Here is a 42,285-nt window from a genome sequence, read left to right as displayed (position 1 = left end):
GTAAGGGGCATAAAGGCATTGATCGATAAGTTGTTGGAGTTGTCGCCAATGCGCACGTCGTCGAAAGCAAAACCGTCGTAATTGCCAAAAGAGTCCGCTCCAAAAGCTATGCGCAGCATTACCGCCGATTGGCCGGCCAAACCGGTAAGTTTATGTTTCACTTTCACCCAGCCGCTGCCCATGCCGCTCCAGCCAACCGACTGTCCGCCCGGGTTTCCCCAGATGTTGGCGTTGTTGAACCAGTTATTCGGGGCGTTGGCCGTGCCTACGTTTTGCCAGGTGGTGCCGCCGTTTATAGAATATTGCAGCACGGCGCCATCCCAGCCTTGCTCGGAGTTCCACCAGGCTTTCATCTCAAAATCAGGGTCGCCGGTCAGGCCTGAGAAGTTAAAACAAGGGCTCAATACCCAGGAGTTTTCACTCGTATTGTAGGTTCCGGTCAGGCTGGTAACCCAGGCGTTTACGCCGGAAGAGGCGCCGATGATGGTTTGTTTGGCCGGTGTGCCGAAAGCCCAGGAAGAGTTGGTGCCGGCTGCGCGCCAGCCGCCCTGCCCGTTTTCAAAGTTCTGGCTGTAAGGGAAAGTAGAAATAACGGGCACCGAAGTAACCGTTCTGCTAGCGGTATTGTTGCTCGGGTCGCCGTCGCCGGCTAATAAGGTGGTAGCCGTAATGGTATATTGGGCCGGCGTTGCCAGGTTTGCTTTCTGGTTGAAGCAGTACGTGTACGTGCCAAGCGGGGCAATGGTAGCCGTTACGGTTTCGGTAACTACCGGGCCGCTGCCGATCTGGTAGCTTACCGGGAAGTTGGTTTGCGCGGCAATGCCTTTGTTGGTAATGGTCACGCAAACGTTTTCAGTAGCCGTTAAGGCGCAACCTGAATTTGGAGAGGTAAAAGCTGTTAGTTCAAGGTCCAGGGTAGGCGTTTCAATAATAGAAACGTCGTCGAACGCAAAACCGTCGTATTCAATAATCCCATCGGCGGCAAATGCTACCCGCAGGCGTACGTTCGGCTGGCCGCCTAAGCCCACCAGCGCATGTTTTGCCAATACATAACCACCACTGGAAGTAGTTGTGATTCCTGCCCAGCCTTGCTGCTGACCGCCAGGGCCGGGGCTGTTAAAAAATGAGCTCGTATTGTACCAGTTGTTCGGGTCGCCGAAATTGCCTACCCGTTGCCAGGTAGCGCCATTGTCGATAGATGATTGCAGTACAGCGCCATCCCAGCCGCCTTCGCTGCTCCACCAGATCTTGGCCTGAAAAATGGGCTGCACAAGGGTAGAAAAATTAAAACAAGGACTCGTAACTGCAGAAGCTTCGCTGCTGTTGTAAGTGCCGGCCAGGTTGGTTACCCAAGCTTTGGTGCCGGAAGCGGCGCCTATAATTGTAGGTTTGGCAGGGGTACCCCAAGCCCAGGAAGAGTTCGAGCCGCCGCTGGTCCAGCTTCCGTTGCTAGCTTCAAAATTTTCGAAATAAGGAAAAGTGGAAATAGGAGTAGTGCAGGCTTGCCCCCAGGCGTGCCCCGCCAGTATCCACATAAAGAGTGAAAAGGGTATTATTTTTTTCATGTGCAGTAGGTTTAAAGTGGTGTTAGCTGTTTAAATTTATTAAATACATTGAGATTGTCAAATTTAAATAACATGCTATTCTGGTATCTGCGCCCTCCGCCTCTAAACTTTTGCTGCAGAAATGTATTATTGATCCATTGAAAAAGGTAAGCGATTGAAAAGTAATAAAATAGTGCTCTGGTTGGCTGTAAAAGCCTTTGTATCTCCCAGCGCTCAATATTTGTTCCAGCACCGGGATAAATTGCTGTCTGTAATAGTTTTACAACCCTGGAAAAGTGTTGTAATAAACTGAAAAAGTTTGAAAATAACAATAAAGCTGAAAAATAGTTTGCTGCTGCTGCAATCCAAACGTCCCGGAAATTCTTTGGGAAAGAAATCCATGGATTTTAATCAGATACGATGAGTTTTTGGTTTAGTTTTCCTACCGTTTTCCGTGCTTTTCAGACTGGTTTCGCTACCGTCTTATACAGCGTATTTCGGCACAAATATTCCCGGAAAATGGCCTTTGCGTTTAGTATTGCCGGTATAGCGATTCATACTTTTTAAGCTTAAAACCCTACCGTTTTTCACTTGGCTGGAAACAAAAAAAAGCCCCGAAGTATTTTCGGGGCTTTTGAGTTTTGGAAGCTAAAACGATAGCGTTTTTCGCTTTAAGGTTTACTTTATGAATTATTCCACGATCAGCTTGCGGGTAGCTACGTTTCCTTCGGAAGCGATCTTGAGGATGTAGATTCCTTTGGCCGTGCCGTTCAGGTTCAGTTGGGTTGTACCGGCGTTGTTGGTTACGGTTTGCTGTTTTACCAGTTTGCCCGTCAGGTCCATTACTTCTACTGAGTAATTGCGGGTGGTAACAGGTACTTTCAGGTTGAATAAGCCATTAGACGGGTTCGGGAACACTACTACGTTGCTTTGCAGGATGTTCTCTTTTACGCCATTTACCACGGTTACACGCTCAACCAGAATATTGTCAAGCACGTTAGCGGTGCCGTTACCGTTGGCATAGGCTTCTTTTACGCTGCTTTCCAGACCAATCTGAAGGCCACCTTTGTTTTTATATGGCGTAAGGTCTACCACAACTTTTTTCCATGGAGCATCCAGGGTGTCGTAACCAGCGAAAGGTGGATTCAGCGTGTTGTCTTTTACGCCATCTACCAGCACATCTACCTGGCGGCCGTTTACCGTTACACGGAAGTTGGTGTTGTAGGCAGAAGCTTTATAGAATTGTTTCAGATCGAAGGTTAAACGCAGGGAATCGGAACCGATGTTGGTTGGGCCTAAGCAGATATAAACTGCCGAGAAAAAGTCAGGGTTATGATCCCAGGCATTTGTTGTACCAACCGGAACAACCCATTTCGGATTGTCGATACCATCCATGATCAGACCTTTAGAAGCAGTAGCCCCAAAGCCAGTAGCCGCAACTTCAGTAATGGCAGAATTCAGGTTCGTAATTTTGCGGGCAGATGCAAGGCTGGTCTGCGCCGTTTCGAAATCGAGGTTAACCGGGAAGTTGGAGTAAAGAGCGTTGGTAATATTGTAAGTAAGGTTGTTGTTAGCCGGTTCAGGGTCGTTGCCCTGGTTGTTGGTAATTCTTACTTCAATGGAATAAGCGCCGGCGGCGGTAAGGTTGGCCGGCTGGTTCGTAAAGATATAAGGCACCTGAGTATCTGGCTGCAGGGTAGGGCCGGCCGGACCGGTAACCCAGTTTCCTACAACGCCGCTCGGGTTCGTAATGCGGTATTGAACGGTGTAGTTAGAAACAGCAACACCACCCAGGTTCTCGATCATCACTTCTACTTTTTCGCTCGCACCGAAACCACAGATCTGGGTAAGTGGCACAAAAGAATTTACGGACAAGTTGTTCGAGTTATCGCCAATGCGGATGTCATCAAAAGCAAAGCCATCATCCTGGCCACTGCCGTCAGAACTGAAGGCTACGCGCAGCAATACCGAAGATTGCCCGGCCAGGCCGGTAAGTTTATGCTTGGCTTTTACCCAGCCATTGCTGCCGTTGCTTGAGCTGTTTCTTCCGCTCCAGCCTACATACACGCCGCCAACGCCAGGGCCAGATGAGCTGTTATTGTTATACCAGTTATTAGGGTCGCCAAAAGCACCCACGTGTTGCCAGGTTAAACCGCCGTCTATAGAAGATTGCAGGGCAGCCTTGTCGTAGTTGTTTTCCATGTTCCACCAGATCTTCATTTCAAAGTCCGGGTCACCGGTTAAGCTGGAGAAGTTAAAGCAAGGTCCAACTACCCGAGATTGCTCGCTGTTGTTGTAAGTGCCGGAAAGACTGGTTTTCCAGGCCTTTGTTCCTGAAGCGGCAGAATTGATAACTGTGCCGGCCGGGGTGCCATGTGCCCAGGAAGAGCTGGTACCACTGGCTAACCAGCCGCCTGGTCCGTTCTCAAAGTTTTCGCTGTACGGGAAGGTAGAAACAGAAGGTATAGAAGTTATGGTTTTTGTAGCCGTGTTGTTAGAGGCTAATACGTCGCCGGGAAGCGAAATAGTAGCAGAAACAACATAGGTGCCCGGCGTTGCCAGGTTTGCATTGGTAGGGAAGCAGAAAGAAGCAGAGGCTCCGGAAGCTAACGGACCCGGGAATACCGCTGTAACTGGGGTGCCGCCATTTATGGTGTAGCTAACCGGTACATTGCTTTGGGCAGCTGTGCCAAAGTTGTTAATGGTAACGCATACCGGGGTTTGCGCAGTCAGGCCACAACCTGAGTTTAAGTTAATGGCGGAAATACCCATCTCGGTTGGAGCCGTTGGAATAAAGGATAATTGCACATTCGGGCGGTTTGAGTAGGTAGTACCGGTGCCTGTTGGCGGGCTGCTGTCCTGGTTCCAGTTTTGCAAAAGCGTGCCGGTTGTGGTGTTCGTTCTGTATGTGATAGCGGTTGAACCGAATAAGCCGGACCCGCCGCCGTTAGATTCGGCTACGATTTCCAGATTGTTCGCGCCGCCCGTATAAGGGAAAGGCGTGCTTAAAGGTATAGTAAGCCAGGTGCCGACTGCTGCAGCGCCAATGTTCAGGTTTCCGTTGTATACCAGCGTTGCTCCTGTTTCGGCGGCCGCAACTGTAGAGGCGGTAATAGAAGTTGCCGTGCTCTGCTTTATGTAGATCTGAACCGGCAGGGTAGCGCTGGCAGCAAGCGTATTGGCTTGCACATAAAACCCGATTGCATTGATCGTTCCGGAGGTACCGATCTCTGAACCGAGGTAAAGCATATGACTGCGTTCATAACCATAAAAGCTGGCTATTGGCCGGCGTTCGGTAGTGCCAGTTGGGTTTCCGGCAGGAACCACAATTGTTGTTTGTGCCTGGCTGAGAATAGATGTTGCCATCAGCCAGATGACTAGGTAAAGTTTTTTCATAATAAATTTTTGTAAGAGAAGATTACTTGCTTGGTAAAAGTAAAAAAGTAAAGTCTAATTTCCTATTGTTTCACAACAAGATTGCTGTTCGGGTAAAGCGGTGATTTTTATATAGTTATAAAAATAGTGAAAAATGCATATTCAAGCTGAAATTTTGCTTTTGAAATGTAAGTTGAAGGAAATCAGGTGCTTTTATTTTTTTTAATAATAAAAGCTGGTGTTGTATTTTAAGGGAGAATTCTGAAAAGTACTATTAAGTTGCCGGGCGGGGCAGTAAGGCGATTTGCCATATCCGGCAGGTGTCTTTTAGAGGCTGTTGCTGATCTTGCTGTTTAACGGGTGGTTGTGCTCTGAACAATAAATCAAGGTAAAACCCAATGCCGGGGAAATAAGCCTGGCAATTTCTATCTGACCTTTGGTTGCTTCGTGTATAGCCGTTCTGAGGCTAATGCATAATTACAGAATCCTGCTGCTGTTTTGCGGGCGTTACAAAATTGATACTAACCGGTTTCATGAGTTAAACTGTTTTTAATTGAATATGTATTGGTCAGTGATTGGAAAGGTAAATTCCTTTAAACCTGTTACTTGTAGTTTTTTAGCCGGGTTTTCAAGGGAATTCTGGGCTTGAGTGTTTGCCTGCGTTATTTTGAAATTATTTAAAAACGATCTGTTTGAATTTCGGGAAATAAGCATTAGTTTTGCGCCCTGAAAGAATACTGTTCTTACATACTTTATATTTATATAGTAAAACACATGGCAAATATTGGCAGGATTACCCAGGTTATCGGTCCGGTAGTGGACGTTAGCTTCTCTGGTGAATCATCAAAGTTACCAAACATCCTCGATGCGCTTGAGGTAATCAAAGAAAACGGCCAGCGGATCATTCTGGAAGTGCAGCAGCACTTAGGCGAAGACCGCGTACGGACCATTTCCATGGACTCAACTGAAGGTCTGACCCGCGGTACGCAGGTAAACGACCTGGAAGGTCCGATCACGATGCCAACCGGCGATGCTATTAAAGGCCGTCTGTTCAACGTAATTGGTGAGGCCATTGATGGTATTGCGCAGCCGGTTTCTACCAAACGCCTGCCAATTCACCGCAGCGCGCCACGTTTCGAAGACCTGGCTACTTCTTCCGAGATCCTTTACACCGGTATTAAAGTTATCGACTTACTTGCTCCTTATGTAAAAGGTGGTAAAATTGGTCTTTTCGGTGGTGCCGGGGTAGGTAAAACGGTATTGATCATGGAGCTGGTAAACAACATTGCAAAGGCTTATTCCGGTCTTTCGGTGTTTGCCGGTGTAGGTGAACGTACCCGCGAAGGAAACGACTTATTGCGCGAATTCTTAGAATCTGATATTATCCGTTACGGCGAAGAGTTTAAACACTCTATGGAAGCCGGTGGCTGGGATCTGTCTAAAGTAGATCACAACGAACTTGAAAAATCACAGGCTACCTTGGTGTTCGGTCAGATGAACGAGCCTCCTGGGGCGCGTGCTCGGGTAGCTCTTTCTGGTCTTACCATTGCAGAAAACTTCCGCGATGGCGATGGCGAAGGTGCTGGTCGTGATATCCTTTTCTTCATCGACAACATTTTCCGCTTTACGCAGGCAGGTGCTGAGGTATCGGCTCTTTTAGGTCGTATGCCATCGGCGGTAGGTTACCAGCCAACGCTGGCAACTGAAATGGGTGCCATGCAGGAGCGTATTACCTCTACCAAACGAGGTTCCATTACTTCTGTACAGGCCGTTTACGTACCTGCGGATGACTTAACTGACCCGGCTCCGGCTACAACGTTTGCTCACTTAGATGCAACAACTGTACTTTCCCGTAAAATTGCTGAGTTAGGTATCTATCCTGCGGTAGATCCATTGGATTCAACTTCCCGTATTCTTTCTGTAGACGTTCTGGGTGCTGATCATTACAATACAGCCCAGCGCGTAAAAGAAATTCTGCAGCGTTACAAAGAACTTCAGGATATCATCGCCATTCTTGGTATGGACGAACTTTCGGAAGAAGATAAACTGGTTGTATCCCGTGCCCGTCGCGTGCAGCGTTTCCTGTCGCAGCCATTCCACGTGGCCGAGCAGTTCACCGGTCTTGCCGGCGTTCTGGTAGATATCAAAGATACCATCAAAGGCTTTAACGAGATCATGGACGGTAAATACGATCACCTGCCGGAAGTTGCTTTCAACTTAGTAGGTTCTATTGAAGATGCCGTTGCCAAAGGTGAAAGACTGATGGCGGAAGCGAAATAATTATTTAATATGCTAATGTGGTAATGTGCTGATGAAAATTGGCACATTACTTAATTTTTTAATTAGCACATTATCACATTAACTAATTAGCACATTAAAAGCATGCATTTAGAAATAATCACTCCGGATAAAAAGGTTTTCGAAGGTGAAGTGATCGGAGCTAAATTTCCGGGAACCAAAGGCTCGTTCGAAGTTCTGAATAACCACGCCCCGCTTATAAGCACGCTGGCTAATGGTGAACTCCGTATTACGACCACTTCTGGCTACCAGTTCTTCAATGTTGAAGGCGGAGTGGTAGAAGTGCTGAATAACAAGATTGTAGTATTGGCCGAAGCCGTTCTGAGCTAAGCCGAAGATCACTTATTTAAAAAGCCTTTCTCTTAACGGAGGAAGGCTTTTTGTGTTTAAAACGCCAAGGTCTGGGGCTGAAAAAGTGCCTTGTAGTTTAAGGCTGTTACATCGTTTTCAATTGCTTTGTAACCCATTCCAGCGCATCGAATTTATTGTAGAAGAACTTTGTAGAAGCCGAATCAACGTCAGACAACAAAGGAACTTCCATTTCCGGTTTCAGAATATGAACAATATAAAGAACACCGCTCTCCAAAACTTCCTGACTCCACTTCGACCGTATTAAATCGGTAAGAATTTCGGTGGAAGCTGAGAAAAAATCCTGAATATCATTTAGTAGGAATAAACATTCGTGCTTTTTTATAAACTCCAGGCCTTCGTTTCTCACTATCTTCGGGAGCGGTTCCTTTCCAGGTAACCGTTGTCATCTTCAAGTGGGCATGATAGCGGATCGAACAGTAAATTATTCCCAGGCTATTCTCAAAGTGCTTAAAATTAAATTCTTTTGCTTCTTCTTCCATACCGCTGGTTTTCAATTTCAGAAATGATCCATATATAAAAACGATTCTGAGCCGGAAAGTTTAACAGGTTAAATTGCCGGGAAAAATATACGAAGCATTAAAACGCTATGCTTTCATGCGCAAAAACTGTTAACCAGGCACAAGCAAAGAATTAACCGGAGACAGAAATAGGAGTTATGAGATTTCTTTCAGCTGGTTTTGTATCCATTCCACGGCATCGAGCTTGCTGGGGGAAAAGCGGATATATTTGGCAGCTTTAGCTGAAACCGGCGGCACCTCAGTGCCTTCCTTCCATACATGAATCACGTATTGTAAACCTGCCGCATGCACTTCATCGTCCCAGCTTTCTTCTAAGAATTTAGCCAATGCATCGGAAGCATTATAATAAAGATCCTGAAAGTCGTTGATCAGAAAAAGGGCATGCTTCCTTTTGATCATTTTAACTACTTCGTTTTTTACCTTTTCCAGGCCGCCTAGCTGGGCCGTGCCTTTCCAGGTTACGGTAATAGCTTTTAGCTGATCGTGGTACCTGAGGGAACAATAGATCTGCCCCAGGTTATTTTCAAAATGTTTAAAATTAAAATCCATAATTGCAGATTATGAAGTAGGTCTGTTTCGCCAAAAAAGCTAATACATAGAACGTAATTTCCGGTAATCAGGCACTCAAAAACGCTATCCTTTTACCCTGAAAAACTGCTTAACCAAATACTTTTTTTACTTCCTTTACCACCCGCTGTAAGTCTTCTTCCTGTAGATCGCTACCCGAAGGCAAACATAAACCCGACTGGAATAAATGTTCGCTTACCCGTTCGCCGTAGTATGGATAATCTTTAAAAACCGGCTGCAAATGCAGGGGTTTCCAGAGCGGACGGCTTTCTATGTTGCAGGTTTCTAAATGCAACCGGATTTTTTCCGGCGAAACGCTATTGTTCTGAAGCGTAAAAGTGCTGAGCCAGCGGTTGCTGAAATGGCCGGCCGGTTCCTGTAAGAACTGCATTTCCTCCATTCCCTGAAAGGCTTCCTGGTAAAAACTGAAATTCTCGCGGCGCTGTTTAACCCGTTTCTCCAATACCTCTAGTTGCCCGCGGCCTATGCCCGCCGAAATATTGCTGAGCCGGTAATTATACCCGATCTGTGAATGCTCGTAATGCGGCGCCGGATCTTTGGCCTGCATGGCTAAAAAACGCGCTTTTTCTACGAGTTCTTTATTCTCCGAAACCAATGCACCGCCACCCGAAGTAGTAATTATTTTATTGCCGTTGAAAGAAAAAACACCCACCTCGCCGAATTTGCCCGCCCTGCGTTTTTTATAACTCGAACCCAGGGCTTCGGCCGCATCTTCAATAACCGGTATCTCGTAACGGCGGGCAATCTCCAGCAGTTCATCCATTTTAGCCGGCATGCCATACAAATGAACCAGGATCAAAGCTTTCGGTTTTTTGCCTTTTCTGATCCGTTCCTGAATGCCCAACTCCAGAAATTCCGGGCTCATGTTCCAGGTTTCGGACTCCGAATCTATAAAAACGGGCGTAGCTCTTTGGTAAACGATCGGGTTGGCGGAGGCCGAAAAAGTGAACGACGAACACAAAACTTCATCGCCGGGGCCAACATCCAGAAGAATTAAAGCCAGGTGAATGGCCGCCGTGCCGGAAGAAAGCGCTACGGCATGCAGCACGTCCGCTTTTTCGCAGAGCTCGCGTTCAAAGCCTTCGATGTTTGGCCCAACGGGTGCTACAAAATTGTCTTCAAACGCCTTGTGAACGTAATTCAGCTCGTGGCCACCCATATGCGGCGGCGATAAAAAAATGCGGTTAGGCCGGTGTTTCATGCGTTTTTATGATGCGCGCCGGAAGCCCGGCGGCGGTGCAGTTGGCAGGCAGCGAACGGGTAACCACCGCGCCTGCGCCCACAATTGAATTTTCTCCCACTTCGAGTAACTGGATTACCGTAGCATTGGTGCCAATGTAAACTCCCCGGCTCAGTTTAACGTTCCCGGCCAGGTTTATTGCATACATCAGCGAACAAAAATCGCCGATTTCCACGTCGTGGGCCAGCGTGGAAGCCGGGCTCACCTGTACGTGTTTCCCGATCTTTACGTTGGTGGTAATTACTACGTTTTGGGCTATTACGGTGCCTTCACCAATTTCACAGCGCTGGAAAGCGCGCATTTGTACCGAAGGATGAATGAGCGTAGGGAATTTGATATTCGGATTTTCGATCTTTTCAAAGACCTGTTGTTTCCATTTGCAATTGCCAATGCCAATAACCAGGTTTAATTCCGAGCCAACTTCGTTCAGCTCTTTTACCGAACCGAGGTAAGCAAATCCGTCGATATCTTTCGTGAAACGCTGTTCGTCGTAAAAACCGGTAATGTTCCACGTGGGCTGCGCTTCGTTTATCTGCTGAATAAGCAGCGCGATCTCCCTGCCCAAACCGCCGGCGCCAAAAATTGCGATGTCTTTCATAGGCCAATCAGTATGCTTACGAAGTTAAGGCTTTTAATCGGTTTTTGCCGGCTTTCCGCTTCCCCTGAATTTTTCCATGGTAGCATGGCCTTCGGCGCTGGTTTCGTGACTCCGGAAAATCTTCCGCAGCGTTCGAAACAGGATCTTCAGATCGAGCCCAAACGAAATATGGTTTACATAGAAAAGGTCCAGCCGGAAGCGTTCTTCCCAGGTTTGCCGGTTACGCCCGTTCACCTGCGCCCAGCCGGTAATGCCCGGTTTCACGCTATGACGTTTCATTTCTTCCGGGCTGTACAACTCCAGGTATTCCACCAGAAGCGGCCGCGGACCAACCAGACTCAGATCGCCTTTGAGCACGTTAAAAAGCTGAGGCAATTCATCTAAAGACGTTTTCCGGATGAATTTTCCGAGCGGAGTGAGGCGTTCGGCATCCGGCAATAAATTTCCCTGCGCGTCGCGTTTTTCGTTCATGGTCCGGAATTTATAAATGGTGAAAATTTTTCCGTGTAATCCGGGGCGTGGTTGCTTAAAAAATACCTTCCCGTTATTGCCGAAAAACGCTATCAGAATACCCGCCAAAAGTACCGGCCACAGCAAAGCCAACAGCAGCAACGCTACTACAAAGTCAAAAGCCGGTTTCAGGAAATTTAGATACAAACAGACGTGTATTTTTAGTTTTCGAAGTTAACGGAAAACTACCGAAAACGGTAGGGAAATCAACCGGAAAAGTCAAGTAGGGCCGGGCTTGACCTGTCCGCGCATAATTGCGACAAATTATCTGATCATTCTGAGCCTGTCGAAGAAATCGAAGATCCAGCGGAGCTAAATTCCTGGTAAGTTCGGTACGCGTTAGTTCCCTCCCAAGGTCGGGAAGACCCAATAATTCCTTAAGTTGATGGCATTGGGTCTAGGCCTGTTCACAGATTATTGCGGCAAATCTTTCGATTAATTTCAAAAACTGCATTACCGTTTCAAAACTTTACGCTTTGCCGTTCAGGTTAGTCATCGGAATTTCGCAACTTTGCTTTCCAAATTTCTGCCGCATGATCTTATTTCCGAACGCCAAAATAAACATTGGTCTGAACGTAACCGAGCGCCGCCCGGATGGATTTCATAACCTGGAATCGGTTTTTTACCCGGTAAACTGGTGCGACGCCCTGGAAATTCTGCCGGCCGAAGCAATAGAATTTACCTCGTCAGGCATCCAAATTCCCGGCAACCCGGAAAGCAATTTGTGCCTGAAAGCATACCAATTACTGAAAGCCGATTTTGAAATTCCGCCGGTAAAAATGCACCTGCACAAAAACATCCCGATCGGGGCCGGATTAGGCGGTGGCTCTGCCGATGCGGCTTTTGCATTGAAAGGTTTAAACGAACTTTTCGAACTTAACTTAACGCCGGAACAACTCGAAAATTACGCCCGGAAACTCGGTGCCGATTGTGCTTTTTTCATCCGGAATAAACCGGTTTACGCGTATGCCAAAGGCGATGAATTTGAACCGGTAACCATGAATCTGAGCGGCTACAAGGTCATGATTGTTTACCCGGAAATTCACATCACCACCGCCGAAGCCTACGGAAAAATTAAACCCAAACCAGCCAAAATCCCGGTAAAAGAAGCTGTGCAAAACGCTATGGAAACCTGGCCAAAAACTGTGTTCAACGATTTTGAAACGGCGCTTTTTCCCACGTATCCAATTCTTCCGCAACTGAAAAAACAGTTTTTTGAAGCTGGTGCCAGGTACGCTTCTATGACAGGTTCGGGTTCGGCGGTTTTCGGCATTTTTCAAACTGAAATTCCGGCGGAATTAACCTTTCCCGATAATTTCAGAAGCTGGCACGGGCGCCTTTGATTTCAGCCTACGCTCATACCAGGAATCCAGGATCGGGTAAATGAAAACGGCCGCCAGGATGATTAAAGCGCCGTAATAAAAACCCATCGACATTTGCTCGCTTTCCCCGAAAATGACCCAGGCCAGCAGAATGCCGTAAACCGGCTCCAGGTTCACGGTCAGGTTCATGGCAAACGCCGAAATGCGCTGCATGAGCCGCACGCCGCCGGTATACGCATACACCGTGCAAACCAGCGTCAGGATCATGAGCCACACCCAATCCATAGTGCTCAGCGAGAAATCTAAACCTGAGTTCGAGGTAAAATAAGCCAGGTAAAGCGGAAAGAACAATACTGTAGCCAGACAAGCGCCGCCCATTTCGTAGCAGGTGATGGTGGCCGCCGGATATTTTTTGGTAAGCCGGCTGTTGATGATGGTAAAAATAGCTGCCATCAGCGCCGAGCCAACCGCCATTACAATGCCTACCGCATGGTCGAATTCAAACTGAAAGATCACATAAAGCCCGATCATGATCAGAATCGCCAGCAGAATTTCGTGCGGTTTAATTTTCTTTTTCGTGAAGATCGGTTCCAGCAAAGCGGTCCATAAACTGGCCGTAGCCAAACCCGCCAGCGAAATAGAAATGGAAGCCACCCGCGCAGAAGCAAAAAACAGAATCCAGTGCGCAGCAATTAAAAACCCAACGCCCAGCATCTGCAAAAACGGTAGGCTTCCAACCCTGAAAAGTCCGCCCCGGAATTTGATGATCAAAGCCAGCGCCGCGCAGGTGATCAGCGTACGGATAGCCACCAGCTCCACGGCCGGAATAGAAATAAGCTTGCCTAAAATGGCGGTAAATCCCCACAGGAAAATAATGAAATGTAACTCGAGAAAATCTTTTAAGCGGGGCATTGAGTTAAGGTGCTAATTATTTAAGGTGGTGATTGCTTCAGGAAATATTCCTGGCATTTTACTTGCGCCCCGAAAGCTTTCGGGAAGTCTATTAATCCTGGTGCATTTTAAAGCCTTCGAAAAACGAACAATGAATAACGATCCTACCTCGGCACAGTCTTATAAAGTACCGCACCAATCACCGAGAAGATCATAAGCGGGATCCAGGAAGCGAGCATGGGCGGAACATCGCCGACCTGTGCTAAGCTACGGCTCATAATTACGAAAATGATGAATACGAATGCCAGGGCAAAACCCAAAGCAATCTGCAAGCCCACGCCGCCGCGCGATTTCCGGGAACTCAGAATTACCCCGATAATGGTAAGCACGATAATGGCAAAAGGGTAACTGAAACGCTCGTATTTTTCGATCAGGTAAATCTCCGTATCATCGGCGCCGCGGTCTTCTTTTTCGGCAATGTAGCGGTTCAGTTCGGGCAAGGTAAACGTTTCGGAAAGGCGGTACGTGCTGGCAAAATCTTTCGGCAATAGATTCAGCGTTGTGTCTATGGCCTGCCCGTAGCTGATGGTTTCTTTTTCGCCGTTAAACGTACGGAGCGTATAATTATCGATGCGCCATTTCTTCTTTTCCGGGTTCCACGAAATTACTTCCGATGAAAGTTTGCTTTTAAGGTCAGTGCCAACAATATGTTCCAGCGCGAATTTATACCCCACGTTGGCCGTATTGTTGTAGCTTTCCATGTACACGTAACTTTCCGGACCAACCCTGATGTGAATGTTGCGCGCATCGTAGTTGAACGGATTTTTAATGTACTTGATCTCGAAAGCCACCCGCGTTTTATTCGCATTCGGAATAACCCAGCCCAGCAAAACGAATATGATGGCGCCAATAATGGTTGCCCCGATGATATAGGGTACCAGTAAACGCCGGAAACTTACGCCGCTGCTCAGAATCGCAATAATTTCGGTATGCGAAGCCAGTTTGGCCGTAACGAAAACGGTAGCAATAAACACCGTGATCGGGCTGAGCATGTTGGCGTAAAACGGGATCAGGTTGAAATAATAATCGAAGAGAACTGAGCCGATGCCTACCTTATTTTTAATAAAGTCGTCGTTCTTTTCGGTAAAGTCGATCACGCAGATAATGAGCACGCAAAGCAACACCACAAAAAAGAACGTGGTCAGGAATTTCTTCAGAATATATTTATCTAAAAGCTTCACAGTTTTTAATTAGAGATTAGAAATTAAAAATTAGAAATTATTTTCTTCTGAAATTTTTGGTCTGTGAATTCGAAATAAAAACGGTATGCTTTCGGGCTCCAAAACTCTTAACCCCAAAAACCATTTCTAATTTCTAATTCATAATTTCTAATTACAATCGTGTCATCAGTTTTTCTACCATTACGTTTTTCCAGGCGGCAAAGGTGCCGGCCAGAATTTGCTCGCGGGCTTGTTTAACCAGCCAGAGGTAGAACGTTAAATTGTGTACGCTGGCTATCATGCCGCCTAAATATTCCTGGGCGTGCATGAGGTGGCGCAAATATGCTTTGGTATAGAATGTACTGGTATAACCGCCAAGCTCCGCATCTATCGGGCTGAAATCGTCTTTCCAGCGCACATTCCGGATATTAATAATACCTTGCGTGGTGAAAAGCATGCCGTTCCGGGCGTTACGCGTTGGCAGCACGCAGTCGAACATGTCTACGCCGAGCGCAATGTTTTCCAGGATATTGGCCGGCGTGCCTACGCCCATTAAATAGCGCGGCTTGTCTTTGGGCAGAATGCTGCAAACCAGGTCGGTCATTTCGTACATCATTTCTGCCGGTTCGCCTACGCTAAGGCCGCCAATGGCATTTCCTTCACGGTTCATGCCGGCAATAAACTCCGCCGATTGCGTACGAAGATCTCTGAAAGTACTGCCCTGAACGATCGGGAATAAAGTCTGGTCATAGCCGTATTTGCCTTCGGTAGCATCGAATTGGGTGCAGCAGCGTTCGAGCCAGCGGTGCGTGCGGTGCATGGAGTTCTTGGCGTAATCGTATTCGCAAGGGTAGGGTGTGCATTCATCAAAGGCCATGATAATGTCGGCGCCGATGGTGCGTTGTGTGTCCATCACGTTTTCGGGCGTAAACAAATGCGTAGAGCCGTCCAGGTGCGATTTGAATTTTACGCCTTCCTCAATAATTTTCCGGGTGCCCGAAAGCGAGAAAACCTGGTAGCCGCCGCTATCGGTCAGAATTGGTTTATCCCAGCCGTTGAATTTATGCAGACCGCCCGCCGCTTCCAGTACGTTCAGGCCCGGACGCAGGTATAAATGGTATGTATTCCCCAGGATGATCTGCGCCTGAATATCTTCTTTCAGTTCGCGCTGGTGCACGGCTTTAACGCTGCCAGCCGTGCCCACAGGCATAAAGATCGGCGTCTGTATTTCGCCGTGCGCGGTGGTTACTTTCCCGGCGCGGGCGTTGGAACCAGAATCCTGGGCTTGAAGTTCGAATGTCATTACTTTAATTAAGAATTAAGAATTAATAATTAAGAATATCCGGTTGCCGTTCATTCAAAATTACTAATGCTTTTTATAAGCCGGCAAAGATACGAACTATGCCCGGCTTTTAGGAATTAATTGATTTTTAAGGTTGGCGATTGTTGTTTTTAGCGGTAGCTTTGATGCTTGAATTTCCCGCAAAGAATTAGTAATAGGCTGAGGCGTAGCGGTTGAAAAACGGTAGGGTTTTCAACCAAAAAACGCTTAATTATTAATTCTTAATTATTAATTAAACTAAATGTTTCCGCTTCCTTTTTCCTTAGAGAACGTACTGTTTTTGCTGTTGGCGTTTACCGTGCTGGTGCAGTTCTTTTATGCGTTTTACTATTTTCTGAGCCTGGCACTTTTTAAAAAACACCTGCCTTTCGAAACGCCCGGGTTTCCGGTTACCGTAATTGTGTGCGCGCATAACGAGTTCGAAAACCTCTTACAGCTTATTCCTAAACTCCTGAAGCAGAATTACCCCGAGTTTGAACTCATGCTGATCGATGACCGCTCCAAAGACCAGACGGGCGGTTACATGCAGCAGATCACCCAATATTACCCCAACACGCGTTTAATTTCCATTAAAAATACGCCCGCTGGTTTCAACCCGAAAAAATATGCGCTGAGCTTGGGCATAAAATCGGCCAAATACGAACACCTGCTTTTTACCGATGCCGATTGCGTGCCGCTGAGCGAGAACTGGATCTCGGAAATGATGAAAGGCTATACCAACGGCGCCGAAATTGTACTTGGTTACGGAAAATATGAACAATTGCCGGGTTTCCTTGGTTATCTTATTAAATACGAAACCTTACTTTCCGCGATGCAGTATTTGTCGTTTGCCGTAAAAGGGAAACCATACATGGGCGTCGGCCGGAATTTATCTTATACTAAATCGTGTTTTTACCGGAATAAAGGTTTTGCGTCGCACATCCGGGCTACGGGCGGCGACGACGATCTTTTTGTGCGCGATGCCGCCGCCAACAGCAAAGTAAACGTGGTGATCGGCTACGAGGCCCAAACCGAAAGCAAAGCCAAGGCAACCTGGCGCGAATGGTGGCAGCAGAAACGCCGGCACCTGAGCGCAGGCAAAAAGTATAAATTGGCAGACCGCTTCCGGATCGGAATTTTTATTTTGGCAAACATCTTATTTTACGGTCTTTCAGTCGTACTTTTGGTTATGCAGGCCAATTTGGTGTGGTTGGGAGCGATATTTGCAGGGCGCTGCCTGGTAGTTTATTCTATTTATTATCAGGCTGCAGGTAACCTAAAGGAGCGGCTTTCAGTAGTACTCATGCCGATATTAGATGCAATATATTATATCTTATATATAATGTTGTCCGTATCGGTCTTAATGTTCAAAAAAATAGCATGGAAGAAGTAAACAAACAATTTTCGGCAAAGGCCAAGCACGACTTCAAACTGATACAATCGGCGGTAGAGGAAGGCAACGAAAAAGCTTACGCCGAACTGATGCAGATCTATAAAAAGCCGGTGTACCACGTGGTACTGAAAATGGTGCGCAACCCCGACGATGCCGAAGACCTTACCATCGAAGCGTTTGCCAAGGCATTCCGTAACCTCCACAAATTCAACCCCGAATACGCTTTCAGTACCTGGCTTTTCCGCATTGCCACCAATAACTGCATCGACTTCATTCGCAAGAACAAGATCAAAACGATGAGCATCGATTCGGCCATTAAAATTGACAACGGCGACGAGATCACCATCGATTTTAAGGACAACAACCTTACCCCGCAGGAAAGCGCCATCAAAAATCAGAAGATCGAGATCATGCAATCTATCGTGGCCAAGCTTCCGGATAAATATCAGCGTCTGGTAACGCTACGTTATTTCGATGAACTTTCCTACGAAGAAATTGCTACCGAACTCAACGCCCCGCTTGGCACGGTTAAAGCCCAACTGCACCGCGCCCGCGAGTTGCTCTATGACATGGTAAAGAACAAAAAACACCTTATTTAATTAGAAATTAATTGAAGGAACGAAATTGAACCCTGGCTTCGGCCGGGGTTTTTTCGTTTAAATCCATAGCGTTTTACAATGCAGAATTTGTCCTCCTTTGGATGGGGTAGGGGGAGAACCACATTATTCGGTCATCCCGACGACATGAGGGATCTCATCAAGATGGTAGTAGCTTTTATTCTGACTATTCTACCTTCCTCAAGAGATTTCTCATTGCGTTGAAATGACAAAACGTGAAAAACCTCGCTCTACCCCCTCCAAAGGGGGACTTTTACCTGCATTATTCATTAAATTATAGAAACCAAAATTCTAATCTTCAGAATTAATTAGCACATTAGCACATTATTTCATTAGCCATTACCCACCGTGGATATCATCAAAAAATACTTCCCTGAAATAACCGAACAGCAGCAGGAGAAATTCGCCCGCCTGAACGAACTCTATAAAGACTGGAACGCGAAGATCAACGTGGTTTCCCGGAAAGATATCGACGAATTGCCTACGCGCCACATTCTGCATTCACTCGGCATTGCCAAAGTCATTCAGTTTCCGGCCAACACGCACGTGCTCGATGTGGGAACTGGCGGCGGTTTACCGGGTTTGCCTTTAGCCATCATGTTTCCGGAAGTAAAATTTCACCTGGTAGATTCTATCGGTAAAAAAATACACGTAGTGCAAAGCATTGCCGACGAACTGAAACTGCACAACGTAACGGCACAGCAGATCCGTGCTGAACAATTGCCAGACCGCTACGATTACATTGTAAGCCGCGCCGTAGCCCGGTTAGCCGAATTTTACCAGTGGATCCAGTTCAGCTTCAAGAAAACCGATGCACCCAATCACGGCCTTTACTACCTGAAAGGCGGCGACCTGACCGAAGAAATTGCTGAATCGGGTTTAGTTACCGAATTGTTCGATCTGAAAAATTATTTCGAAGAAGATTTTTTCGATACCAAGAAAGTTGTTTTTGTGCCTTCGATAGGGAAAGAACGGTAGGGATTTGACATTAAAAATTCGTAGGGTCCACCTAGTGGGCAATGCGGTCAACTAATGAAAATTTCCTTCAAATTATCTGGTCATCCTGAGCTTATCGAAGGAACTAACGCAGAATTACAAGGGAATTTTGAGCGAAGAGCGATAAATTCCTACCGCTCAAGGATTCAGATTAGCTTTCGTGCGGGTTCGGTACGCGTTAGATCCCTCGACAAGCTCGGGATGACCATATAAATCTCTTAAATGAATGGCATGTGGCAACAACCCCGCATATATGGCACATTCCTGATTTTATTTCAGTATTAAATTACAGACCAAAAACGCTATCATTTCCATCCCAAAAAGTCACTAAAAAAGCCGGAACGATCCATTCCGGCTTTTGCATTTCAAAAAACAGAAGTTTTATTTCTTTCTTTTTCGTTGAATAAACCAAACCACTGCGCCTAATGCTACCAGGGCCAGCACTAATCCTCCAATTTTGCTCCAGTTAAAAGGGTGCGCAATGGTTCCGGTGCGGGTAATATCCGAATCTACGGCGCGCATGGTAATTTTGTCAGTACCTTTAATTTCGACTTTCGCGCTGCCCAAACCATCTGTAAAATCTACCGGAAGCATATGGCCGTTAATCTCGAAAAGCAGTTTGCCTTTAACGTTTGCGTCCTGCTTTTTTTCGGCATCGAGTGCCCGGATGTTGATGATATAAACGTCCGGCTGATCGGTAGTGATGGCGGAAACGAATTCAAAATCCTGAACGGTAATGTAATCGGGCATTTTGAAGGTATATTCGTTGCGGTCTTTTTTCTCTACCGGAATTTCCTGCTGGGCAAAAACGGCAGTGAACGCAAAAAACGGTATCAGAAAGGCAGCAAAAAGTTTTTTCATAATCAGGGGTTGAAGGCTTTAAAAAAGCGGCGAAAGCAAGGCAAATTTACAAATTTATGCCGGAACTTCGGCAGTCAGGAATTGCATGGCGCGTTGCTCGGAATAATAAATGCCTTTAGCAAAATCCAGGGCAAAACCCACGTGGCCGCCGTTTTTCGGCATCTCTAAAAACAAATTCGGGTTTTCTTCTGCTTCTTTTACCGGGAAACATTGTGGTGATAAAAACGGATCGTTCTGCGCATTTACCAGTAAGGTTGGGATCTGAATAGAGGGCAAATAAGCCAGCGAACTGCATTGCGCATAATAATCGTCGGCATTGGCAAAGCCGTGCAGCGGCGCGGTAAACCGGTCATCAAAGGCCTGAAAATCGCGCACCAGGTGGTAATCCGAAAGATCGAGCGTGCCGTTGGCAATGGGAATTTTCTGTTCCAGTTTCAGGCGCAGCGAATTCAGGAAGCGGCGTAAATAAATGCGGTTTTCGGGCCGGGAAATTTGCAGGGCCGAGCTTTTTAAATGACAGGGAACCGAAAAAACGGCGGCTCTTTTCACTTCTGCAGGCACTTTTTCCGGCGCTTCGCCCAAGTATTTTAAGGTAATGTTGCCGCCTGCGCTAAAGCCCGTAAGGTAAACCGTTTCATACTTTTTCTGTTTCAAAGCATAGCGAATTACCAGGTCCAGATCCTGCGTGGCGCCCAAATGGTAGGAACTCAAAAGCTGGTTCGGTTCGCCGCTGCAACTCCGGTAATTCCAGGCCAGTGCATCCATGCCGGCGTTATGGGCCGCTTTCACCATCCCTTTTACGTAAGGCCGGTGCGCATCGCCTTCCAGGCCGTGCGAAACGATGAGCAATTGCTTTGATCCTATTACCAACCAATCCAGGTCCAGGAAATCACGGTCGGGCGTGGAAATTCGTTCGCGGGTGTAGTTTACGCCGCTTACTTTGCGCAGCATGCTGGGCAGAATGGTTTGCAAATGCTTGTTGAACTGGTAAAAAGGCGGCGAAAAAACGGGGGTAGGCAGAACCGGCATAAACTACAAATAAGCCGCAAATTTACGGAAAAACGCTATCAGCGGGCAGGTAAAAAGTCAGGGTTGTTTACGAATTCCGGGTCGGTAAGGGTATTCAGGAAGGCGATCAGTTTCGTTTTTTCGGATTCGGTTAAGGCAATTCCCGGCATGGGGTTTTTCTGCAACTCCGCATCTAAAGTAGCCGATTTTTTTACGCCGGAATTATAATGTTCCAATACTTCGGCCAGGGTTTTAAAGCGGCCATCGTGCATGTAAGGTGCTGTTAAAGCAATGTTGCGCAGGGTAGGGGTTTTGTATTTGCCAATGTCTGCGGGCTTTTCAGAAATACGGCCACGGCCCCAGGCTACGGCTTCAAAATCATCGGGAAAGGTGTTATCCAGGCCGTTATTATGGTAGGCAAAATCGGTGAAAAAGTCGGTGGCGTGGCAACTGCTGCATTTCTGCTGAAATATAGTTAAGCCTTCCAATTCCTGCTCATCGAGTTTTCCGCCTTCCTTCCGCACGTATTTATCGTATCGGGAATTGGCTGAAATCAACGTGCGTTGAAACTGCGCCAGCGCCCGCGTAAGGGTAATGGTAGAAATGGAATCCTGCGGGAAAGCAGCTTTGAAAAGAGGTGCGTATTCAGGGTTGTTTTTGAGTTCGGTTACCAGTTCGTTCAGGTCCTGGCCCATTTCGTCTTCATGTTTCAGGGGCCCGAAATTAAGCGATTCCAGGTCCTTGGCGCCGCCATCCCAGAACCAGCCTTTGTGCCAGGCCAGGTTTTGCAAAGTGGGCGCGTTGCGGTGCAGGGCTTTGCCGGAAACGCCAAGCGTTCCTAAAGCCAGCCCATCGGTAAAGGCTTTTTGCGGCGCGTGGCAGGTAGCGCAGGAAATTTTATTGTTAGCCGAAAGCGTTGGGTCGTAAAATAATTTTCGGCCCAGCAGAATGCCTTCGCGGGTAAACGGATTTCTGTCCGGAAACGGTACCGTTTTCCCCAGGTTTTCCGGAGCCGTAACGGTAAAAGGTTCGGGGGCCGGTTCGGGCAAACGGTTTTCGGGTTTGGTGCAGGCCGAAACCACCACCAAACCCGAAAACCATAATATTTGCCGAAACCGTATCATTTTAATGCAAAAAACTAGTGCCCGTGAATATGGTCGATCCGGAACATGGCAGCATAATTATCTGCTACTTTTAAGCTGCTGGCCGCATGTTGGGGCGTGCCATCTATGCGCGGTTCGGTTTTTACATCCAGAATGTTCGGGCCGCCGAAAATGGTTTTAACGTTGGCGTGAATGTGAATTTTAGGGCTATGCTCCGGGTTAACCAGCATTTTTGGCGTTGAGGCCGGAAAATCCAACTCTATCGTGCGGCTGTTGTAGTCTTTGCCGATTTCATAAAACAAACCTTCGAAAGTTTTGCTGGCCGGGTTGTAATACATGCCGTTTAAATTCAGGAACATATAACCCGTGCTCCATTCCCAGGTCATGTGGTTGCTGATCGTCAGGTCGCCTACGGCATTATTTATGCTTTTATTGCGCAACGAATCTACGCCTACCATAAAACGCAGCCTGGTGTATTCGCCGGCCGGAATGTTTGGTAAAATAACTTTCTCCCGCACTTTCTGATCCGTATTTTCAATTAAATAATAGCTGTCGGGCACTTTGTAAACACTGCCATCGGCTTTTAGTAATTCTACGTTCGAAACAAAATACAGCATGCTCCCTACGGCCACCGAATCGCCGTGCTGATTTACGTAGGCTTTGTTTCTTGTAAAATCTTCCGTGCCAAAACGGCTGTCGAATTCCAGTTCTACGGAGGCGGATTTAGCCGGTTCTTCCGGCACCACTTTCTTGTCATCGTCGTCGTTGTCGCAGGCGCTGAGCAGCAGGCCGGCCGCTAATAGCAGAAAGGAGTATTTTTTCATCGCGTTTATTGGTTTTCAGCGTTTATTGTTGCTTTACTTCGATCAGGCTAAACATGCCATCGCTGTAGTTTTCGGCAACTTTAGCAGCGTTCGGGCCGCCCATTACGTTCGTAATTAAGTTGAAATCAATAACGTTCGGGCTTTCCAGCAGGGCATTGGCATCTACCCGGATGTTGGCATTAAAAGCTTTGTCCGGAGCAAATGTTACGTCGCCGGTTATCGGGAAGGTAACGATTTTATAATTGACGTTGTGGCCCACGTGCAGCACCACGGCCCGGTTATCGGCAGCGTTTGGCTTCATATTATTGCCTTCGAATTTCAGGAAAACGTAACCGGTATTCCAGTTCCAGGCCATATCGTTGTTCGGATTCAGGTCGCCGGGCTGGTCAAGGCTCAGGTTAGCGGCCGAATCAATGCCGATGGCAAAAGAAATACGATCGTATTTTTTAGCCGGCACATTATTCAGCGTAAAGCTGGTCTTGTTTTCAGTGGGATTAATTAAATGGTAACTGTCCTTTTCCTTGAAAACTTCGCCGTTCTCAGAATTGGTTAAGGTTACGTTGCTGATGTAGTATTTCAGGAGCGTAACGTTGTATTTATTGCCGGCTGCATTGGTGTATTCCTTGCTGTTGAATTCCAGCGGCTGGCCATCTACCTCGTGGCTGAAATTTACCACCATGCGAGGATCGTTAACCACTGGCGGAGCAGGCTGCGGTTCCGGATCTTCACCGCAACTCAGCGACATGAACACGAAAGAGAACGGCAAAGCCAAAGCGAGCAAGCGGGAAAAGCGGCGGGGTGTTTTCATGGTAGTAGTTTTATATGAATGAAGATGATTACTTAGATTTTTTCGACGGATCAGCGAAATTTGGGAACGGATCGGAAAATTCCGGATTGGTTACAAACTTTTCGTCGGTAAGCGTTTTGAGGAAAGCGATGATCTGCTGTTTCTCCCGGGCCGTTAAGCCCAGGCCCTTCACCGGGTCGTGGTTGTTGCTGGCCCCGGAAATTTCCGGGTCCAGGTTCGGGCTGTTTCTTACCACGTGTTCGTTGTAATGGTCCAGCACTTCTTCCAGGGTTTTAAAGCGGCCATCGTGCATGTAAGGCGCTGTAAGGGCAATATTGCGCAGCGTGGTAGCCTTAAATTTGCCTTCGTCGAAACGGTTGCCGGTGATGCCGCCTTTGCCCGGATCTTTAAAGGTCAAATCCAGGCCGTTATTGGTAATTACCTGGGTGGTGAAAAGGTCGCCGCCGTGGCAGTGCATGCAGTCGGCGCCGCGCATACTGTTTGGGTCCGGGTGGTTGTTGAAAAGCACAAAACCTTTGTATTCATCGTCCGAGAAAATGGCTTTGGAATTGTCTTTGGTCTTGTCGTACTCTTTCTTGAAGGCATCGTAGCGCGAATCGGCCGAGATCAGGGTTCTTTCGAACTGCGCGAGGGCTTTCAGAATATTTTCTTCGGTAATTTTTTCGTTGCCAAAAGCGCGGCGGAACAAAGGCGGGTAATGCGCAGAATTCTGCAGTTTCCGGGCCGCCTGTTGCATGTTCTGGTGCATTTCTACCTGGCTTTCTATGGGAATGCGGGCCTGCTGCTCCAGGGTTTTGGCGCCGCCATCCCAGGTGTAGCTGGTGCTCCAGGCCATATTTACCAGGCTCATGGAATTTCGGGTGCCCGGTTTGCCGTCTATTCCTAAGCTAACCGCGTTGCTGCCGTCGGTAAAGGCGTGTTTCTGCTGGTGACAGGTACCGCACGACATGGAATTGTCGCCCGATAATTTCTTTTCATAAAACAGCATCCGGCCCAGTTGCACGCCTTCCACGGTAGTCGGGTTATCGGCCGGAATTACCGGTTTGCCGAAACTCTTAGGCGCGTTCAGTTCAAGTGCGGTGGTGCCGGGTATCGTTTCCGCTTCCGGTTTGCAGCCAAAAGCCAGCACTGCCAGGAGCGAAAAGAAAGTTATGCGTTGTTTCATACGAAGTTAACAGCGGGATGACAGTTTTTAAAAGCAACTTAAATTTAAGGCTTTAAGTTTATATTTGCTAGCAATTCGGCTTTAATAAGGAGGTCGTAAAATTTTGTAGAAAGGTTGCTTTGCTATTTAAAAATTAACTTCCTATATTTGCAGACTCATTTGAAAACCGAAATTTAATTTTTGAAAATAAGTAACCATGGCTAATCATAAGTCGGCATTAAAAAGAATCAGAGCAAACGAAAAGAAACGTCTTCTGAACCGTTATCAGGCAAAATCTACCCGTACTGTAGTTAAAAGACTGCGTGCTACGAACGATAAAAATGAAGCAGTTGAGCTTTTCAAAACCGCTTCTTCTATGCTGGACCGTTTGGCTAAGAAAAACATCATTCACAAAAACAAAGCTGGTAACACCAAGTCTAAACTGGCTAAATTTGTGAACAAACTGGCTGCTTAATTTTAAGCTTCCCGTAGTTTTACAAAACGCTATCATTTTACCGGCAAAAGTAAGGCTTCCTGATTAAGGGAAAGAAATTGCCGGATTCCGGAAATGAAAATATAAAGCCTGATCGTGCAAACGGTCAGGCTTCTTTTCGTTTTTAGTTTTTCAGGTTCAGAAGATAGTATTTATGATCGCAGTTGAACCAGATTAAAGGCTTTCGCGGCTTATTTTGAGTTTTGCAGCCGAAAAGCATAGCGTTTTGGTTTAAAATGCAGGTTTTTATTTCCTTTATAGCGTTACAAAATTCTGAAAGTTGAAAAGCGCTACCCAAAACGCATAAAAAAGTCGGGCCAATTGCTTAGCCCGACTTTTTTGCTTTCAAAGTATAGCGTTTTGCTACACAATGCTCAGTTTAATCATGTTGGTTTTCTTGTGTGCGTTGGTTGGCATGCCCGAGGTGCTGATGAAAACGTCGCCGGGTTTTACGTGTTTGGTCGCTACTAAAAGGCGTTTAATATCCACCACGGTTTCGTCGGTAGTAGATACGCTGAATTTATTGTAGTAGAAACCGCGCACGCCCCAGAGTAAATTCAGTACGTTCAGCAGGCGGCGGTTATCGGTAAAAATGAACAGGTTGGCTTTAGGGCGGTGTTTGGCCAGCTGAAAAGCCGTGTAACCCGATTTGGAAAGGCCAACAATGGCAACGGCATCGGTATCGCGGGCCAGGTTTACGGCGTTGGCTACAATGCTGTCGTTATAGAACGTTTCAGATTGCGGGTTGAAAACAAAATTCCGGTGAAAGATATCGGCATGTTTTTCCACGCTCTGAATGGTTTTGTTCATGCTCCGGATGGTTTCTACCGGGTATTGCCCCGAAGCTGTTTCGGCACTCAGCATTAAGGCATCCGCTCCATCCATTACCGCGTTGGCAATGTCGTTGGTTTCGGCGCGGGTAGGGCGGGGGGCTGAGATCATGCTTTCCATCATCTGGGTGGCAATAATTACCGGCCGGCCGGCCGAATTGGCGCGTTCCACCAGGTCTTTCTGGATCATAGGCACTTCTTCCATGCCTACTTCCACGCCCAGGTCGCCGCGTGCCACCATTATGGCATCGCAAACCTGCACAATGCCATCGATGTTTTTAATGGCTTCCGGCTTTTCGATCTTGGCAATAATTTTGGTTTCCTTCCCGCGGGCTTCAATTATCTCTCGCAGGGTTACAATGTCTTCTACCTTGCGCACAAAAGACAGCGCCACCCATTCTACGTCGTGCTCCAAGCCAAATTCCAGGTCCCGCAGGTCTTTTTCGGTAAGCGAAGGCGCGGAAACTTTGCTGTGTGGCAGGTTTATGCCCTTGCGGGGTTTTACGGTGCCGCCATAAATCACATCGGCGGTTACTTCGGTTTCGTGGTCGGTATCTACCACGCGCAGCTCAATTTTGCCATCGTCTATCAGAATGGCATCGCCTACGCGCACATCTTTGGCCATATCTTTATAAATGGTGGAAAGCCGGCCCGGCACGCTGGGTACGTTATCGCACACAATTTTCAGCCGCTGCCCGGGTATAATTTCCAGGCTGCCGCCCTCAATATCGCCTAAACGGATCTTCGGGCCCTGCAGGTCCTGCATCAGGCAGATGTTCATTTTGTGCTCTTTATTGATCTCACGCACGAACCTGATCACCTTCAGGTGGTCTTCGTGGGTGCCGTGCGAAAAATTAAGCCGGAAAACGTCTACACCTTCTTCTATTAAGGCGATCAGCATTTCCTTGGTATTGGTGGACGGGCCAACCGTGGCAATTATTTTGGTTTTATTGAAGTTGATCTGCATTCGGTTAAAAAATGAGGTTGTCTTTAAACTGCAGCGCGTTTGGGTCGAACTGTTTTACGTATTGCACCAGCGGCACCAGGTTAAATTTGCGGATAAGTTCCTGCGAGCAAAATTTATCGTAAGCTCCTGTGATCTGTACTACATAATCGTATTCTTTAATATCCGGCACCAGAAACGGTTTTTTGAGCGTGCTCAGGTCTACGGATTTATTGCGGAAAAGGCGAATGGAATAATGATCGTTGCGGTGCAGGTAGTTGGAAATAACCAGCCGGCCCTTGCTTATAAAGTCGAAGCAAAGGTCTTTTTGTTTGATGAGCCGCAGGTTAAAGCATTGATTAATAGCCCAGGCCAACGTGTATTCCTTGCTCGAAGATACAATGCCATACAGCTCAAAGTCGTATTCGTAATCAAGGTCCAGACGAAGGGTTTTCATAGGCAGATATTAAAATATAAAACGGTATCTTTCGGGGCATTAAAAGTAATAACCTTCCCGGCCATTCGGGAGTAAATGCCCGAAAACATTTATCCACAAACAATATCCACAAACTAATAAAGTAAATTTGTTTGCGAATATTTTATTTAATCCATTTATTTGCATTTAGTTTTAAACCCAATAGTAAGAAAATGTCAGAAATCGCAGAAAAAGTAAAAGCAATTATCATCGATAAGTTAGGTGTTGAGGAGTCTGAAGTTACTCCTGAGGCAAGCTTCACCAACGATCTGGGTGCCGATTCCCTGGATACTGTAGAGCTTATCATGGAATTTGAAAAGGAATTCAACGTTTCTATTCCGGATGATCAGGCTGAGAACATTGGTACTGTTGGTCAGGCGATCAGCTACCTGGAAGAGCACGCCAAGTAGTTCTCTTTTTTTTATTGCAATACTGCTACTAATTCAAATTACCTATTAACCAACCCCTCTAACAAAAGCTTATGGAGCTTAAGAGAGTAGTTGTAACAGGCCTTGGCGCACTTACGCCGCTTGGAAATACCGTTTCGGAATACTGGACCGGTTTAGCCAACGGCGTAAGTGGCGCGGCGCCTATTACCCGTTTTGATGCTTCTAAATTCAAAACCCAGTTTGCCTGCGAAGTAAAAGGTTACGACCCCGGAAATTATTTCGACCGGAAAGAGGCCCGTAAAATGGACCTTTTCTCGCAATTTGCTTTAGTAGTAGCCGATGAGGCCGTAAAAGATGCCCGTCTGGAAGAGATCAGTGAAGCCGAAGCCGACCGCATTGGGGTGATCTGGGGTTCCGGGATCGGGGGCTTGCGTACCTTTCAGGAAGAATGTGTGGCCTTTGCCAACGGCGATGGTACTCCGCGTTTCAATCCTTTCTTTATTCCTAAAATGATCGCCGATATTTCGGCTGGCCATATTTCCATTAAATACGGTTTCCGCGGCCCGAACTTTGTAACGGTTTCGGCCTGTGCCTCGGCAACCAACGCTATCATCGATTCTTTCAACTACATCCGCTTAGGAATGGCCGACGTGATTATGACCGGTGGTTCTGAAGCAGCCGTTACCGAAGCCGGTATTGGGGGTTTTAACGCGCTGAAAGCCCTTTCAGAACGCAACGATTCCCCGGAAACCGCTTCCCGCCCGTTCGATAAAGACCGCGACGGTTTTGTATTGGGCGAAGGTGCAGCCGCGATAGTTTTGGAAGAATACGAACACGCCAAAGCCCGCGGGGCAAAAATATACGCCGAAATTATTGGCGGCGGCATGAGTGCCGATGCGTACCACATTACCGCCCCACACCCGGAAGGTTTAGGCGCATTGAAAGTAATGCAGAACGTGCTTCGTGATGCCAACATCCGTCCGGAAGAAGTAGATTACATTAACGTGCACGGCACTTCCACGCCACTCGGCGATATCAGCGAAGCCAAAGCAATCGAAACCGTTTTCGGCGAGCATGCTTACAGCCTGAACATCAGCTCTACCAAATCTATGACCGGCCACCTGCTGGGCGCTGCCGGTGCCATCGAGGCGGTTGCTTCTATCATGGCTATGCAGCACAATATGATACCGCCAACCATCAACCATTTTACCGACGATGACAGCTTTAACCCGCGTCTGAACTTTACCTTCAATAAGGCGCAAGCCCGGAAGGTAGACGTAGTGATGAGCAATACGTTTGGTTTTGGCGGCCACAATACGTCGGTTATTTTCCGCAGAATTAACGATTAACCTTTGCCATTTAAACCAGTTACCGGTTTTCTAAGCAGGCTTTTCTCGCAGGATAGAGCATTGTCCGCAGCTGTTAAGCAGATAACCGGTCTGGAGCCTCAGAATGTGCGGCTTTACCGTACGGCGCTCACGCATACCTCGGTTTTAAAGCAAACTTCGGCCGGCCGTCATGAAACGAACGAACGGCTGGAGTTTCTGGGCGATGCCATTCTGGGCGCCGTGGTGGCCGAATTCCTCTATAAAAAATTCCCCTACAAACAGGAAGGTTTCCTGACCGAGATCCGTTCGCGCATTGTAAACCGCGAAATGCTGAATTCGGTCGCGATCCGGATCGGGTTGAACACGCTCGTAAAAACCGATCAGGGGGCCAATAATTTCCGCTACAAATCTATAAACGGCAACGCGCTGGAAGCACTGGTGGGGGCTATTTACCTCGATAAAGGCTACAAAACTACCCGCCGTTTCATTCTGGATGTATTGGTGAAACCGCACATAGACGTGCATACGCTAGTAACCACTACGGCCAATTTCAAGAGCAAACTGATCGAGTGGGCCCAAAGCCAGAATAAAGCCATTCGCTTCGAAATTGTGAATGTGAAACCGCAGGGCAACGTTACCGAATTCACTTCCGAAGTTTTTCTGAACGACGAACCGGTTGCGTTAGGCCACGGCCATTCCAAGAAACGCGCCGAACAAGCCGCCGCCGAAAAAGCCCTCCAAAGCCTCGATATTTAGTTTTTCGCTTCAAGAGTATAGCGTTTTCTGAATCGCGGATTTTCCGGATTATTGGAATGCGCGGATTTTTTCTTTTTCCCGACTTTTCTGTTGCATGTGCTCCGCGGATTAATTTAAAAATCTTGTCGAATAAAAATTTTTCCGGTCGTTTATTTTGATGATGTTTTTAAGCTTCGCTTCTTTCCTGTTTAATTTGCCAACTTTTAAATCATTGTCTTTATAAATTTTATCACCTTCAATCCGAAAAGCTTCCATTACTACAAAATTTTCCGGGTGAAAAGGAGGGAAGGTCACAAAACTATTTAAAAATCCTTTTGCTTTATTTTCTTCAATTTCTTCATAATCAAAAGGAAGTAAGAACAATAGCAATTCATCCCCAACTTTTATTTTTGGATCGGCACTTACACTTATATAATTATCGCCAAATTTTCCAGACATCAGATAAATCTTTATTTGTCTGAACGGTTCTCCGCTATATGCTTCTTCTACCTGAACTGTATAAATGGAATGATATTGCGCAATTCTGCTGGTGTCATATTCTAACTTTAAAACTGTTCCTTTTACAACGGTTTCAGCAATTAAAGTATTGCCTTCAACATAATGCTGTTCCGTATTTAAAAAGTCCTTCTTTACATTAACCCCAAGCTTCGCGAGTTCAGATATCTTATTCAGATTAACTTTATATTTATAATAAAAGTCCTCATCATAAGGTAAGCCAAGTCGTTTTACTTTCGCAAGATATTCTTGCTTGTGCGTAGCTTTGTTTATAGAATCGCTTTTAATTTTGCTATCAGCAAAAGAAGAAAATGGAATTAATAAATATATTAAAGCTAAATAAAGCAGTCCGGTTCTTTTTATCATGGTACTTAAAAGCCGAAAATAGATGAATATGATTCAATATAGCTAAGTATTCTGTTTCTGCCGGATCTATCTTAAATCAAAAAATAATACCCATAGTTATTCACCTTGCGTACGCGTATTTTTGAACCGCAAGAAAACCTCAATTGCTTATGCTTTTAGCTGCTGCTGCCCTGAACCAAACCCCGCTCGACTGGGAAAACAACCTCGCCAACATTAAAAACGCTATCGAAAAGGCCCGCAAAAGTAAGGCCGATTTGTTGCTGCTGCCCGAACTTTCCATTACCGGTTACGGCTGCGAAGATCTTTTTCTGACCGAATGGCTGCCGGAAGAAGCGTTTGAAAAACTGCTGGAAATTAAGGACTGGTGCGAAAATATTACCGTAGCCGTTGGCTTGCCGGTCCGCTTCCGCGACCACGTAATTTATAATACCGCCTGCGTCATTCAGAATAAAGAAATTATCGGGTTTACGGCCAAGCAGTTCTTAGCCAACGATGGCGTGCATTACGAACCGCGCTGGTTTACGAGCTGGCCGGCCGGCAAGGAAACGACCTTCGAGAAATTCGGGAAAACTTATAAGATCGGTGATCTGGTTTATGAGCTGAACGGCGTAACGTTTGCGTTCGAGATCTGCGAAGATGCCTGGCGCGGCGACGACCGGCCGGCGGGAAGGCACCAGCAACGCGGCGTGCAGTTAATTCTGAACCCGAGTGCGAGCCACTTTGCCATGAGCAAGACCGATGTGCGATATCATCTGGTAGTAGATGCTTCCAAAAAATATAACTGTGCGTATGTGTACGCCAATTTGCTGGGTAATGAATCGGGCCGCATTGTTTTCGACGGGGAAATTCTGATCGCGCAGAACGGGAATCTGATCATGCGGAACCAACTGCTGAGTTTCAAAAATGTAGACCTGGAATGCGGGGAAGTGAATTTTGAAGATCCGCTGCCGGTAGTGGAGCAAGTTGCGCCTTTGGAACCGGTAGATGAAAACAAGGAATTTGTTTCGGCTATTACCCTGGCACTTTTCGACTATTTAAGGAAAAGCCGGAGCCGGGGTTTTGTGCTTTCGCTCAGCGGCGGCGCCGATTCTTCGGCCTGCGCGGTGGTAATTGCCGAAATGGTAAAACGTGCTTTGAATGAACTTGGCCTCGAGGCATTTGCCCGGAAACTGAACGTATTCTCCGCCGAAGACCTGCAAAAACTGGAGTTCCTGAACGACTTCGAAAAACAACAGTTCCTGACCGGAAAACTACTGACCACTGCTTACCAGGGCACCGTTAATTCTTCTGATGATACGTTTCAGAGTGCCGAAGAACTGGCAAAATCTATCGGCGCCGTTTTCTATAACTGGGGCATCGACGAAGAGGTGAAAGGCTACACTGGTAAAATTGAAAAAGCCATTGGCCGCGAACTGACCTGGCAAACTGACGATGTAACGCTGCAAAACATTCAGGCCCGCGTACGCGCCCCGGCAATCTGGATGCTGGCCAATATTAACAATGCGCTGCTTCTGGCCACTTCTAACCGGAGCGAAGCCGCCGTTGGTTACGCTACCATGGATGGCGATACTTCCGGGAGTATTTCGCCGCTGGCAGGGGTAGATAAAGCATTTCTGCGGCAGTGGCTTGTCTGGGCGCAGCAAAACCTGGGTTACGAAGGGCTGCAATACGTAAATAATCTGCAGCCAAGCGCCGAGCTTCGGCCGGCCGAACAAGCGCAGACCGACGAAAAAGACCTGATGCCGTACCCGATCCTGAACCAGATCGAGCGCCTGGCTTTTTACGAAAGGCTTTCCCCGATGCAGGTTTTTGAACGCCTGAAAACCGAAGTGGAACCGGAAGCGCTGAAAATGTACCTCAAACGATTTTATGCTTTATGGAGCCGCAACCAGTGGAAACGTGAGCGTTACGCCCCGGCTTTCCACCTCGATGATTATAATCTGGACCCCAGAAGCTGGTTGCGTTTCCCGATCCTGAGCGGCGGTTTTCAGGAGGAATTGAAAAAGCTGGGTTGAGTTTTTAAGGTGAAAAGCATAGCGTTTTATCAGATACTGGTTAACTTTTAAGGTTGCTAAAGGCATTCCTGATTCCTGTTTTTATGTACCTGCTGCGAAATACTTCCGTGACAAAAGCTAGAAAATCCTTTAACCCAGCTTCGTTCCTTTTCCTGGTTCTTATTATTTTTTTAGTAAGCTGCGAAAGTAAAAAAGACCCGGTAAAAAAAGAGCCTGTAAAGCAACCTGAGTTGGTTTCAGAAAAAGCGCCTGCGCCCAGGCCTGATTCCCCGGAACTGGATGTCTTGGCCGAATTTCCGCCGGAAATGTATGGCTGTTCCTGTTATTTTGCCCGAAACCAGCAGGAGTTTAAAAAGGAGCAATACATTTACATTAATGATTACGCCGAAACTTCCATTATTTCTGTCAATGGGAAATTAAATAAACTGGTGCTTAAATATCAAAGCGATAGCCTGGCGAAAGAAAAGTTCTACGTGTATGCCAATACGGATTACGAGCTTAAAGTTACCAAGGAAAAAAGCAGGGATGTTGCCGAAGAGGTTTCGAAAATAGAAGGCCAGCTGATCCTGAAAGAAATTAAAACCGGCACAACGAAACGTTATTTTTATACCGGCGAATGTGGTTGTTAAGGGTCTATTCGCTGAATACTTGCGCCAGAAAAAGCCAGGAAATAATTTGAGTAATCCAAAATGTCGTAAAATCCGCGATTCAAAACGCTATGGTTTCCCCCTCAAAAACTCCCTGCGAACCAAAGCAAAATTCTTCAGACTTTCCCTCCCAAATAATTAATTGTAATTTAGCCCCGCATTAAAAATGAACATGGGAATTTTAGCATATATAACCTGGGACGTGAGCCCGGAACTTTTTACACTCGGTCCGCTTACCGTGCGCTGGTACGGTTTACTTTTTGCGCTGGGTTTTGTGATCGGGCAACGCATTCTTTCTAGAATTTACCAGGCCGAAGGGCGCACGGAAAAAGATGTGGATATTATTACTATCTACATGATCGTGGGTACGGTGCTTGGCGCGCGTTTAGGGCATTGTTTGTTTTACGAACCCGAATATTACCTTGCCAATCCCATCGAGATCCTGAAGATTTGGGAAGGCGGTTTGGCAAGTCACGGCGCTACGGTGGGTATTCTGCTATCGCTTTATTTGTTTGCCCGGAAATTTAAACTCAGCTACCTCTGGGTTTTAGACCGCATTGTAATTGTGGTGGCATTGGGCGGGGCTTTAATTAGATTGGGCAACCTGATGAACTCCGAAATTATTGGCAAAGTAAGCTACGTGCCCTGGGCGTTTAAATTTGTGCGCAACAACGAAATCATAAACGGCGTGGCCGCCAACCTGCATCCGCGCCACCCGGCGCAGCTTTACGAAGCCATTTCTACCTTTCTGCTGTTTTTATTTACCTATTGGCTCTGGAGCAAGCGCAAAGCCTTTACGCCAAACGGCACTATTTTCGCGCTTTTCGTGGTAATACTCTTCACGCTCCGCTTCCTTTACGAGTTCCTGAAAGAAAACCAGGTAGATACCGAAGATTATCTGCTGCAAACCATCGGCATGAATATCGGGCAGTTGCTGAGCATTCCGCTGGTAATTATCGGGATCGTTATCTGGATCTGGGCCACTAAAAATCCGCGTTATGGTTACAACGCTAAAACGGAAGCCGAACTGAAAAATACGGTTATATAGCTCTTCAGAATTTTAGACAGGGAAGCGAACCTGGAAAAGAAAGAAAAACCCGGCTGGTTAAAGGCCGGGTTTTTGCGTTCAGAACGGTAGGGTTTTCAGTCTGAAAAGTATGGTCAGTTTCCGTAGTGCTCTGCCGTTGCCTGGGCTTCGCCTTCTTCCGGAATGGTAACTTTAAACAAATAATTATAATCCGAATCGGTTAGTTGCGCAACAGGCCGCGGGGCTTTAAAGGCTTCAACCAGTTCCAGCACCGAATTAGAATGCCCGATCACCAGTACCGAGCCGTGACGGTTTTCTTGCAGAATTTTGCCGGTTATAGTTCCGTAAGCATGAGCCTCGTAAAACTGAATTTTCAGGCCCAGGACTTCAGCCAGCGGTTGGGCTGTTTGCCTGGTGCGTTTGTAATTGGTGCTGTAAATGGCCGAAATTCCTTTGTCGCGCAACAGGTTTTTCAGGGCTTCGGCGCGGGCCTGGCCGGCGGCAGACAGGTCCGGATCGTCTGGGTGGTTGCTGCTTTTTTCGGCGTGACGCACCAGGTAAACGATCGTGGCTTTTTCATTCCGGGCTTCCTGTGAAACGGGCTTAGCGTCCGATTTCTTGCCCGCGCAGCTTACCAGCCAGGTCAGGTTTAGCAGCAACAGCAAAAATTTAAGAAGATGTTTCATGCTTTAAAATACAAAAACCGGCTGAACTTGTTTAAAGCAACAACCGGTTTTTGATAGAAAAAGGATAGCGTTTTTCCCGCAATGCAGGAGGCTTAGAAATTATACCGGAAGATCTGGCCGCTTTCGTTGGTGAAGATAAGTGAATTATCGTCTTTAAATACCAGGCCTTCGGTCTGACCTACATTGCCTAAACTAATGGTTTTCGGGCTGCCCTTAAAATAATCGTTGCCCGAAACCGGGAAAACATGCAGGGCTCCAACGCTCATCAGCACCAGGCGGTTACCATCCGGACTTAAACCGGCACCCGTTATCTGCTCATTGATAGATTTGGTAGCTACTAACTGGGCCGTGTGCGTTCCCGGAGTACCAGGGAGTTTATAAAGGCGGGCTTCGTTGGTGTTGCTGCGGTCTTTGGTTACCAGGTACAGGCTGCCGTTATCCCAGAAAATGGCTTCGCTGTCGAAACTGGTGGCAGGTTTTTTGTCTTTCTTGCCTTTTTTGCTTTTGCCGGCCTCCGGTTTATCGCCGTAGCTGAAATGAATAACTTCGGCCCGGCCCGGGTTAGCAGCGTTTACTTTGTAGATCTTCAGGTCGGTGCGTTTGCCGTTGTTGTTGCCGGTGTCAGCAATGTACACATGGCCCTGATTGTCGTTGGTCAGGTCTTCCCAGTCTTCGTTGGTTGCGCCGGAAATGGTGTAGGTTTTCAGGAGTTTGCCGCTTTCGTTTACTTTATAAAGTACGGCTGGCGCGCCGCCGGCTCCGTGGTCGCTGTTGGTATAATAGGTGCCGGCGTCATCGGCTTTAGCCAGACCGGAACTTTCGCGTACTTCCGAAGGAAACTGGCCCAGGGGTGTAACCTTCTGGGCTACTTCCCAGCTGCCGCGGCTGTAAATTGAGTATCCATAAATAAACGGTAGCGAAACAACCATTAAAACTACCAGTGCTTTCAAAAATTTCATAAAAAAATGCGTTTGTGTTATCAATCGGAATTCTTCTATACGTTCTTTCTGGCACCATAGGTTTGGGCATTTGCCCAAAGGGAGTTTTAAGGTACCGGATCGTAGCCGCTGCTGCCCCAGGGGTGGCATTTCGAAATCCGTTTCAGCGCCAGTTTTCCGCCTTTTAGGGGCCCGTATCTGGTAACCGCCTCCGCTGCATAAGCCGAACACGTGGGCGTAAAGCGGCAGCTCGGCGGCGTAAGCGGCGAAATCATGCGCTGGTAGACCCAGATTAAAGCAAGCAGCAGTTTTTTAAATAAATAGCCCATAACCGAACACTAAAAAGCCCACAATCGAACACCAAAAGTCCTGTAAAAATGAGAAATTTGGCCTACATTTGTGTGTAATACTAAAAAAGGATTTTGAAAGCGCTTTAGTTCTTTTTCGTTTGAAATAACTGCGGGTATTTTCAAATTTCCAAATTTCAAAATTTTCACATTTATAACTCTATGACCAAAAAATTCTTTTCCCTTTTGCTGGTTGCGGTTTTAGGCCTCACCAACCTGGCAAAAGCCGACGAAGGTATGTGGTTGCCGCTGCTGGTTAAGCGTCTTAACCACGTGGACATGCAGAAAAAAGGCCTGCAGCTTACCGCCGAAGAAATTTACGACATCAACAATGCCAGCTTAAAAGATGCCATTGTGCAGTTTGGCGGTTTCTGTACCGGCGAATTCATTTCCAAAGAAGGTTTGCTGTTAACCAACCACCACTGCGGTTACGATGCCATCGCATCGCGCTCTACCCCGCAGGCCGATTATTTAAAGAACGGTTTCTGGGCCATGAGCCGCGACAAAGAACTTGGTAACCCGGGCCTTTTCGTAGACATTCTGGTGCGCATGGAAGACGTAACGCCAAAAGTGCTGGAAGGCATTACCGCGCAAACGCCGGAAGCGGACCGCATGAAACTGGTTTCTGAGCGCATGAAAGCTTTGGCTACCGAAGCAAAAGGTTCTGAAAACTACGTTACTTACGTACGCGATTTCTTTGCCGGCAACGAGTTTTATTTATTCGTTTACGAGCGTTATTCCGATGTGCGTCTGGTAGGTGCACCGCCATCCTCCATTGGTAAATTTGGTGGCGACACCGATAACTGGATGTGGCCACGCCAGACCGGCGACTTTTCGCTGTTCCGCGTTTATGCCGATGCTAACAACAAACCGGCTGCTTACTCGCCAAACAACAAACCGTATCAGCCTAAAAAACACCTTCCGGTTAACCTGGGTGGCGTAGAAGAAGGCGATTTCTCGATGGTATTTGGTTTCCCGGGCCGCACGCAGCGTTTCATGACTTCCGAAGGCCTGAAATTAGCCGTAGAAACTTCTAACCCGGCCCGTGTAAAACTGCGTGGCAAGCGTCTGGAAATTCTGAAAGAAGATATGGATAAGAGCGATGCCGTTCGTTTGAAATATGCTTCTGAATATGCTTCGGTAAGCAACTACCACAAATATTTCCAGGGCCAGAATGCAGGTGTGAAACGCATGAAAACCGTGGAAGGAAAAATTGAGAACGAAGCCAAATACAACCAGTGGGCTTCTGCCGATGCCGGCCGTAACGCTTCTTACGGAACCGTTTTAGCCGATATCAATAAAGGTTATGCGGATCAGAAAGAATACACTTTGAGCCAGGTTTATTTAAGCGAAGCTGCTCTTGCGCCGGCGGCTGCTAAATTTGCCCTGAACTTTGTACCGTTACAGAAAGCCCTGAAAGAAAACAAAGCCGATGATATCAAGAAAGCTACCGATGCGATAAAAGCGGCCAGCAAAGAATATTTTGAAGGCTTTAACGTACCAACCGACGAGAAACTTTTCGCGGCCATGTACCAGATGTACTACAACGATGTTCCGAAAAGCCAGCACCCGGATATTTTCAAGACGGTAGAAACTAAATACAAAGGCGACTGGAAGAAATTTGCTGCCGAAGCTTACAAGAAAACCTTCCTGACTTCGGAAGAAAAACTGAATGCTTTCTTAGCAAAACCAACCCTGAAAGTTTTAGAGAACGACCTGATCTTCAAAACCATCAATTCGGTTTATACGAACTACACCGGCAACATCAACCCGAAGTTAATGACCGCCAGAACCAGCATGGATAAAGCAACTCGTTTGTACGTGGCTGGTCTGCGTGAAATGCAAACCGATAAAACTTTCTACCCGGATGCTAACTCTACCCTGCGTTTAAGCTATGGTACCGTGCGCGATTACGAACCACGCGACGGTGTGCATTACAGCCACTACACTACGGCCCAGGGTATTCTGGAAAAAGAAGATCCGAAAGACGAAGAATTCATTGTGCCGCAGAAACTGATCGACCTGATCAAAGCCAAAGATTACGGCCGCTATGCGAACAAAGAAGGTGAACTGCCGGTTAACTTCATTTCCGATAACGATATTACAGGCGGTAACTCCGGTTCTCCGGTAATTAACGGTCGTGGTGAACTGATCGGTCTGGCCTTTGATGGTAACTGGGAAGCCATGAGCGGTGACCTGGTTTATGACCTGGATTACAAGCGCTGCATTAACGTAGATGCGCGTTACGTACTTTTCATCATCGATAAATTTGCCGGTGCCGGTCACCTGGTAAACGAAATGACGTTGGTTAACCAGCCAAGCCCGAACGCTGCAACTTCTGCCGCTGCCTCCGCGGCTGCTGTAACAAGCGAAGTTAAAACCGAAGTGAAAGTGAAAGACGATAAGATCAAAACCAAAACCAAAAAAGAGAAAAAGAAGAAGAAATAATTCTTGCTCTACTATAAAGCTGAAAAGCCCCGGAAAACTTTCCGGGGCTTTTTTTTATGAGCAGTTTTTGGGCTTGAAAGCATAGCGTTTACGGATCACGGATTTTACGGATTAATGGATTTCGCTGATTTTTTATTTGGGATGGAAAAAAACTGATGGAATCCTGGCGCAAGTGTTCAGCGAAGCGTCACTTGTTCCTACCAATTTCAGAAAGTCTTCAGACTTTTGTGTATATATACAAGCTTAAATTATCCTTTAAATTACTTCAAAACTGGATCCCAAAAGAAAATCCGTTGATCAATCTTTGTATAAGTCTTTTACTTCAATCGCATATCCCCGACGGAAAATCAGGCAAAAATGCTGAAGTCCGTAAAATCGGCGATTCTGGAACAAAGTCTAAAACCCAAGTAATAACATTTTGCGTAAAAACGGTTTGTTTCTTTCGCCGGCAGCTTTGAATTTTTATTGATTGCTCCGCGAAATCTCTAAATCCATTAAATCCGTGATCTAAAACGCTACGCTTTCCGATGAAAAAACTGCTGGTTTCCACGCTTTTATTACTGAGTTGTAAAGCAGTTTTTGCCGGCAACGATCATGTTCCGGTTGGGGCCCGCGCGGCGGCGCTGAGCAATGCTTCCGTGGGTATTTCCGATGTGTGGAGTTTGCATAATAACGTAGCCGGCATTGCTCAATTAGAGAAAACCGAACTGGGCGCATTTGCTGAAAACCGTTTTGGGCTGAAAGCTTTTTCTACGGTTGCTTTGCTTGGCGCCATGAAAATCGGGCAATCGGGGGGAATTGGAGCGGAGCTTTACCGGTTCGGCGATAAAATTTACAACGAACAACGTTTGGGAATTGGTTACGCGCATAAAATAGGGCAGGTGCGCTTGGGTTTGAAAGCCGATCTGTTGCAGGTGCACGTAGAAGAATTCGGCAGTAAACGGTTAATAGCTTTTTCGTTTGGCGGACAATCGGAGGTAATGCCGGGGTTGGTAGTGGGCGCGCATATTTACAATTTCAACCAGGCGAAAATGGCTGAATTTGCCGACGAACGCGTGCCTACGGTTATGAAAGCGGGCATATCCTACCGGCCGGGCAAAAAAGTAATGCTGAACGCCGAAACCGAAAAAGACCTGGAGCTGGATGCCGATTTCAAAGCCGGACTGGAATACCAGGTGATCGAAAAACTAGCCTTGCGCACGGGTTTTTCAACTTTAAAGCAGACCGCATCGTTTGGGGTTGGTTTTGCCGCGCAGCGGTTCCAGATAGATTATGCGTTGAGTTCGCAGAGCCGGTTGGGTTTCAGTAATCATGTTTCGGTGGGTTATAAATTTGAATAGCTTATGCCGAAACGGATACTGTTTGCGCTGTTTTTCCTGTCGTTTTTCGTTCCTGGTTTCGCGCTGGCGCAGGAATTACCGCGGCGCGAAGTGAACCTGGATCTTTTGGTACAGGAGCTTTTTTCGCAGCAACAGGATAAAGACCTGCCTTACGAAGATATTTACGAAAACCTGCTGCAGTATTACCAGAACCCCATAAACCTGAACCGCGCCAACCGCGAAGAACTAAGCTCACTTTTCATCTTGTCGGAAGTGCAGATCACGGCTTTGTTTGAGCACATTAACCGCACCGGCGGGCTTTTAAGCATTTATGAACTGCAAACCATCGAAGGCTTCGACCTGATAACCATTAACAAGCTGCTGCCCTTTGTAACGGTGCTGGAAACGGGTTTGCAAACCGACCGGCGGCCGCTTTGGGAACGCATGCTTTCCGAAGAGAATAATTATTTGCTCATTCGCTACGAACGCACCTTACAGAAAAAGAAGGGTTATCTGCCGCCAACTATAAAAAGCAACGGCCAGGAAACATCGCATTATAAAGGATCGCCCGATAAACTTTTGCTCCGTTACCGCGTGGCGCATACCCGCGATTTCAGCTTAGGATTTACCCTGGAAAAAGACGCCGGCGAACAATTTATTTTCGATTCTAAAACGCACCGCTACGGGTTCGATTTTTATTCAGCGCATTTTCAGTTGTACGATAAAGGCCGGTTGAAAACCCTGGCGATCGGGGATTATCAGTTGTCGTTCGGGCAGGGGTTGATAGCGGCTTCGGCATTTGGCGTGGGCAAGGGCGGCGAAACCATTACCACCACCCGCCGCTCCGATCTGGGCATCAGGCCCTACACATCTACGCTGGAAAGCGCTTTCTTTCGGGGAGCTGCCGCCACGTATACATTAACCAATACCCTGAATTTAACCGGTTTCTATTCGCGTAAAAAAGTGGACGTCAGTTTTCAATTACTGCAGGATTCTTTAGATCAACTGAACGAACAAATTTCGCTGGGCGACCTGGAATCGAGTAGTCTGCAGGAAACCGGTTTTCACCGCACTTCTACCGAAATTGCGCGCAAGCATAATGTTACTGAACAGATCTCCGGCGCCAACCTGGCTTATTTCAGCAAAAGCCGTCGGGCATCGGGTGGTTTTACGGTTTTCAATTCCAGTTACAGCGTGCCCCTTTTGCGTTCCGATGCGGCTTATAACCGTTTCGAATTCCGGGGCAGTAATAATTTACTTTTAAGCGGCTATTACAGCTATAACTGGCGCAACGTAAATTTCTTTGGCGAAGCGGCGCGTTCGCAGAGCGGCGGTTTGGGCTTGGTGCAGGGCCTTATGGCAAGTTTAACCTCACAGGTGGAAGTGGCCATGCTCTACCGGAATTATGCCCGCAATTTTCATACGCTTTACGGCGATGGTTTTTCAGAAAATACGCGCCCGATAAACGAAAAAGGCTTTTACACGGGCTTGAAAATTCGTCCGGCCAGCCGTTGGGAAATTACGGCTTACTACGACCGGTTCCGGTTTCCTTGGCTGCGCTTTGGCGTAAATGCCCCTTCCGGCGGCGAAGAATATTTACTGCGCCTGCTGTATAAACCCAGCAAACTGGCTACTTTTTACGGCCAGTTCCGCACCGAAAATAAAGAACTGGAAGAACCAGGCAGCCTGCAGAATATTCCGGGATTAGAGCTGGCTACGCGGCGTAATTATTTGCTTTCCGCCGATTTTGCGCCTACCGGTAGGTTGAGTTTGCGTTCGCGCCTGCAGTTCAGTAGTTACAATGTAGGGAACGGCGAGCGCACCACCGGATATTTCCTGGCGCAGGATGTAAACCTGGAATTCCGGCGTTTCCGGATCAGCTCGCGCTACGCCGTTTTCGATACCGACGATTCGGAAAACCGGCAATACGTAACCGAGAAAGATGTTTTATACGCGTTTTCTATTCCTTCTTTCGGGGGGGCAGGCACCAGAATGTATACCGTTTTGCAATACAGTTTTTCAGGAAAAATGGATGTTTGGCTGAAGCTGGCCTATACGCATTACCGGTATCAGAAAACCATCAGTTCCGGCCTGGAAGAAATTCAGGGCCCGCGCCGGACGGATGTTCGGGCACAGGTGCGTTACCGGTTTTAAGGTTGTTCGTTGTTCGTTGTTCGTTGTTCGTTGTTCGTTGTTCGTTGTTCGTTGTTCGTTGTTCGTTGTTCGTTGTTC

The 42,285-nt window shown here is 47.1% G+C and carries 37 protein-coding genes and 1 pseudogene; 16 read left to right on the top strand and 22 right to left on the bottom strand.

Annotated features, from left to right (window positions below):
• Together I5M27_RS18185 and I5M27_RS18180 are read right to left on the bottom strand one after the other, a co-directional pair.
• A pseudogene (locus I5M27_RS18185) lies at positions 1-1,565 on the bottom strand (immune inhibitor A domain-containing protein); the annotation flags it as partial.
• Positions 1,566-2,234: 669 nt separating this feature from the next.
• Positions 2,235-4,940 carry a T9SS type A sorting domain-containing protein gene (locus I5M27_RS18180; RefSeq protein ID WP_200507819.1) on the bottom strand — a complete coding sequence of 902 codons (2,706 nt, stop codon included), beginning with the start codon at positions 4,938-4,940 and terminating at the stop codon, positions 2,235-2,237.
• Positions 4,941-5,693: 753 nt separating this feature from the next.
• Here I5M27_RS18180 and atpD point away from each other — a divergent pair.
• Both atpD and atpC read left to right on the top strand, forming a co-directional pair.
• The gene (gene atpD / locus I5M27_RS18175; protein WP_200507818.1) at positions 5,694-7,199 is read left to right on the top strand and encodes a F0F1 ATP synthase subunit beta; all 1,506 of its coding nucleotides are present in this window, start codon (positions 5,694-5,696) and stop codon (positions 7,197-7,199) included.
• Between the two features lie 102 nt (positions 7,200-7,301).
• Positions 7,302-7,547: an ATP synthase F1 subunit epsilon gene (gene atpC, locus I5M27_RS18170; protein ID WP_200507817.1), complete on the top strand. Its 246-nt coding sequence runs from the start codon at positions 7,302-7,304 to the stop codon at positions 7,545-7,547.
• A gap of 329 nt (positions 7,548-7,876) precedes the next feature.
• Here atpC and I5M27_RS18165 read toward each other — a convergent pair whose 3' ends face one another.
• The 5 genes from I5M27_RS18165 to I5M27_RS18145 all read right to left on the bottom strand — a co-directional run bounded on the left by I5M27_RS18165 (position 7,877) and on the right by I5M27_RS18145 (position 11,190).
• Positions 7,877-8,068, bottom strand: a complete 192-nt coding sequence (locus I5M27_RS18165) for a hypothetical protein (protein ID WP_200507816.1) — start codon at positions 8,066-8,068, stop codon at positions 7,877-7,879.
• A 174-nt stretch (positions 8,069-8,242) separates the two neighbouring features.
• Positions 8,243-8,656 carry a hypothetical protein gene (locus tag I5M27_RS18160; RefSeq protein ID WP_200507815.1) on the bottom strand — a complete coding sequence of 138 codons (414 nt, stop codon included), beginning with the start codon at positions 8,654-8,656 and terminating at the stop codon, positions 8,243-8,245.
• 109 nt (positions 8,657-8,765) lie between these two features.
• Positions 8,766-9,896 carry a DegT/DnrJ/EryC1/StrS family aminotransferase gene (locus tag I5M27_RS18155; RefSeq protein WP_200507814.1) on the bottom strand — a complete coding sequence of 377 codons (1,131 nt, stop codon included), beginning with the start codon at positions 9,894-9,896 and terminating at the stop codon, positions 8,766-8,768.
• Complete coding sequence (locus I5M27_RS18150) at positions 9,880-10,533, bottom strand: acetyltransferase (protein WP_200507813.1); 654 nt, start codon at positions 10,531-10,533, stop codon at positions 9,880-9,882. Before I5M27_RS18150 ends, I5M27_RS18155 begins: the two co-directional genes overlap by 17 nt.
• Positions 10,534-10,566: 33 nt before the next feature.
• The gene (locus I5M27_RS18145; protein ID WP_200507812.1) at positions 10,567-11,190 is read right to left on the bottom strand and encodes a sugar transferase; all 624 of its coding nucleotides are present in this window, start codon (positions 11,188-11,190) and stop codon (positions 10,567-10,569) included.
• A 386-nt stretch (positions 11,191-11,576) separates the two neighbouring features.
• Between I5M27_RS18145 and ispE the strand changes: the two genes are divergently transcribed.
• Entirely contained in the window at positions 11,577-12,386 is an 810-nt protein-coding gene (ispE, locus tag I5M27_RS18140) for a 4-(cytidine 5'-diphospho)-2-C-methyl-D-erythritol kinase (RefSeq protein WP_200507811.1), read from the top strand.
• On the opposite strand, the gene I5M27_RS18135 is transcribed toward ispE, so the two are convergent.
• The 3 genes from I5M27_RS18135 to tgt all read right to left on the bottom strand — a co-directional run bounded on the left by I5M27_RS18135 (position 12,342) and on the right by tgt (position 15,779).
• Positions 12,342-13,277: a DMT family transporter gene (locus I5M27_RS18135; RefSeq protein ID WP_200507810.1), complete on the bottom strand. Its 936-nt coding sequence runs from the start codon at positions 13,275-13,277 to the stop codon at positions 12,342-12,344. The genes ispE and I5M27_RS18135 overlap by 45 nt on opposite strands.
• 143 nt (positions 13,278-13,420) lie before the next feature.
• Positions 13,421-14,497 carry an LptF/LptG family permease gene (locus tag I5M27_RS18130; protein ID WP_200507809.1) on the bottom strand — a complete coding sequence of 359 codons (1,077 nt, stop codon included), beginning with the start codon at positions 14,495-14,497 and terminating at the stop codon, positions 13,421-13,423.
• Between the two features lie 151 nt (positions 14,498-14,648).
• Entirely contained in the window at positions 14,649-15,779 is a 1,131-nt protein-coding gene (gene tgt, locus I5M27_RS18125; RefSeq protein ID WP_200507808.1) for a tRNA guanosine(34) transglycosylase Tgt, read from the bottom strand.
• A gap of 280 nt (positions 15,780-16,059) precedes the next feature.
• On the opposite strand from tgt, the gene I5M27_RS18120 reads away from it, so the two are divergent.
• From I5M27_RS18120 to rsmG, 3 genes are all read left to right on the top strand, one after another.
• On the top strand, positions 16,060-17,190 hold the full coding sequence (locus tag I5M27_RS18120; RefSeq protein WP_200507807.1) for a glycosyltransferase: 1,131 nt from the start codon (positions 16,060-16,062) through the stop codon (positions 17,188-17,190).
• Positions 17,178-17,789, top strand: coding sequence for an RNA polymerase sigma factor (locus tag I5M27_RS18115; RefSeq protein WP_200507806.1), 612 nt, complete (start codon positions 17,178-17,180; stop codon positions 17,787-17,789). Before I5M27_RS18120 ends, I5M27_RS18115 begins: the two co-directional genes overlap by 13 nt.
• Positions 17,790-18,155: 366 nt before the next feature.
• Positions 18,156-18,785, top strand: a complete 630-nt coding sequence (gene rsmG, locus I5M27_RS18110) for a 16S rRNA (guanine(527)-N(7))-methyltransferase RsmG (RefSeq protein WP_200507805.1) — start codon at positions 18,156-18,158, stop codon at positions 18,783-18,785.
• Between the two features lie 399 nt (positions 18,786-19,184).
• Here the strand turns inward: rsmG and I5M27_RS18105 are convergent, their stop codons facing one another.
• Genes I5M27_RS18105 through I5M27_RS18080 form a run of 6 tightly spaced genes read right to left on the bottom strand, consistent with a single transcriptional unit; the run spans position 19,185 to position 24,572 of the window.
• A complete protein-coding gene (locus tag I5M27_RS18105) occupies positions 19,185-19,664 on the bottom strand; it encodes a hypothetical protein (RefSeq protein ID WP_200507804.1) in 480 nt (159 codons plus the stop codon).
• Positions 19,665-19,718: 54 nt separating this feature from the next.
• Positions 19,719-20,693, bottom strand: coding sequence for a YheT family hydrolase (locus I5M27_RS18100; RefSeq protein ID WP_200507803.1), 975 nt, complete (start codon positions 20,691-20,693; stop codon positions 19,719-19,721).
• 38 nt (positions 20,694-20,731) lie between these two features.
• The gene (locus I5M27_RS18095; RefSeq protein WP_234462598.1) at positions 20,732-21,796 is read right to left on the bottom strand and encodes a cytochrome-c peroxidase; all 1,065 of its coding nucleotides are present in this window, start codon (positions 21,794-21,796) and stop codon (positions 20,732-20,734) included.
• A 14-nt stretch (positions 21,797-21,810) separates the two neighbouring features.
• Positions 21,811-22,599: an MbnP family protein gene (locus I5M27_RS18090; protein WP_200507802.1), complete on the bottom strand. Its 789-nt coding sequence runs from the start codon at positions 22,597-22,599 to the stop codon at positions 21,811-21,813.
• Between the two features lie 22 nt (positions 22,600-22,621).
• Positions 22,622-23,407: an MbnP family protein gene (locus I5M27_RS18085; RefSeq protein WP_200507801.1), complete on the bottom strand. Its 786-nt coding sequence runs from the start codon at positions 23,405-23,407 to the stop codon at positions 22,622-22,624.
• A gap of 28 nt (positions 23,408-23,435) precedes the next feature.
• The gene (locus tag I5M27_RS18080; protein WP_200507800.1) at positions 23,436-24,572 is read right to left on the bottom strand and encodes a cytochrome-c peroxidase; all 1,137 of its coding nucleotides are present in this window, start codon (positions 24,570-24,572) and stop codon (positions 23,436-23,438) included.
• A 196-nt stretch (positions 24,573-24,768) separates the two neighbouring features.
• Here I5M27_RS18080 and rpsT point away from each other — a divergent pair, with 196 nt between their 5' ends.
• The gene (gene rpsT / locus I5M27_RS18075; protein ID WP_200507799.1) at positions 24,769-25,026 is read left to right on the top strand and encodes a 30S ribosomal protein S20; all 258 of its coding nucleotides are present in this window, start codon (positions 24,769-24,771) and stop codon (positions 25,024-25,026) included.
• A 381-nt stretch (positions 25,027-25,407) separates the two neighbouring features.
• Here rpsT and pyk read toward each other — a convergent pair whose 3' ends face one another.
• Positions 25,408-26,841 carry a pyruvate kinase gene (pyk, locus tag I5M27_RS18070; RefSeq protein WP_200507798.1) on the bottom strand — a complete coding sequence of 478 codons (1,434 nt, stop codon included), beginning with the start codon at positions 26,839-26,841 and terminating at the stop codon, positions 25,408-25,410.
• Between the two features lie 4 nt (positions 26,842-26,845).
• A complete protein-coding gene (locus I5M27_RS18065; protein WP_200507797.1) occupies positions 26,846-27,274 on the bottom strand; it encodes an IPExxxVDY family protein in 429 nt (142 codons plus the stop codon).
• Positions 27,275-27,465: 191 nt separating this feature from the next.
• On the opposite strand from I5M27_RS18065, the gene I5M27_RS18060 reads away from it, so the two are divergent.
• The 3 genes from I5M27_RS18060 (at position 27,466) to rnc (ending at position 29,765) form a co-directional block, all read left to right on the top strand.
• Positions 27,466-27,702: an acyl carrier protein gene (locus tag I5M27_RS18060; RefSeq protein WP_026462992.1), complete on the top strand. Its 237-nt coding sequence runs from the start codon at positions 27,466-27,468 to the stop codon at positions 27,700-27,702.
• 71 nt (positions 27,703-27,773) lie between these two features.
• Positions 27,774-29,030: a beta-ketoacyl-ACP synthase II gene (gene fabF / locus I5M27_RS18055; protein WP_200507796.1), complete on the top strand. Its 1,257-nt coding sequence runs from the start codon at positions 27,774-27,776 to the stop codon at positions 29,028-29,030.
• Positions 29,031-29,033: 3 nt separating this feature from the next.
• Positions 29,034-29,765 carry a ribonuclease III gene (rnc, locus tag I5M27_RS18050; RefSeq protein WP_200507795.1) on the top strand — a complete coding sequence of 244 codons (732 nt, stop codon included), beginning with the start codon at positions 29,034-29,036 and terminating at the stop codon, positions 29,763-29,765.
• Between the two features lie 108 nt (positions 29,766-29,873).
• On the opposite strand, the gene I5M27_RS18045 is transcribed toward rnc, so the two are convergent.
• On the bottom strand, positions 29,874-30,626 hold the full coding sequence (locus I5M27_RS18045; protein WP_200507794.1) for a hypothetical protein: 753 nt from the start codon (positions 30,624-30,626) through the stop codon (positions 29,874-29,876).
• Between the two features lie 149 nt (positions 30,627-30,775).
• On the opposite strand from I5M27_RS18045, the gene nadE reads away from it, so the two are divergent.
• From nadE to lgt, 3 genes are all read left to right on the top strand, one after another.
• Entirely contained in the window at positions 30,776-32,641 is a 1,866-nt protein-coding gene (gene nadE, locus I5M27_RS18040; RefSeq protein ID WP_200507793.1) for an NAD(+) synthase, read from the top strand.
• A gap of 107 nt (positions 32,642-32,748) precedes the next feature.
• Positions 32,749-33,270, top strand: a complete 522-nt coding sequence (locus I5M27_RS18035; RefSeq protein ID WP_200507792.1) for an OadG family protein — start codon at positions 32,749-32,751, stop codon at positions 33,268-33,270.
• A gap of 190 nt (positions 33,271-33,460) precedes the next feature.
• The gene (lgt, locus tag I5M27_RS18030; protein ID WP_200507791.1) at positions 33,461-34,336 is read left to right on the top strand and encodes a prolipoprotein diacylglyceryl transferase; all 876 of its coding nucleotides are present in this window, start codon (positions 33,461-33,463) and stop codon (positions 34,334-34,336) included.
• Positions 34,337-34,449: 113 nt separating this feature from the next.
• Here lgt and I5M27_RS18025 read toward each other — a convergent pair whose 3' ends face one another.
• The 3 genes from I5M27_RS18025 to yidD form a co-directional block, all read right to left on the bottom strand.
• Positions 34,450-35,001, bottom strand: coding sequence for a SixA phosphatase family protein (locus I5M27_RS18025; RefSeq protein WP_200507790.1), 552 nt, complete (start codon positions 34,999-35,001; stop codon positions 34,450-34,452).
• Positions 35,002-35,093: 92 nt separating this feature from the next.
• On the bottom strand, positions 35,094-35,960 hold the full coding sequence (locus tag I5M27_RS18020; protein ID WP_200507789.1) for a hypothetical protein: 867 nt from the start codon (positions 35,958-35,960) through the stop codon (positions 35,094-35,096).
• Between the two features lie 86 nt (positions 35,961-36,046).
• A complete protein-coding gene (gene yidD / locus I5M27_RS18015) occupies positions 36,047-36,268 on the bottom strand; it encodes a membrane protein insertion efficiency factor YidD (RefSeq protein WP_200507788.1) in 222 nt (73 codons plus the stop codon).
• A gap of 180 nt (positions 36,269-36,448) precedes the next feature.
• On the opposite strand from yidD, the gene I5M27_RS18010 reads away from it, so the two are divergent.
• The 3 genes from I5M27_RS18010 to I5M27_RS18000 all read left to right on the top strand — a co-directional run bounded on the left by I5M27_RS18010 (position 36,449) and on the right by I5M27_RS18000 (position 42,207).
• Positions 36,449-38,734, top strand: a complete 2,286-nt coding sequence (locus I5M27_RS18010) for a S46 family peptidase (protein WP_200507787.1) — start codon at positions 36,449-36,451, stop codon at positions 38,732-38,734.
• Between the two features lie 527 nt (positions 38,735-39,261).
• On the top strand, positions 39,262-40,074 hold the full coding sequence (locus tag I5M27_RS18005) for a PorV/PorQ family protein (protein ID WP_200507786.1): 813 nt from the start codon (positions 39,262-39,264) through the stop codon (positions 40,072-40,074).
• A gap of 3 nt (positions 40,075-40,077) precedes the next feature.
• On the top strand, positions 40,078-42,207 hold the full coding sequence (locus I5M27_RS18000) for a ComEA family DNA-binding protein (protein ID WP_234462597.1): 2,130 nt from the start codon (positions 40,078-40,080) through the stop codon (positions 42,205-42,207).
• Positions 42,208-42,285: the final 78 nt, after the last annotated feature.

Source organism: Adhaeribacter terrigena (genome assembly GCF_016623615.1).
Classification (GTDB): Bacteria; Bacteroidota; Bacteroidia; order Cytophagales; family Hymenobacteraceae; genus Adhaeribacter_A; species Adhaeribacter_A terrigena.
This window is presented reverse-complemented; position numbering and strand designations above follow the sequence as displayed.

Excerpts from the sequence above, each read along its gene's own strand:
- I5M27_RS18180 (WP_200507819.1), bottom strand. The coding sequence starts at position 4,940 with ATGAAAAAACTTTACCTAGTCATCTGGCTGATGGCAACATCTATTCTC.
- atpD (WP_200507818.1), top strand. The coding sequence starts at position 5,694 with ATGGCAAATATTGGCAGGATTACCCAGGTTATCGGTCCGGTAGTGGAC.
- atpC (WP_200507817.1), top strand. The coding sequence starts at position 7,302 with ATGCATTTAGAAATAATCACTCCGGATAAAAAGGTTTTCGAAGGTGAA.
- I5M27_RS18165 (WP_200507816.1), bottom strand. The coding sequence starts at position 8,068 with ATGGAAGAAGAAGCAAAAGAATTTAATTTTAAGCACTTTGAGAATAGC.
- I5M27_RS18160 (WP_200507815.1), bottom strand. The coding sequence starts at position 8,656 with ATGGATTTTAATTTTAAACATTTTGAAAATAACCTGGGGCAGATCTAT.
- I5M27_RS18155 (WP_200507814.1), bottom strand. The coding sequence starts at position 9,896 with ATGAAACACCGGCCTAACCGCATTTTTTTATCGCCGCCGCATATGGGT.
- I5M27_RS18150 (WP_200507813.1), bottom strand. The coding sequence starts at position 10,533 with ATGAAAGACATCGCAATTTTTGGCGCCGGCGGTTTGGGCAGGGAGATC.
- ispE (WP_200507811.1), top strand. The coding sequence starts at position 11,577 with ATGATCTTATTTCCGAACGCCAAAATAAACATTGGTCTGAACGTAACC.
- I5M27_RS18135 (WP_200507810.1), bottom strand. The coding sequence starts at position 13,277 with ATGCCCCGCTTAAAAGATTTTCTCGAGTTACATTTCATTATTTTCCTG.
- tgt (WP_200507808.1), bottom strand. The coding sequence starts at position 15,779 with ATGACATTCGAACTTCAAGCCCAGGATTCTGGTTCCAACGCCCGCGCC.
- I5M27_RS18120 (WP_200507807.1), top strand. The coding sequence starts at position 16,060 with ATGTTTCCGCTTCCTTTTTCCTTAGAGAACGTACTGTTTTTGCTGTTG.
- I5M27_RS18115 (WP_200507806.1), top strand. The coding sequence starts at position 17,178 with ATGGAAGAAGTAAACAAACAATTTTCGGCAAAGGCCAAGCACGACTTC.
- I5M27_RS18105 (WP_200507804.1), bottom strand. The coding sequence starts at position 19,664 with ATGAAAAAACTTTTTGCTGCCTTTCTGATACCGTTTTTTGCGTTCACT.
- I5M27_RS18100 (WP_200507803.1), bottom strand. The coding sequence starts at position 20,693 with ATGCCGGTTCTGCCTACCCCCGTTTTTTCGCCGCCTTTTTACCAGTTC.
- I5M27_RS18095 (WP_234462598.1), bottom strand. The coding sequence starts at position 21,796 with ATGATACGGTTTCGGCAAATATTATGGTTTTCGGGTTTGGTGGTGGTT.
- I5M27_RS18090 (WP_200507802.1), bottom strand. The coding sequence starts at position 22,599 with ATGAAAAAATACTCCTTTCTGCTATTAGCGGCCGGCCTGCTGCTCAGC.
- I5M27_RS18085 (WP_200507801.1), bottom strand. The coding sequence starts at position 23,407 with ATGAAAACACCCCGCCGCTTTTCCCGCTTGCTCGCTTTGGCTTTGCCG.
- I5M27_RS18080 (WP_200507800.1), bottom strand. The coding sequence starts at position 24,572 with ATGAAACAACGCATAACTTTCTTTTCGCTCCTGGCAGTGCTGGCTTTT.
- rpsT (WP_200507799.1), top strand. The coding sequence starts at position 24,769 with ATGGCTAATCATAAGTCGGCATTAAAAAGAATCAGAGCAAACGAAAAG.
- pyk (WP_200507798.1), bottom strand. The coding sequence starts at position 26,841 with ATGCAGATCAACTTCAATAAAACCAAAATAATTGCCACGGTTGGCCCG.
- I5M27_RS18065 (WP_200507797.1), bottom strand. The coding sequence starts at position 27,274 with ATGAAAACCCTTCGTCTGGACCTTGATTACGAATACGACTTTGAGCTG.
- I5M27_RS18060 (WP_026462992.1), top strand. The coding sequence starts at position 27,466 with ATGTCAGAAATCGCAGAAAAAGTAAAAGCAATTATCATCGATAAGTTA.
- fabF (WP_200507796.1), top strand. The coding sequence starts at position 27,774 with ATGGAGCTTAAGAGAGTAGTTGTAACAGGCCTTGGCGCACTTACGCCG.
- I5M27_RS18045 (WP_200507794.1), bottom strand. The coding sequence starts at position 30,626 with ATGATAAAAAGAACCGGACTGCTTTATTTAGCTTTAATATATTTATTA.
- nadE (WP_200507793.1), top strand. The coding sequence starts at position 30,776 with ATGCTTTTAGCTGCTGCTGCCCTGAACCAAACCCCGCTCGACTGGGAA.
- lgt (WP_200507791.1), top strand. The coding sequence starts at position 33,461 with ATGGGAATTTTAGCATATATAACCTGGGACGTGAGCCCGGAACTTTTT.
- I5M27_RS18025 (WP_200507790.1), bottom strand. The coding sequence starts at position 35,001 with ATGAAACATCTTCTTAAATTTTTGCTGTTGCTGCTAAACCTGACCTGG.
- I5M27_RS18020 (WP_200507789.1), bottom strand. The coding sequence starts at position 35,960 with ATGAAATTTTTGAAAGCACTGGTAGTTTTAATGGTTGTTTCGCTACCG.
- yidD (WP_200507788.1), bottom strand. The coding sequence starts at position 36,268 with ATGGGCTATTTATTTAAAAAACTGCTGCTTGCTTTAATCTGGGTCTAC.
- I5M27_RS18010 (WP_200507787.1), top strand. The coding sequence starts at position 36,449 with ATGACCAAAAAATTCTTTTCCCTTTTGCTGGTTGCGGTTTTAGGCCTC.
- I5M27_RS18005 (WP_200507786.1), top strand. The coding sequence starts at position 39,262 with ATGAAAAAACTGCTGGTTTCCACGCTTTTATTACTGAGTTGTAAAGCA.
- I5M27_RS18000 (WP_234462597.1), top strand. The coding sequence starts at position 40,078 with ATGCCGAAACGGATACTGTTTGCGCTGTTTTTCCTGTCGTTTTTCGTT.